The organism is Limibacillus sp. (assembly GCA_037379885.1).
In the GTDB taxonomy this organism is placed as follows: Bacteria; Pseudomonadota; Alphaproteobacteria; order Kiloniellales; family CECT-8803; genus JARRJC01.
In genome coordinates, this window is sequence record JARRJC010000002.1 from 55287 (window position 1) to 112130 (window position 56844).

Below are 56844 nucleotides of genomic sequence, written 5' to 3' on the forward strand. Positions count from 1 at the left end.
AGGAGCTGGCGGCCATCCCGGCGCTCAACCCGGATGTCGGCATCATCCACGCCCAGAAGGCCAACCGGCGCGGCGACGTGCTGATCGAGGGCATCATGGCCGCCCAGAAGGAAACCGTTCTGGCCTCCGCCAAGAGCATCGTCACGGTCGAGGAGATCGTCGAGGACTTCGAGGGCCTGCACCCCAACCTCTGCATCCTGCCGCACTGGACCGTCGATGCGATCTGCCTCGTGCCGGGCGGGGCTCACCCCTCCTACGCGCAGGGCTACTACGCGCGGGACAACGCCGCCTATCACCGCTGGGACGCCATCTCCAAGGATCGGGCGGCGTTCCAGGACTGGATGGAGGAGAACGTGCTCTCCGTCGGACCCGAGGTCTTCGCCGAACGGACCGCGCCCTTGAAGGTGGGAGGCTGACAGGACATGAACGCTTTCACCCCCGCCGATTTCACCCCCACCGAGATGATGACCATCGCCGCGGCCCGCGCGCTGAAGAACGACGATGTCTGCTTCGTCGGTATCGGCGCGCCCTCGGCGGCCTGCAACCTTGCGCGCCTGACCCATGCGCCGGAGATCACGCTGATCTATGAGTCCGGGACCATCGGCACCAAGCCGCCGGTGCTGCCGCTGTCCATCGGCGACGGCGAGCTCTACGAGACCTCGGTCACGACCGTCCCCATCGTGGAGATGTTCCGCTATTGGCTCCAGGGCGGGCGCATCAGCGTCGGCTTTCTGGGCGCCGCGCAGATCGACCGCTTCGCCAACATCAACACCACCGTGGTGGGCGGCTACGAGGACCCGAAGGTCCGGCTGCCGGGTGGCGGCGGCGCGCCGGAGATCGCCAGTTCCTGCCATGAGATCTTCATCACCATGAAGCAGTCCAAGCGCGGCTTCGTCGAAAAGCTGGACTTCGTGACCTCCCTGGGCCACGGCGCGGGCGGCAAGGAGCGCGAAGAGCGATATGGCCTGAAGACCAAAGGCCCAACGCGCCTGATCACCGATCTGGCGATCTGGACACCTCATCCGGAGACCAAGGAGATGGAGGTGGCCTCGCTGCATCCGGGCGTCACGCGGGACGCCGTCCAGGAAAGCGTCAGCTGGCCGGTCCGCTATGCGGACGCGCTGAAGGAGACGCCGCCACCGACGGAAGAGGAGATTACCGTTCTGCGCGATCTGCAGGCGCGCACCAAGGCCGCGCACGAACGCGGCGCGAGGTAGGAAGGAACCGCCATGACCGAAGCCTACATCTGCGACTATGTGCGCACGCCCATCGGGCGCTTCGCCGGCGCGCTCTCCTCGGTTCGCACCGACGATCTCGGCGCGGTGCCGATAAAGGCGCTGATGCAGCGCCACCCCAGGCTCGACTGGGAAGCGCTGGACGAGGTGATCTACGGCTGCGCCAACCAGGCCGGGGAGGACAACCGAAACGTGGCGCGCATGTCCCTGCTTCTGGCCGGGCTGCCGCAGCGGGTCGGCGGCTCCACCGTCAACCGGCTCTGCGGCTCGGGGATGGACGCGCTGATCGGCGCGGCGCGCGCGGTGCGCCTGGGCGAGGCCGACCTGATCATCGCGGGCGGCGTTGAGTCCATGTCGCGCGCGCCCTTCGTCATGGCAAAGGCCGAGAGCGCCTTTTCGCGCAGCGCGGCGATCGAGGACAGCACCATCGGCTGGCGTTTCATCAACCCGCTCATGAAGCAACTCTACGGCGTCGATTCCATGCCGGAGACGGCGGAGAACGTGGCCGAAGACTTCGAGGTCGCCCGCGCCGACCAGGACGCCTTTGCTCTGCGCAGCCAGCAGCGGGCCGCCGCCGCGATGGAAGCGGGCCGGCTGGCCGAGGAGATCGTCCCCGTCACCATCCCCCAGCGCAAAGGCGAGCCGCTGTTGGTCGAACGCGACGAACACCCGCGCCCCGGCACCACGGCCGAACAGCTCGCCAAGCTGCCCGCCCCTTTCCGCGAGGGCGGCAGCGTGACGGCGGGCAACGCCTCGGGCGTGAACGATGGGGCGGCGGCGCTTCTGATCGCTTCGGAAGCGGCGGTCGGGCGATTTGGGCTGACGCCCATCGCGAAGGTGACCGGCGGCGCCTCGGCGGGCGTCGCGCCCCGCGTGATGGGCATCGGACCGGTGCCCGCGACCCTGAAGCTCACCCAGCGCCTCGGCATCGCGCCGGGCGACTTCGATGTGATCGAGCTGAACGAGGCCTTCGCCGCCCAGGCGCTGGCCTGCCTGCGGGAGCTGGGCATCGCCGACGACGCCGAACAGGTGAACCCGAACGGCGGGGCCATCGCGCTGGGGCATCCCCTGGGCGCTTCCGGTGCGCGCATCGCCGGGACGGCGGCGCTGGAGTTGAAGCGGCGCGGCGGGCGGCGCGCGCTGGCCACCATGTGCGTGGGCGTCGGCCAGGGAATCGCCGTGGCGCTGGAACAGGCGTAAATAGCGCCGAAAGCATTGCTTCTCCTCTGGCGATTACTTGCCAATGCTTTCATACTCCCGAGGGAACGGGTGAGACCTTGAGAGGGAGCAGGCCACGTGATCAGTATTACCGGCTGGACCAAAAGCACTCCGGCGTTGCTTTTGGGACTCCTGCTCCCTTTGCTTGCCGCTTGCGATCAGGATAGCGGACAGGGCGCGCAAAGCGCTGGCGCGCCGCCGCCCGCCGTGGTGGTCTCCCCCGTCACCCAGCGCGAGGTTTCCCGCTCTCTGGAGTTCGTCGGTCGCAGCGTCGCCTTCCAGCGGGTCGACATCCGCGCCCGCGTGACCGGGTTCCTGGAAGAACGCCCCTTCAAGGAGGGCGCGAAGGTCGAGACGGGCGATCTGCTCTACAGCATCCAGCGCGAAGAATTCGAGGCCGCGGTCTCCGCCGCCGAGGCCCAGGTCGCGCGCGCCGAAGCGGCCCTGGTAGAAGCGGAACGCTCGCTTGAGCGCTCGCGCGTCCTGGCCGAGCGGCAGACCGTCAGCCAGGCCGCCCTGGACGAGGCCGTCGCCAAGGAGGCCGGGGCGCGCGCCGATCTGCAAAGCGCCCAGGCCGTCCTCAAGAACGCTGTGATCGACCTCGGCTACACCCGCATAGCCGCGCCCATCGCCGGGCGTATCGGCAGCACGGCGCTCGACAGCGGCAACCTGATCGGGCCGGACAGCGGCGTGCTCGCCACCATCGTCGCCACCGATCCCATCGAGGTGCGCTTCGCCCTCACCGAGGCGGAGATGCTGAACTACAAGAAGCGCCAGGCGGACGGGACATCCCGCGCCTACACGCCGCGCCTGCGGCTGGTGAACGGCGAACTTCTGGAGGGCGAAGGCGAGCTCGCCTATCTCGACAACGAGGTCGACCCGACCACCGGCACGGCGGCCATCTTCCTGCACTTCCCCAACCCCGCCGAACTGGTCCTGCCCGGCCAATTCGTCACGGTCTTGCTGATCAGCGTGGAGCCGGAGCAGTAGGTGGTGGTGCCGCAGTCGGCGGTGCAGACCAATCAGGCCGGGCCCTTCGTTCTGGTTGTGGACGGCGAGAACCGGGTCGAGGCGCGGCCCGTCGGACTGGGCGAGCGCTCGGGCATCGACGTGGTGGTGGAAAGCGGTCTTGAGCCAGGCGAGTCCATCGTCATTGAAGGCATTCAGAAGGTGCGGCCGGGCGCGCAGGTGACACCGACCCAGGCCTCCGGTTCCTGACATGATCAGCGGCTTTTTCATCGACCGCCCGAAGTTCGCCTTCGTCATCGCCATCGTCACGGTGCTGGCCGGTCTGCTGGCCATGACGCGCCTGCCGATCGCGGAGTTCCCGGAGATCACGCCGCCGCAAGTGCAGGTGACCACCAGCTACCCCGGCGCCAACGCCCAGACCGTGGAGGAGACGGTGGCCGCCGTGATCGAGGCGGAGGTCAACGGGGTCGAGGACATGATCTACATGTCCTCCAAGAGCGCCAACGACGGCAGCTATTCCCTGGCCGTGACCTTCTCGGTCGGCACCGACAGCGATCAGGCGCAGATCAACGTTCAGAACCGCGTGGCGCTGGCCACGCCGCGCCTGCCCCAAGAGGTGGCCCGACAGGGCGTAACGGTGAACAAGCAGTCCACCTCCATGCTGATGGTGATCTCCGTCTTCTCGCCGGACAACGCCTTCGACGACATCTTCCTGTCCAACTACAGCTCGATCAATCTGCGCGACGCGCTGGCCCGCGTGCCGGGCGTTTCCGACGTGGCGATCCTGGGCGAGCGCGCCTATGGCATGCGCATCTGGCTCGACCCGCAGCGCCTTTCCTCCTTCGGGCTGATGGCGAGCGACGTGATCGCCGTGATCCGCGAGCAGAACCTGCAGGTGGCCGCCGGCAGCGTCGGCGAAGCGCCCGCGCCCCCCGACACCCAGTTCCAGTATTCGATCCAGGCGCAAGGGCGCCTGACGGAAATCTCGGAGTTCGAGAACATCATTCTGCGGGCGCGCTCCGATGGATCCATCGTGCGGCTTTCGGACGTGGCGCGGGTCGAGCTGGGGGCGCAGAACTACGGCTGGTTCGGCGAGCTGAACGGCGCGCCCGCCTCGATCCTGGCGATCTATCAGCTGCCCGACGCCAACGCGCTCGACGTCGCCGACGGGGTGACGGCGGAGATGGAGCGGCTGTCGGAGCGCTTCCCGCAGGGCCTGGAGTATCAGGTCACCTACGACACCACGGACTATGTGCGCACCTCCATGCGCGAGGTGATGATCACCCTGTTCCAGGCCCTGGCGCTGGTCATCCTGGTGGTCTTCATCTTCCTTCAGGACTGGCGCTCGACCCTGGTGCCGACCATCGCGATCCCGGTGTCCCTGATCGGCACCATGGCGGCGCTTCTGGCGCTCGGCTACTCGATCAACACCGTCAGTCTCTTCGGCCTGATCCTGGCGATCGGCGTGGTGGTGGACGACGCCATCGTGGTGGTCGAGAACGTGCAGCGCCACATGGCCGACGGGCTCACCCCGCGCGAGGCGACCTGGACCGCCATGAAGGAGGTGACGGGACCGGTCGTGGCCACGACCCTGGTGCTGCTCGCGGTCTTCGTGCCGGTCGGCTTCACGCCCGGCCTGACAGGCGAGCTTTATAAGCAGTTCGCGGTCACCATCTCGGTGGCGGTCGCCATCTCCTCGATCAACGCGCTGACCTTGAGTCCGGCGCTCTGCGCCTCCTTCCTGAAGCCGCCCAAGACGGTGCAGCGCGGCCCGCTCGCCTGGTTCGAGAAGGTGATCGGCGTTTCGCGCAACGGCTACGGCAAGGTCGTGGGACTGATGATCCGGCGGGTCTTCATCTCCCTGGTCGCGTTCGTCGCGATCCTGTTCGGGGCGGGCAAGCTGATGACCGAGCTGCCCACGGGCTTCGTCCCCTCCGAGGACCGGGGCGCCTTCTTCGTCGATATGCGCCTGCAGGACGCCGCCTCGCTCCAGCGTACGGCGGCGGTGATGAGCGAGGTGGAGACCATCCTGATGGAGACCGAGGGCGTGGAGGCGGTCATGTCGATCGGCGGCTACTCACTGCTCGCCGGATCGGTGCTGCCCAACTCGGCCTTCCTGATCGCCAAGCTGGAGGACTGGTCGGAGCGCGAGGACCCCTCGCTGCACGTCAACGCGATCCTGGCCAAGGTGCGCGGACAGCTCTTCGCCATTCCGGAGGCCACCATCCTGCCCTTCAACCCGCCGCCGATTCCGGGGCTGGGTTCGACCGGCGGATTCGAGTTCATCCTGCAGGACACCGAGGGACGGTCGCCGGGCGAGCTGGCCCAGGCCATGGGCGGCCTGATCATCGGCGCCAACTCCGCGCCGGAGACCAGCTCGGTCTTCTCGACCTTCCGGGCCAACGTGCCGCAGCTTCAGCTTGAGTTCGACCGGGAGCGCATCAAGACCAGCGGCGTCTCCCTGGACGCGCTGTTCCAGACGCTATCGGCCAACCTCAGCCCCTTCTACGTCAACGACTTCAACAAGTTCGGGCGGGTCTACCGGGTCATGTTGCAGGCCGAACAGGGCGCGCGCGCGACGGCCGAGGACATCGGCGCTCTCTATGTGCGCAACGAGAGCGGAGAGATGGTGCCGCTGCGCGCGCTGCTCTCGGTCGAACCGACGCTCGGGCCCGAACGGATCGAGCGCTACAACCTCTTCCGCTCGGCCACGATCAACGGCGACACGGCGCCCGGATATGCCTCCGGCCAGTCGCTCGCGGCCATGGAGCGCGTGGCGGGCGAGACCCTGCCGGAAGGCTTCGTCTACGAGTGGACCGGCATGGCGTTCCAGGAGATCGCGGCGGGCGAAGCGGGAAGCTTCATCCTGTTGCTGTCGGTGATCTTCGCCTACCTCTTCCTGGTCGCGCAGTACGAGAGCTGGACCGTGCCCTTCCCGGTCATGCTCTCCATCGGCGTGGCGATCTTCGGCGCGGCGGCGCTGTTGCTGGGCCGCGGCATCGCGCTCGACACCTACGCGCAGGTCGGGCTGGTGCTATTGATAGGCTTGGCGGCCAAGAACGCGATCCTGATCGTGGAGTTCGCCAAGCAGCTGCGCGAGGAGGGAAAGCCGCTCGGCGAGGCGGCGCTGGAAGCGGCGACCCTGCGCTTCCGCGCGGTGCTGATGACGGCCTTTTCCTTCATCCTGGGCGTGCTGCCGCTGGTCTTCGCCAGCGGCGCGGGCTCGGCGGCGCGTCAGTCGGTCGGCACCACGGTGATGGGCGGCATGCTGGGCGCGACCTTCGTCGGGATCTTCTTCATCCCGATGCTCTACGTCGCCTTCCAGGGTCTGCGCGAAAAGGTCAAGGGAACCGGCAAGGCGGCCCCTGCACCTACTGCTCCCCCAGTCCCGGCGGAAGGCGAAAGCGGCGGCTGAGGCGGCGCGCCTCAGCGCAGGCCCCGCTCCAGCCCTTCCTCTTCGGTCAGGTGGTTCTGGCTCTCCTCGCAGAGCGCCTTCAGGCCGTGGTCCCCAAAGGCGATGGCGATGGCACCGCAGACCAGCGAGATGGCCTGTTCCTGCGGCACCTTGACCAGGGAGGCGGCCAGGCGGCGTTCGGCGTTTTCCAGTTCGGACATGGGGTGTCTCCTCTCCAGGCTCTTTGAAAGCCATTGCTCCAGACCCCGAGACTAGCAACGGGCGGGCGCCCCGGACCTTGATCCACCTCAATCAACCGGCCCCGAGCGGCGCGGAAACGAAAGCAGAGCTGCGGGGAGACAAAAAACGGGGACGGAGCAGGACCCATGGTAACGGCGTCCGGCTCCGCCCCCGAGGTGGGGCAAGCAGTTCTGTTCAAAAATCCCGGTCTTAGCGGTTCGCGCCAGGAGGGGGAGCTTTTAGCCGCCCCTATCTCCTAGCCGCCCATGACGCTGAGCAGCAGGAAGAGCACGCCGCCGAACAACAGGCTCGCGATGGCGAGCTCGCCATAGCCGGCGATGCGGGCAAGACGCGCCTCGCCTTCCTGCGCGTTCTTCAACTCGCGCGACAAGCGGTTGCGGTCCATGTCCTTAAACTCCCACGACGATCCAAAGGAACCCAGCCGTCGCGGCGGCGAAGGCCAGATAGGCAAAGACCGTTTCCTTCGGCATGTAGACGCGGTTTCTGCGTGGCGGCATTGTGACCTCCTCGAAACGAAGGTCGTCCCCTTTTGTCGGGTCGATCATAACAGTCTTTACTGTTTTTTAAGAAATATTAATTTTCCACAGTTCGCGCTCAGGCGGCTGCGCCTTTGCCTTCAAGGCCTTGCGGCCCCATCTTCGTGAGGAGAGCGGCCCCGCCCGCAAGATTCGGCCATGACGACGGAGACAAGAGCCCGATGACCCGAGAAGCCACCCTCCTTCCCGCCCTCCTGCTGCTGTCCCTTGTCCTGGCAGTCCCGGTACCCGCAGCGGCCCAGGAGTTTGAAAGCCGGGACTATGCGCTGACCGTCGAGCGCTTGCCAGGCGAACTCGACCATCCCTGGGGCATGACCTTCCTGCCGGACGGCGCGCTGCTGGTGACCGAGCGGCCCGGACGGCTGCGCATCCTGGAGGGCGCGGCAGGCGGGGCCGAGGGGGTCCGGCTCAGCGAGCCGATCACGGGCCTGCCGAGGGTCTACGCCTCGGGCCAGGGCGGGCTGCTCGACGTGGCGCTCGACCCGGCCTTTTCGGAGAACCGGCTGATCTACCTCTCCTACGCCGAGGCGGGCGACGGCGGCGCGGGCACGGCGGTCGCCCGCGCGCGCCTGAACCGCGAGGCGCTGGCGCTGGACGGCCTTCAGGTGATCTTCCGCATGCAGCCCAAGACCTCCGGCGGGCGGCACTTCGGCTCGCGTCTGGTCTTCGGGGCGGACGGCGCGCTCTTCGTCACCCTGGGCGATCGCGGCGAGCGGGAGCGCGCGCAGGACCCCGGCGTCAACCGGGGACAGGTGGTGCGCATCAACCCGGACGGCTCGATCCCGGCGGACAATCCCTTCGTCGGGCGCGCGGGCTACCGGCCGGAGATCTGGTCCTTCGGCCACCGCAACCCGCAGGGCGCGGCCCTGCACCCTGAGACCCGCGAGCTCTGGACCATCGAGCACGGCGCGCGCGGCGGCGACGAGGTGAACCGCCCCCTGCCCGGCCGCAACTACGGCTGGCCGGTGATCTCCTACGGGCGGCACTATTCCGGCGGCCAGATCGGCGTCGGCACGGAGAAGGAGGGCATGGAGCAGCCGGTCTACTACTGGGACCCCTCCATCGCGCCGGGCGACGCCACCTTCTATGACGGCGATCTCTTCCCGGCCTGGCAGGGCGACCTGCTGGTCACCGCGCTCAAATACCGCCTCTTGGTGCGCCTGGATATGGAGGACGGCGAAGTGACCGGCGAGGAGCGCCTGCTTGAAGGCCTGGGCCAGCGCCTCCGCGACGTCGAGGTCGGCCCCGACGGCGCGATCTACCTGCTCCTCGACGAAGATGGCGCGGCGGTCCTGAGGGTGACCCCGGCGGGGTGAACAAGGCGGTCTTGGCGCGCCCTCGCGTGCTCGTCCATCAGGCACCGCAACTGGCTAGTCCACCGGCTCCCACCGTCGATAGACCCGGGCGTCCAAGGTGTTCAGATAGCCGAGCGGTTCATCGGTCACGGCGAATTCGATGTCGACGGCTTCCAAGCCCCTAACGAGGCTGCTGGAGAAGTTGAGGGCGACTATTTCCGCGTTCTCCCGGTCGGTCTCCGTGGCTTCCTCCTAGACATAGAAACGGAACAGCGCGCGCTTCCCGCCGTACTTGAAGGCGAGGCGCTTCAGGTCCTGTCCGCTAGGTCCTGTCCGCTAGGTCCTGTCCGCTAGGTCCCGTCCATGAGCGCGCGGCGTTCGGCGTTGATGGTCTGCTCCAAGCGCAGCCAGTCGAGCCCGGCCACGGTCTTGCCCGCCTCCTCCAGCGCGGCGGCGGCGGCGGCGTTGTCGCCCTGCCGCCGGGCGTGGCGGGCGTGGAGCAATTGCGCTTCGGCGAGCAGGCCGCGCATGTCGAGCGCCGCCGCCTCGCGCCGCAGATCCTCGAACAGCCGCTCGAAGACCTGCTCGAAGGCCGGCGGCCTCTCCTGCCTCGCACCGCGCCACCGGCCCCAGAATCCGCGCGCGCCGCACTTTTCCTCCGCCCCGTCCAGCAGGCCCGCGCGCAGCAGTTCCAGGCGGGCGAAGCAAGCGGCGCGGCGGTTGCCGCTCTCTTCGAAGTGGGCAACCCCCTCCTTCAGCCAGGCCCGCGCGCGCTCCACCTCCCCTTCCTCGGCCAGCGCGCGGCCATAGGCGGCGTCGCCGGCATAGGCGAAGAAGAGCGCGCCGATGCGGTCGCTGCGCCAGGGCGCCTCGCGCAGCAGCGCAAGCCCCTCCTGCCGCTGGCCCACGGCGCAGAGCGTCATCCCCTGGGACAGCCGCGCCATCATGTCGTCGAAGCCGCAGGCGGCGGCCTCGCGCCCCTCGGCGCAGGCCTTCAGCGCTTCCGCCGCGTTACCGATCCGGGCCTCGGAATCGGCCAGCAGGCAGGAGCCCCAGCAGGCCGCTGGCGGATAGGCCGAAGAGCGGCCGAACTCGATCAGCTCCAGCGCCAGGCGCCGGGCCTTTCCGATCTCCCCCCGCTGGGTCGCAGCGGCCCACTGCGGATAGAGGCCCAGCAGCATCAGGTAGTTCTCCGACAGCTCCCCGCCCAGCGCCATCAGGCTGCGGCAGCGCGCATCGAAGGTCTCGGGCGTCGCGGCCTCTCCGCAGATGCTGTCGAGCCAGAGCAGCTCGCCGCGCGCGTAGCCGGCCGCCTTCTCCACCTCCAGGCCTTCTGCGATGGCGAGCGCCTTGCCCAGGGTTTCGCGCGCCTCGTCGAGACGGCCGGCGTGCATGTAGCCCTCGCCGATCCAGGTGAGCGCGAAGGAGACCTCCTCGATCTCCCCCAGCGCGCGGATGGCAGCGAGGTTGTTCTGCGCCAGGGAGACCATGCCCGGAAAGTCCAGGTTCCAGCAGCGCACCTGGGAGAGGTTGACGATGGAGCTGGCGCGTAAAATCTCCTCCTCGCGCTCCCCCTGTTCGGGCAGCAGTTCGATGCAGCGCGAGAACCAGGTCTCCGCATCCTTCAGCGCGAAGAACTCCAGCGCCCGCTGGCCCGCGAGATGCGCGTAGCGGCTGGCGAGGCGCGGCGCGCCGCCCTCCTCGAAGTGGCGGGCAAGTTCGGAGGCCACCTCCTGCTCGCGCCCTTCGTAGCCGGCGGCCAGACGCTCGCCGAGACGCCGGTGAAGCTGCTCGCGGTTCTCCTTCAGAAGGCTCGCGTAGATCGCATCTTGCAGCAGCGCGTGGTGGAAGCGGTAGAAGCCCGGCGTCTGCGGGTCGTGATGGATCAGCCGCGCCCGCTCCAACTCCGCCATCAGCGCGCGGTCCTCATTGGATTCCAGGATCAAGCCGCCGTCGAAGCGGCGGCCCGCGACGGAGGCCAACTCGGCCAGCGAGCGGGCCGCCTGCGAGAGGCTGTCGACCCTCTGCATCAGGAGGCCGGCAAGCGTGTCGGGAACGCCCGCCTCCTCGTCCGGCCGCCGCGCGCGCTGCCCGCCCAGGTGCTGGCCCAGCGCTTCCAGGAACAGCGGGTTGCCGCCTGCGCGCTCCACGATCTCGCGCAGCGCTTTCTCGTCCTCCGCAGCTGCGCCGCTCAACTGCGCGTTCAGGATCATGAGACCCTCGTCCGCCAGCAGCGGCTCCAGGTCGAGCAGTTCCACGCCGCCCCCCTCCGGCCAGGGAGAGGCGTAGCGCCGCCGCGCCGTCATCAGCAGCAACAGGCCCTTGCGGTTAGGGTCGGCCACCAAGCGCAGCAGCAGCGCCTGAGAGCGCTCGTCGATCCAATGCAGGTCGTTGATGAAAAGGATGGTGGGCGCCAGACGGCCCAGCCCCAGGAAGTGCTTGACGAGCGCATCCTCACTGCGGCGGCCGACAAGGTCGGGCCGCACCGCCGCGCGGGCCGGATGGTCCAGATCGAGCAGCCTCAGCAGATAGGGGATCTCCTCGCTCTCATCCAAGCCGTCGCGCAGCATCCGTTCCACCACCGCTCCGGTATCCGTTTCGCCGGCTTCCGCTGCCCCCGCGCCGCCCAGGTACTCGCGGCGCAGAAGGTCGACGAAGGGATAGAAAGCGGTCGAGGTGGCGTTCGAGGCGCAGTGCCCGTGAAGGAGCTTCGCCCGCCCCTCGATCTGCCCCAGGAATTCGGCGACCAGCCGGGATTTCCCGATCCCGGCCTCGCCTCTGACCTGGACGGCGACGGGCTCGCCCAGCTGGGTGCGCGAAAAGGCGGCGGCGAGCAGGCCCAGTTCCCGGCGGCGGCCGATCAGCGGGGTCTGCTCGTCGATCCCGCCGCTTTCCAAACCCTTCTTGGCGTCGGCGAGACCGGTGACTTTCCAGGCCGCCACCTCCTCGGAAAAACCCTTGAGGCGCTGTGGGCCGAGGGCCTCGCTCGCGACCTGCCTTTCGACCAGCCGGAAGGTTCGCGGACCGATCACCAGACTGTTGGAGGGAGCGATGGCCTGTAGACGGGCGGCGAGGTTCGGCGTCTCTCCCACCACGGTGTGCTCCTGAGAGGCCGCCTCGCCGATGATGTCGCCGACCACGACGAGGCCCGTCTCGACCCCGATCCTGACCGCCAGAGGCGGGTCAGCGGTCATGACGCTTCTGATGAGGCTGAGGGATGCGCGGACCGCGCGGAGCGGGTCGTCCTCGTTGGCCTTGGGGTAGCCGAAATAGGCCAGGACGCCGTCGCCCAGGTACTTGGCGACGTAGCCACCCTCCCCCTCGATCGCCGTTCTGGCCCAGTCCTGATAGCGGCGCAGCGTGGCGCGGTAGGCTTCCAGCCCCAGGCTTTGCGACAGCTCGGTGGAGGCCACAAGATCGGCGAAGACCAGGGTCAGTTGCCGCTTGTGCCCGCTGCTTTGCGCCGGCGCGGTTTCCCCCGGGGCGGCGCGAAGTTCCTCCAGAGCTTTCAGAATCTTCTTGCGGTGCCCGAGCGCGGCCACGCCCAGGTCCTTCAGGTCCCGGTCGGTCAACTCCAGCAGGGTATCGCTGTCGATCGCGTTCTCAGCGAAGGCCTCGCCATAGGCTTCCAGCCCCAGGCCGCTGAGAAACTCCTCAACGTCGGGCAAACCCGATCCCTCCCATGTTTCCAGAAGGAGTCTACCATAGAGCGGCAATAAGAGATCCCCGCCAGCTCTTCCCGAGTAAGCAGCCGTGAAACGCCGGATGACCCGGCCCAGGCGTATTGCGGTCTTGAGGCGCGGGGAAGCAATGCTAGGTTCTCTGGCGCGCCGCTCTTCAAGAAGCCGGATTGGATGGGCCCGATGACCGACTCTGAACAGATTTCCCGCCTGCTGCATGACGCCAACGGATCCGTTCAGGCGATCGTGACCTTTCTCGAATTCCTGGAGGATGAGCCGCTTTCCGAGGAGGTTCGCAGCGAGCTTGAAGCGACCCTGGAGAAGAGCGACAAGCTGATCCGGGAACTGCGCGAGCTCCGGCAACTCCTGCCGCGTTAGGCGGCCCGGCGGGCGCCGAAAGGCTCTCTTTCTCTTTGACAAAGAAAACGGCGCTGCAAGAGGACTGCAGCGCCGTTTCCGGTATAGGGTCGGACCCGGCGGGTCCGGGGATCCCTAAAGGGGGTCCTTAGGCGAGATCGAAACGATCCGCGTTCATCACCTTGGTCCAGGCCGCAACGAAGTCGGCGACGAACTTCGCCTCGCTGTCGTCCTGGGCGTAGACCTCGGCATAGGACCTGAGGATCGAGTTCGAGCCGAACACCAGGTCGATGCGGCTCGCCGTCCACTTGACCTCGCCGGTCTTGCGGTCGCGGATCTCGTAGGCGCCGCCCGAGGCCGGCTTCCATTCGTAGGCCATGTCGGTGAGGTTCACGAAGAAGTCGTTGGTCAGGGCGCCCTTGCGAGAGGTGAAGACGCCCTGCTCGCTGCCGCCGTGGTTGGCGCCGATCACGCGCAGGCCGCCGACCAGCGCGGTCATTTCGGGAGCGGTCAGGCCCATGAGCTGGGTGCGGTCGAGCATCAGCTCCTCGGGCTTCACCGCGTAGTCCTGCTTCAGCCAGTTGCGGTAGCCGTCGTGGATCGGCTCCAGCACCTCGAAGGACTCGGCGTCGGTCATCTCCTCCGTGGCGTCGCCCCGGCCCGGCGCGAAGGGCACCTCGATGTCGTGACCGGCCGCCTTGGCCGCCTGTTCCACGCCGAGGTTGCCCGCAAGCACGATGACGTCGGCGATGCTGGCCCCGGCCTCAGAGGCGATGGGCTCCAGCACCGACAGCACCTTCGCCAGACGCTCGGGCTCGTTGCCCTCCCAGTCCTTCTGCGGAGCCAGACGGATGCGTGCGCCGTTGGCGCCGCCGCGCATGTCCGACCCGCGGTAGGTCCGGGCGCTGTCCCAGGCGGTCGCCACCATCTCCGCGATCGAGAGGCCGCTCTCGGCGATCTTCGCCTTCACGGCCGCGACGTCGTAATCGGTCGGACCGGCGGGGACCGGGTCCTGCCAGATCAGGTCCTCCTCGGGCACGTCGGGGCCGAGGTAGCGGACCTTGGGCCCCATGTCGCGGTGGGTCAGCTTGAACCAGGCGCGCGAGAAAGCCTCGCGGAAGGCTTCGGGGTCCGCTTTGAAGCGCAGGGAAATCTCGCGGTAGACCGGGTCCATCTTCATCGCCATGTCGGCGTCGGTCATGATGGGGTTGAGGCGGATCGAGGGGTCCTCCACATCGACCGGCTTGTCCTCTTCGGCGATGCCGACCGGCTCATACTGGGACGCGCCGGCCGGGCTCTTGCGCAGCTCCCAGTCATACTTGAAGAGCAGCTCGAAATAGCCGTTGTCGAAGACGGTCGGATGGGTGGTCCAGGCGCCTTCGATGCCGCTGGTCACCGTGTCGCGGCCCCGGCCCTTGCCGTTGGGATTGCTCCAGCCGAAGCCCTGCTGGTCGACGTCCGCTGCTTCAGGATCGGGGCCGAGGAGACTGGCGTCGCCGTTGCCGTGGCACTTGCCGACGGTGTGCCCGCCCGCCGTCAGCGCGACGGTCTCCTCGTCGTCCATCGCCATGCGGGCGAAGGTCTCGCGGATTTCCTTGGCCGTCTTCAGCGGGTCCGGCTTGCCGCCCACGCCTTCCGGGTTCACGTAGATCAGGCCCATCTGCACGGCGGCCAGAGGGTTCTCCAGCGAGCTGGCGTCCTCGTCGCTGGCGTAGCGGTCGCGGCCCAGCCACTCCTTTTCAGAACCCCAGTAGACGTCCTTCTCCGGATGCCAGATGTCCTCCCGGCCAAAGCCGAAACCGAAGGTCTTCAGGCCCATGGACTCATAGGCGATGTTGCCCGCCAGAATCATGAGATCGGCCCAGCTGATCTTGTTGCCGTACTTCTTCTTGATCGGCCAGAGCAGCCGGCGCGCCTTGTCGAGGCTGACGTTGTCGGGCCAGGAGTTCAGGGGCGCGAAACGCTGATTGCCCGTGCCGCCGCCGCCGCGGCCATCGGCCAGACGGTAGGAACCGGCGGCGTGCCAGGCCATGCGGATCATCAGGCCGCCGTAGTGGCCCCAGTCGGCGGGCCACCAGTCCTGACTGTCGGTCATAAGCGCGTGGAGGTCCTTCTTGAGGGCCGGGACATCGAGCTTCTTCACCTCTTCGCGATAGTCGAAGTCCTTGCCCATCGGGTCGGTCTTGCTGTCGTGCTGATGAAGAATGTCGAGCTTCAGGGCATTGGGCCACCAGTCCATCACATCGCTGGCGACGCTGGTGCTGCCGCCGTGCATGACCGGGCATTTGCCCATCTTGCTGTCTCCGTCCATGTCGCTTTCCTCTCCAAGGTAAAGTGCGTTTTCAAATTCGAGGCCGGAGGGCTCCGGCGCGCCTGTTGCTCATGAAGATAATAATTAGAATTATTCTAAACAAGCAAATTCGGCTGACCGCACCCAAGACCCTCTCCGGGCGCACTGGAATCCGTGGCGCTCTGCGCCGTCAGGACCCTCTATTGAGCCTCTCCAGCCCCCGGATGCCGTCGGCGTAGGCGCTCTCGAACATCTCCTTCATGGAGGCCTCGACCTCCGGGCTCGCATCGAAGCGGCAGGACCAGGAGACCTTGGAGCAGCCGCCGCCGGCGTCCTCCACCGTCACGGTCCCCACGTAGTTCTCGATGGGCAGGGGCGATTTCAGGGTCTTGTAGACGAGCCTGCGCGCGCCGTCGTCGAGAGACTCCAGCCGTTCGTGGAACTCTCCGCCGTCCGGAAGGCGCAAGACCCGGGTCGCGCCCTCGCCCTCTCCTTGAGTGGTCGAACTCGCGAAGACGGAAAAGAAGGTCTCCAAGCCCGAGAAAGCCCGGATCATGCGCCAGACCGGCTCCGCCGGCGCGGCGATCGTGGTGCTGTAGTGAACTTCGGCCATCCTTGTCTCCTCCCGTTCTTGCGGCCGGGATGAGGGGGAGCTTCACCGTCGCGGCCGCTCCTGCCAGGCCGGAAAAGTCTACGCCTCCCGCCTTGCCCCGGCAAATCTGCGCCGCTCGTCGCCTGGAGAGCGAAGATGGACCCTCCGGATGGGGTGCCCTAAGCTTGCAGGGGATTAGGGAGCGTCCAAGGTGAAACGCCGACTTGCCGCGATACTTGCCGCCGACGTGGTCGGGTTCAGCAGGCTCATGGGCCTGGAGGAAGCCGGCACGCTGGAGCGCCTGAAGAGGCTGCGTTCGACGATCGTCGATCCGTCGATCCGGGAGCGGGGCGGACGCGTCGTGAAGCTGACCGGCGACGGTCTGCTGGCCGAGTTCCCGAGCGTGGTGGAGGCCATCGAATCCGCGCTCACGATCCTGAGGAATCTGGCGGCCTTCGAACCCGGTTGCGCCGAGGAGCGCCGCATCAGGCTGCGCATCGGCATCCACATCGGCGACATCATCATCGAGGGCTCGGACATCTACGGCGACGGCGTCAATCTGGCCGCGCGGCTGGAAGGGATCGCGGACCCGGACTCCCTCTGCGTTTCAGAGGACGTCTACCGGCAGGCGCGGAACAAGCTCCCGGTGGATTTCATCGACCTCGGCATGAAGGAGTTCAAGAACATCGCCGATCCGCTGCGCGTCTATCGGATCGATCCGGCCGGCGCTGCGAACGCCCCAAAGGAAAAACCTTCCGCCACACCGGAGAGGCGGACGCCGTCAATCGCCATTCTGCCCTTCAAGAACCTCTCAGGGGACGCGAGCTTCGACTACTTCTGCGACGGCTTGGCCGAGGACCTCATCACCGAGCTTGCGCGCCACAAGCACCTCTTGGTCATTGGGCACCGCATCTCCTCCAACTACGCGGAGCGCGATGCCGATCCGGGCAGGATCCACCGGGAGACCGGCGCCAATTTCATTCTGGACGGCAGCCTGCGGGTTCTGGGCAACTCCATGCGGGTCACGATCCGCCTGATCGACGCGATCAGCGGCGAACACGTCTGGGGCGACCGCATGCAGCGCGAAGTCGAGGATGTCTTCGCCCTCCAGGACGAGATCGTTCAGCGGCTCATCGTGCAGTTGACCTTCGATCTGGACGAGGCGGTCTGGCGTCAGCGCGAACGCGACCCCACCACCTCCAAAAGCGCCTACTCGCTTTTTCTCAAGGGCCGGAGAGCCTGGCGGGCGGGCGATGAAGCCGGGGCGCTGAAGCTGGTGTTGGAAGCGATTCAAGCCGACGACGGCTATGCCCGCGCGCAGGCCTACGTCGGGTATTTCTATGCCTATAACCTCTTCAGTCAGACGCTCGATCTGGACGAGGAGGAGACGATCGAACGCGCGCGCGAGCACATGGAACGCTCCTTGAGCCTGGACAACACTGATCCCTTCGTCTTGCAGCGGGCAGCCATGACCTTCCTTCTGATCGGCGATCCCAAGGCTGCGCTGAAGCACGCCGAGGCTGCCGAGAAGGTGAGCGCGCGCGACAGCGAGATTCTGGTGATCAATGGCCTCATTCAAGTTTGCTGCGGCGGCGACAAGGTCGCCGGGCTGGCGGCTCTCGAGCAGGGGCTGGCGCTGGAACCCCGGCCCACGCCAGGCTACATCTGCGCGATGGTGGACGCGCGGCACATCGTCAGAGACTACCAAGGCAGTCTGGAAGCGCTGCGCCCCATCCTGGATCCCCCGCACTATCTCCAGCTGTGCGAGGCCGCCAACCTCGCGCGTCTCGGCAGGACGGAGGAAGCCCGCGACGTGGTGCGCTCCATCCCGCCAAGCTTCTCGGCCGAACGCTTCGCACGCTCGGAAGCCCGCTCCTGCGCCGACCCGGCCGACGCGGAGCACTGGCTCGAAAGCTTCCGCCTCGCGGGCGTCGAGGTGTAGGAACACGGCAGGTTGAAGCGGATGGCGGAGAGGGTGGGATTCGAACCCACGAGGCGGTTTCCCGCCCACACGCGTTCCAGGCGTGCGCCTTAAGCCACTCGGCCACCTCTCCTTGATCCCCGGACGGGGGCGCGGTCAGCGCCTGCCGAAGCGCGGAGGAAACTAGCCGAGCGCGCCGGGCATTGCAACGTCTAGAACGCGGTTTTTAGCGGCTGAGCGGCGGCCTTGGGAATTCACCCTCAACAGGCCGCGCGCCATGCCCTATAGTGCGCCCTTGAGAGAGGGCTTCACCAGGGGACCGCGAAGGACCGAGGCCATGATGCTCATCAAGAACCTGCTGCGCCTGTTGGGGCTGTTGCTCCTGCTGGGCGCCTTGGCGGCGCTGATCTACGACCTGGGGGGCTTCGCGCCGCCCAGCGACCAGCAGTTCTCCCCGCTCGGCCAACTCTGGTTCCAGCTCCATCCGGGCAGCCTCAACATGCTGCAGGCCGGGATTGAGCGGAACCTGGACCCGGACCTCTGGCACGAGACCATCTTCCCCATCCTGGAACTGCCGGCCGTCTTCGTGCTGGCGCTTCCCGGACTGGTCCTGCTGCTGCTCTCGACCTTCGTCCGCAAGCGCGAGAAGCGTCACCGCCTGCGCCGCTAGAAGCGCTTCCTCAGGAGTTGTCCATCTTCAGCGCCGCCAGGAAGGCGGACTGCGGGATCTCCACGTTGCCGACCTGACGCATGCGCTTCTTGCCGGCCTTCTGCTTTTCCAGGAGCTTGCGCTTTCGCGTGATGTCGCCGCCGTAGCACTTGGCGGTGACGTCCTTGCGCAGGGCCGAGACGGTCTCGCGCGCGATCACCTTGCCGCCGATGGCGGCCTGGATCGCGATCTTGAAGAGCTGGCGCGGGATCAGGTCCTTGAGGCGAAGGCAGAGCGCGCGCCCGCGGGTTTCTGCCTGACTGCGGTGGACCATGATGGAGAGCGCCTCCACCGGTTCCTGGTTCACCATGACCGACACCTTGACCAGGTCGCCTTCGCGGTACTCCTCCAGGTGATAGTCGAAGGAGGCGTAGCCCGAGGTGACCGACTTCAAGCGGTCGTAGAAGTCGTAGACCACCTCGTTCAGCGGCAGCTTGTAGACCACCATGGCCCGCGACCCGGCGTAGGTCAGCTCGACCTGTTCACCGCGCCGGTCCTCGCAGAGCTTCAAGACCGATCCCAGGTAATCGTCGGGCACCAGGATGGTCGCGCGGATCCAGGGCTCCTCGATGCTGCGGATGCGGGTCACTTCGGGCATGTCGACCGGGTTGTGCAGCTCGCGCTGCGTGCCGTCGGTCATGGAGAGCTTGTAGACCACGCTCGGCGCGGTGGTGATCAGTTCCAGATCGAACTCGCGCTCCAGGCGTTCCTGCACGATCTCCAGGTGCAGCAGCCCCAGGAAACCGCAGCGGAAGCCGAAGCCCAGCGCCGCCGAGCTCTCCGGCTCGTAGAAGAAGGAGGAATCGTTGAGCGCCAGCTTGCCCAGCGCCTCGCGCAGCTCCTCGTAGTCGCTGGCGTCGACCGGGAAGAGGCCGCAGAAGACCACGGGCACGGAGGGCTGAAAGCCCGTCAGGGGCTTGTCGGTCGGGCGGCGCTCGTCGGTGATGGTGTCGCCGACCTTGGCCTCCTGAATGTCCTTGATGCCGGCGACGACGTAGCCCATCTCGCCTGGGCCGAGCTGTGTCACCTTCTTGCGCGCGGGCGCGAAGATGCCGACCTCCTGCGCGTCGTGGAGCGCGCGCGTGCCCATGAAGCGCACCTTCATGCCGGGCTTGATGACGCCCTCCATGACCCGCACCAGGGAGACCACGCCCAGATAGACGTCGTACCAGGAATCGACCACCAGCGCCTTCAAGGGCGCATCGGCGTCGCCCTGGGGCGGCGGCAGGCGCTCGATCAGCGCCTCCAGCACGTCCTCGATCCCCTGGCCGGTCTTGGCGGAGATGGCGATGGCGTCGGTCGCGTCCAGGCCGATCACCTCCTCGATCTGCTCCATCACCCGCTCGGGCTCGGCGGCCGGCAGGTCGATCTTGTTGAGCACCGGGATGATCTCGTGGTTGTGGTCGATGGCCAGATAGACGTTGGCCAGCGTCTGGGCCTCGACACCCTGACTGGCGTCGACCAGCAGGATCGAGCCCTCGCAGGCCTTGAGGCTGCGCGAGACCTCGTAGGAGAAGTCCACGTGGCCCGGCGTGTCGATCAGGTTCAGGACATAGGTCTCGCCGTTGCGCGCCTTGTAGGTCAGGCGAACGGTCTGCGCCTTGATGGTGATGCCGCGCTCGCGCTCGATATCCATGGAGTCGAGCATCTGCTCTCGCAGCTCGCGCATGGAGACGGCTTCGCAGCGCTGGATCAAGCGGTCGGCCATGGTCGACTTGCCGTGGTCGATATGGGCGATGATCGCGAAATTCCGGATGTGCTTCAGGTCGGTCATGAGCGGCTTTCTAGGGCCAATGGGGCCCAAATGCCAGAGAAAACAAAGGCTCCCGGCCTCGCTGGATAGATAGCGCGGAAAGCCCGGCTTGAAAGCCCTGCCGGCGCGGCGCGGACGGGGAAAAATCGACTCCTCCGGTGAACCGACTCGCGCGCGGCTGCGTAAAAGAAAATAAGACAGAAAAACGCCAAGCTTCCTGGACCATTCATCCCCCCCGTGATGGATTGGCAATATCGATCGGCCCGCCGCTTCCCCCCTAGAGCGGGGGGCCGCTTTCTTTTCGGGGCGCCGCGCCCTTTTTCTTGCGCTCGCTGCGCGCGCTGGGCCACCCTCTCCTCTGCCCTGCCAGAGCGAAAGCCCTAAGCCCATGAGCCAAACCCAGCCGCCGCAAGAGACCGAGACAGCGCGCAAGCGCCCGGGCCGCAAGCCCCTGGTCAGCCGCGAGGCCTGGATCGAGGGCGCCTGGGCCTTCCTTTCAGAGGCAGGCGACGAGGCGCTGCGGGTCGAGGTGCTGGCGCGCCGCCTGAAGATCACCAAGGGCAGCTTCTACTGGCACTTCGCCGATCGCGAGGCGCTGATGAAGGCTGTGCTGGAGATGTGGGAGCGGCGCGAGAGCGAGGGCCTGACGGCAGCGCTGCACGGCGGAGAGGCGGACAGCGGCAAGCCGAAAGCCAAGCTGCGCGGCCTCCTGTCCTGGCTCGCCCCGCGCCTGGGCGGCGAAGCGGGCCTGCGCCTCTGGGCCCGCCGCGACAAGCGCACCGCCAAGGTGGTCGCCACCATCGACGCCCAGCGCCTCTCGGTCCTGGAACACGCCTTTGCGGAGAGCGGCGCGGGCAAGAAGGAAGCCGCCGCCCGCGCCCGCCTCGCCTACGCCCTCCTGATGACCGACCCCTTCCTGCAAACCCCCGGAGAGGCCGCCGAGAACGCCGCGGACCGGGCGCTGAAGTTGCTGGTGAAGGGGAAGTAGGGTTTCGGCGGCAAAGCGCCGCCTAACCCCTCAGCGTTCCGCCGGTGGCCTTTTCGACCTGTTCGACGACCTTCTTTGCCACCGCCTCGATCTCGGCGTCGGTGAGGGTCTTTTCGCGGGGTTGCAGGGTGACTTCGATGGCCAGCGACTTCTTGCCTTCCGGCACGCCCTGGCCCTGGTAGAGGTCGAAGACCTGCACCTGGACGATCAGCAGTTTCTCGGCGGCCTTGGCGGCGCGAACCAGCTTGTCGGCGGGCAGTTCGGCGTCGACGATGAAGGCGAAGTCGCGCTTGACCGGCTGGAAGGCCGAGGCCTCCAGCGCCGGGCGCAGGGTGCCCTTGGACTTGGGCACCGGCACCTCGTCCAGGTAGAGCTCGAAGCCGACCGCCGGGCCGCGCAGCTCGACGGCCTTCAGCACCTTGGGGTGAAGCTCGCCGAAGCTGGCCAGGACCTTGGGGCCCAGGCGCAGCTGGCCCGAGCGGCCCGGATGGTACCAGCCGGGCGCATCGCTCGAGACCTGAAGGTTGTCGACCGGCGCGCCGACCGCCTCCAGCGCTGCGAGCGCATCGCCCTTGGCGTCGAAGGCGTCCAGGGGCCGCGTCTTTTCCGACCAGTGGCGCGGCACGCCGGCGCCCGCGCGCAGGCCCGCGATCACCTCGCGCTGCCCGTCCGGGCCGTCGTCGTGGTAGTCCGCGCCGACCTCGAAGAAAGCCAGGTCGGGATAGCCCCGGTCGCTGTTGCGCGCCGCCGCCTCGACCAGATTGGCGATCAGGGTCGGGCGCATGGCGTCCAGGTCGGCGGAGATGGGGTTGTCGAGCAGCAGCTTTTCCGGCACCGGCTGGAAGACCCGCGCCAGCTTGGAGGAGAGGAAGGAGAAGGTGACCGTCTCGTTCAGGCCGCGGAAGGCGAGCGCGCTGCGCGCATGGCCGATGCGCCGCCCGGTCAGGCTGAGCGCAGGCTGCGGCAGGTCGGTCTCGCGCTCCAGCGCGACGATGGGAATCTCGTCGTAGCCGTGAATGCGCAGGATCTCCTCGACCAGGCAGGGCTCCAGCTCGATGTCCGGCCGCCAGGAGGGGCTGAGCGCGACGATCTTGCCGCCCTCCTCGCTCACCTCGAAGCCGAGGTCGGAGAGGATGCGGCTCTGCTCGGACGCCGGCAGGTCGATGCCGCCCAGGGTCTTCACCCGCTCGGGCCGCAGTTCGATGCGCTTGCGCGTATCGGGGATCTGACCAGCGGAGACGGCGTGGCTCGCCTCCCCGCCGCAAAGCTCCTGGATCAGGCGGGTGGCAACCTCGACGCCCCAGTCGGCGGACTGCGGGTCCAGGCCGCGCTCGAAACGATAGCGGGCGTCGGAGAGGATGCCCAGACGCCGTCCCGAGGTAGCGACGCGCACGGGATCGAAGAGCGCCACCTCCAGGAAGACCTCCGTGGTCTCCTCGGTGACGCCGGATTCCTCGCCGCCCATGATGCCGCCGATGCCCTGGAGCGTGCCCGCGGTCTCGTCGGCGATCACCACGGTCTCGCCGTCGAGCTTGTAGGTCCGCTCGTCCAGCGCCTCCAGGCTCTCGCCCTCCTTGGCCAGACGCATGGAAAGGTCGCCCTTCAGCTTGGCCGCGTCGAAGACGTGCAGCGGGCGGCCGAGGTCGAAGGTCACGTAGTTGGTGATGTCCACCAGCGCCGAGATGGGCCGGAGCCCGATGGCGGTCAGGCGGCGCTGCATCCAGGCGGGCGACGGGCCGTTCTTGACGCCCTTGAAGTGACGTCCGGCGACGTAGGGACAGGCGTCCTCGGCGCCCTCCGGCAGGGCACGGACCCACTTGATGGGGCTGTCGTAGCCGCCCTCGATCTTCGGCGCGTTCAGCGGCTTCAGCGTCCCGAGACCGGCGGTCGCCAGATCGCGCGCGATGCCGCGCACGCCCAGGCAGTCGCTGCGGTTGGGCGTGATGGCGATCTCGATCACGGGATCGTCGAGCCCGGCGATCTTGGCGAAGGGTTCGCCCAGGACCGCGTCCTCGGGCAGCTCGATGATGCCCTCATGATCGTCGGAGAGGCCCATTTCCCGCTCGGAGACCAGCATGCCGTTGGACTCCTGACCCCGGATCACGCCCTTCTTCAGGTCGATGCCGGTGCCGGGGATGTGGGTGCCGGTGGGCGCGAAGACGCCCTTCATGCCCGTGCGCGCGTTGGGCGCGCCGCAGACCACCTGCACATCGCCCTCCTTGGTCTCGACGATGCAGACGCGCAGCCGGTCGGCGTCGGGATGGGGCTTGGCTTCCTTGACGTAGGCCACCGTGAAGGGCGCCAGTTCGGCGGCCTTGTCCTCGACGCCCTCGACCTCCAGGCCGATCATGGAAAGCTTGGTGACGATCTCGTCCAGGGACGCCTGGGTCTCCAGGTGATCCTTCAGCCAGTTGAGGGTGAACTTCATGACCTAGAGCCCCCTCACCAGACTGGGAACGTCGAGCGGCAGGAAGCCGTAGTGCTTCAGCCAGCGCAGATCGCTCTCGTAGAAGGTGCGCAGATCGGGAATGCCGTACTTCAGCATGGCGATGCGCTCGATCCCCATGCCGAAGGCGAAGCCCTGATACTTGTCGGAATCGATGCCGCAGTGGGCCAGCACCTTGGGGTGCACCATGCCGCAGCCCAGGATCTCCAGCCAATCCGCGCCCGCCCCGATCTTCAGTTGCCCGCCGTCGCGCGAGCAGCCGATGTCGACCTCGGCGGAGGGTTCGGTGAAGGGGAAGTAGCTGGGCCGGAAACGGACCGGCAGATCCTCCACGTCGAAGTAGGTGCGGCAGAAGTCGATCAGCGTGCCCTTCAGCTCGCCCATGTGGGCCTTCTCGTCGATCACCAGCCCCTCGACCTGATGGAACATCGGGCTGTGGGTGGCGTCGGAGTCGGAACGGAAGGTGCGGCCCGGCGCGATGATGCGGATCGGCGGCGTGGTCTTCTGCATGGTGCGGATCTGCACCGGCGAGGTGTGGGTCCGCAGGACCTGACGCGTGCCGTCTTCGCGCGGCTTCAGGTAGAAGGTGTCGTGGTCCTGACGCGCGGGGTGCTCCTCGGGGATGTTGAGGGCCGTGAAGTTGTGGAAATCGTCTTCGATGTGCGGCCCGGTCGCGACCGAAAAGCCCATCTCGCCGAAGATCGCCACCAGTTCGTCCACCGTGCGGCTGATCGGGTGGATGCGGCCCAGTTCGCCAGGCCGGGCCGGCAGGGTGACGTCGATGGTCTCGCGCGCGAGGCGGGCGTCCAACTCGGCGCTCTCCAGCCCCTCCTTGCGGGCCTCGATGGCCTCCGCGATCTCGTCCTTCAGGCGGTTGAGGGCCTGGCCGCGCTCGCGCCGCTCGTCGGGATCGAGCTGGCCGAGCGACTTCATCTGCTGGGTGATCAGCCCCTTCTTGCCGAGCGCCTCGACGCGCAGGGCCTCCAGCGCCTGGAGGGTTTCGGCCTCCTCGGCGCGCTTGGTCAGCTCGGCGCGCAGTTGGTCAAGTTCGCTCATGACATCCCCGGTGGGTATTCCCTTGAAAAAGCCTCTATTCGAGCTGCAGGAGCAACAGGTCCATGGCCCCGGCGAGCAGGCCGCGCGACTGGCCGTCGATCACGACGTCCTCGCTTGAGACCTTGCCGGACTGCCGGTTGTGGACCCAAAGGAGCTGAATGACGTGGTCTTCGCCCCTGTTGTCGGTCTTCTCGATGCGCGCCTCGACCAGCACGATCTCGTCCTTGCCCTCGACGTAGGGCCCGGCGGACCAGTCGTAGGTGCCGCGCGCGCCCGCGATCTCCTGAACCAGCTCGGCGTTGGTCAGGCCGGTGGCGCTCTCCGCACCCTGGACCGCTGCGATATCGCCCTTGTAGCCCTCGCAGGCCGACAGCAGCAGAAGCCCGGCCAGAAGGACCGGCGTCAGCAGGCGGCTGGGAAAGGTGAAAGACGGCATGCGCATGGAAAGCTTCTTGCCGGACGGGGAAGCGGCCCCGCCCGACAGACCCTTTGCGGCCATCGGGCGGGAGCGTTCCATCGTCTTACTTCTGGGCGCTCTCGCGGGCGGCCTGGGCCTGGTCCACGAGGGACTTAAAGGCCTCGGGCTCGCGGATCGCGATGTCGGAGAGGACCTTGCGGTCCAGCTCGATGCCGGCCTTGTTGAGGCCGTCCATGAGCTGGGAATAGGTCATCCCGTGCTCGCGCGCACCGGCGTTGATGCGCTGGATCCAGAGCGCGCGGAAGCTGCGCTTGCGCGCGCGGCGGTCGCGGTAGGCGTACTGCCAACCCTTTTCGACCTTCTCCACGGCGACGCGGAAGATGTTCTTGTTGCGGCCACGGTAGCCCTTGGCTGCCTTGATGACCTTCTTGTGCTTGGCGTGGGCGGTGGTGCCCCTTTTAACGCGGGCCATGACGGCACTCCTTCTTTAATCGGTAATCGCTGCTCGGCAACGCCTGGTCAGGCGTTGGGCAGGAAATAACGGCGCACGAACTGAGCGTCGGAAGCGGCCATGATCTGCGTGCCGCGTGCCTTGCGCTTCATCTTCTGGGTGCGCTTGCGAAGGTTGTGTCGCTTACCTGCGAAGTTCATCCGGACCTTTCCGGTGCCGGTCAAACGAAAGCGCTTCTTGGCGCTCGAATTGGTCTTCAGCTTGGGCATTTCGTCATCCTCTTGAGTTCTGGTGCTTGGTCGATGAACCAAATGAAAAGCGACCGGGCATGCCCGTAACAAAGCCCGCCGCTCTTAAAGCCCTCTTTCGAGAGACGCGGGGTTATAGCCGGGAGAAAGGCCGATGGCAAGGGCTTCCCGGCAGCCTTTGGGTCAAGGAACGCTGCCTCGTGGCCAAAGGAAAAGGGGCGGTTCCGAAAAGAAACCGCCCCCGTCTGCTGTCCTTGCGCCGGACCTCCTCCGGTCCTTGGCGCCGCGCGGCTTTACCGGGGCGCGATCACCATGATCATCTGGCGGCCTTCCAGCTTGGGGTGCTGCTCGACCTTGGCGATCTCTTCCAGTTCGTCGCGTACCTTGTGGAGCAAGGCGAGCCCCAGGTCCTGGTGGGCCATTTCACGGCCGCGGAAGCGCAGGGTGACCTTCACCTTGTCGCCCTCGCCCAGGAACTTGTTCACCGCCCGCATCTTCACATCGTAGTCGTGCTGGTCGATGTTCGGGCGCATCTTGATCTCCTTGATCTCGATGACCTTCTGCTTCTTCTTGGCCTCGTTCTTCTTTTTCTGGGCCTCGTACTTGTACTTGCCGTAGTCCATCACCTTGACGACCGGCGGGTCGACGTTCGGCGAGATCTCGACGAGATCCAGACCGGAATCCTCGGCAAGCTTCATGGCATCGGAAATCGAGAGGACGCCGCGGTTCTCCCCCTCGGCGTCGATCACGCGCACCTCTCGCACGGTGATCAGTTCATTGACACGCGGACCCTCGCGGGTGGGCGCGGCATTCATCGGTGGCCTTGCTATGGACGAATCTCCTGTTTCTATTCGTGATGTTACCGTCTCGCGCCGCCTGCTGCCCGGAGCCTCGCGACCTTGTGCGGTCGCCTTTCCCGGCCGGCATCCTGGCATCCTGCCAAACAGCAAGGGGCCGCCGCTCTTCGCGGAACAGCCCCGTAACCGCCGTCAGGCAGGCGGCAGCGCTTCTTCCCTCAGTCTAGCGATGGCGTCGTCAAGCGCAAGAATCTCTTGCTGCTGGCCGCCCAGGCGGCGCAGGGCGACCTTGCCCTCCTCCGCCTCGCGCTGGCCCACGACGGCGATCACCGGCACCTTGGCGAGCGACAGTTCGCGGACCTTGTAGTTGATCTTCTCGTTGCGCAGGTCGGTCTCCACGCGCAGGCCCGCGGCGGCCATCTTGGCCTGCACCTCGCGGGCGTAGCCGTCGGCATCGTTGGTGATGGTCGCGACCGTCGCCTGCACCGGGGCCAGCCACAGCGGGAAGCGGCCCGCGTACTGCTCGATCACGATCGCCAGGAAACGCTCGAAGGAGCCCAGGATCGCCCGGTGCAGCATGACCGGGCGGTGCCGCCCGCCGTCCGCGCCGATGTAGGTGGCGTCCAGGCGCTCGGGCAGCACGAAGTCCACCTGCAGCGTGCCGCACTGCCAGTCGCGCCCGATGGCGTCGGTCAAAACGAACTCCAGCTTGGGTCCGTAGAACGCACCCTCGCCGGGGTTGAGCGAATACTCCAGCCCCGCCGCCTCGGTCGCCTCGATCAGCGCCTTTTCGGCCTTGTCCCAGGTCTCGTCGGAGCCTGCGCGCACCGGCGGGCGGTCGGAGAACTTCACCCGCACGCTTTCAAAGCCGAAGTCCTTGTAGACCGACTTCAGCAGCTCGCAGAAGATCTCCGTCTCGCCGATGATCTGGTCTTCGGTGCAGAAGATGTGGGCGTCGTCCTGGGTGAAGGCGCGCACGCGCATCATGCCGTGCAGCGCGCCCGAGGGCTCGTTGCGGTGACAGGCGCCGAACTCGGCCAGGCGCAGCGGCAGGTCGCGGTAGGACTTCAGCCCCTGCTTGAAGATCTGCACGTGACCGGGGCAGTTCATGGGCTTCACCGCCAGGATCCGGTCCTCGGACTCGGCGATGAACATGGCCTCGCGGAACTTCTCCCAGTGGCCCGAAGCCTCCCAGAGCTGCCGGTCGATCAGCTGCGGCGTCTTGACCTCCTCGTACCCGGCGGCCTCCAGACGGCGGCGCATGTAACTCTCCACCGTGCGGTAGAAGGTCCAGCCCTTGGGGTGCCAGAAGACCGAGCCGACCGCCTCTTCCTGCTGATGGAAGAGGTTCATCTCCCGGCCCAGCTTGCGGTGGTCGCGCTTGCCCGCCTCCTCCAGCATGGTGAGGTAGGCCTTGAGGCGCTTCTCGTCTTCCCAGCAGGTGCCGTAGATGCGCTGCAGCTGCTCGTTCCTGGCGTCGCCGCGCCAGTAGGCGCCGGAGACGCGCAGCAGCTTGAAGCCGTGCCCCAGCTTGCCGGTCGAGGGCAGGTGCGGCCCCAGGCAGAGATCGAGCCAGTCGCCCTGGCGGTAGACCGTGATGACCTCGTCCTGCGGCAGGGTCGCGATGTGCTCGGCCTTGTACTTCTCGCCGATCTTCTTGAAGTACTCGATGGCCTCCTCGCGGTCCCAGACCTCCCGCTCGATCGTCTCGTTGCGCTCCACGATCTCGTGCATGCGCTCTTCGATCTTCTCCAGGTCCTCGGTCGTGAAGGGCTCCTCGCGCGCGAAGTCGTAGTAGAAGCCGTCCTCGGTCGCCGGACCGAAGGTGACCTGCGTGCCGGGATAGAGCTCCTGCACCGCTTCGGCCATGACGTGCGCGGCGTCGTGGCGCAGCAGGTCGAGCGCGTCTTCGGTCTGCTTCTTGGTGACGATCTCCAGCGCTGCGTCGTCTTCGATCTCGCGCGACAGGTCGCGCAGCTGCCCGTCCACCTTGACCGCGAGCGCGGCCTTGGCGAGGCCCGGGCCGATGGACTCGGCCACGGTCCCGCCGGTCACCGGGCGCGGATAGCTGCGCTGGGAACCGTCCGGAAGCGTGATCGTGACCTCTGAGCCTGACATGGCGCCTTCATCTCCTGGCGTGCTGAAGCTTTACAGAACAGCGTGAAAGCCGCCCGGAGACGGGCGGCGCGGGGGAACTTTATGGCTTGGCGGTATCAAGTCAAGCGGGGCGCTAGCAACTCGGCGTAAACCTCGAGCGTGGCGTCGGTCATCCGCTCCTTGGTGAAGTTGCGGCGGATGTGGGTTATGGCCGCCGCGGCGACCTGCTCGCGCTGATGGGCGGAGAGGGTGAGGGCCCAGCGCAGGCCCTTGGCCAGGTCCTCGTGATCGCCCGGCTTGAAGAGCCGTCCGGTGACGCCTTCGATGACCTGTTCCAGCGCGCCGCCGTGGGCCGAGGCGACCACCGGGCGGCCCAGCGCCTGGGCCTCGCCGATGACCCGCCCGAAGGCCTCCGGGTCGAGCGAGGGGGAGACCACGACGTTCGCCTGCATGTAGGCGGCGGCCATGTCGTTGCAGTGATCGACCATCCAGACCCGGTCTTCCAGGCCGCGCGCCTTGATCAGCGTGTTGAGTTCGTCGCGGTAGGCGCGCCGGCCCTGGTCGGAGCCCACGAAGACGCAGACGAAATCCAGGTCCTTCATGGTCTCCAGGGCCTTGAGGAGCAGCGTCTGCCCCTTCCAGCGGGTGAGACGCCCCGGCATCAGGATCAGCGGCCGCGTCTCCGGCAGGTTCCACTGCTGGGTCAACTGGATCACGCGCTCCGCCGAGACGGCCTCGGGCGCGAAGAAGCGCGTGTCGATGCCGCGGTGGATCATGCGGATCTTCTGCTCCGGGCAGTCGTAGACCTCCATGATGTGCCGCTTGATGTGCTCGGACACGGCGATCACCAGATCGCCCTTCACCATGACGGAGTTGTACTTCCGCTTGAGCTGGCTGCCGTGGGAATAGGTGCCGTGGAAGGTGGTGACGAAGGGGATGCCCTCGGCCTTGCAGGCCCAATAGGCGCTCCAGGCAGGGGCGCGGCTGCGCGCGTGCACCAGATCGACGCCCTGCTGGCGGATCAGGCGGCGCAGCCGCTCGCTGTTCTTGCGGATGCTCAAGGGGTTCTTGGTCGCCAGCGGCAGGTCGATGTGCTCGCAGCCGATGCGCTGCAACTCATAGACCATCTGCCCGCCGGCCGAGGCGACCAGCGGCGTCCAGCCAGCGTCGGTCAGCGCGCCCGCGACCTCGATCGTGCCGCGCTCCACGCCGCCGGAGGAGAGCTCGGGCAGGACCTGAAGCACGCGCGGAGCGCGCGGCACGGGCGCGGCCTCGGGATTGTAGGCGCCGCCTACATAGGCGCTCTCCAAGTGCGAGCCGGTCTCGGCGGTGCCTGATTTTGACTTGTCTATGGGGCCGGATGACATGATGGTTCGAGCTTATGCCCTCTTTTGGGAGTTGCGGAAAGGGATTTGCATGACGGACGGCCAAGCCCCCTCTTACCTCGACCTGCCCAGCGGCGTACGCCTTGCCTACCACAAGACCGAGGGGGCGGGACCGACCCTGGTGTTCCTGGGCGGCTTCTCCTCGGACATGACCGGCAGCAAGGCGACGGCGCTGGAGGCCTACGCCAAGCGGACGGGACGCGCCTTCTTGCGGTTCGACTACCAAGGACATGGGGCTTCGAGCGGAAAATTCGAGGAAGGAACCATCGGTCTTTGGGCGGGCGACGCCCTGGCGGCGGTGAAAACCCTGACCGAAGGGCCGGTGATCCTGATCGGATCCTCCATGGGCGGCTGGATGATGCTGCTGGTGGGCTTGCAGATAAAAGAGCGCCTCGCGGGCCTCGTCGGCCTCGCCGCCGCGCCGGACTTCACCGAGGACCTGATCTGGAGCTGGCTCTCGGTCGAGGACCGGCGCAAGCTGGAGAGCGAGGGTGTCCTTCAGCAGGCCTCGGAGTACGAGGACGAGGGCAGCTACTGCATCACCCTGAAGCTGATCGAGGAGGGGCGGAAGAACCTGCTGCTGCGCGGGCCCATCCCCCTCACCTGCCCGCTTCGCCTCATCCACGGCGATCAGGACAAGGACGTGCCCTGGGACGTCTCCACCAAGCTGATGCAGATGATCGACAGCGAGGACGTGGAACTGACCCTGGTCAAGGGCGCCGGCCACCGCCTCTCCGAACCTCAGGACATCGTCAGGTTGGAAGCGACCTTGGACCGGCTGCTGGCTCAGCTCGGCGCCTGAGCCAGGATCGCCTTCAGGCCCGCCTCGTAGTCGGGGTACTTGAGCGTGTACCCCAACTCCTCCTTCATCTTGGTGTTCGAGACGCGGCGGCAGTCGGCGTAGAAGGAGAGCGCCATGGGGCTCATGCCCTTGGCCGCCTCCTCGAAGGGGATCGGCGCGGGCGGGGTCTTGCCCAGCAGCCTGAAGGCGTAGGCCGTCACCTCGGAGGCGGACTCCGGGCGGTCGTCGGCGATGTTGTAGACCGCGCCCTCGGGATCCGGCTTCTTCATGGAGTGCGTGAGCGCGCCGACGATGTCCTCGACATGGATGCGGCTGAAGACCTGGCCGGGCTTGTCGATGCGCCGCGCGCGGCCCGCCTTCACCTCCTCCAGCGCGCTGCGCCCCGGCCCGTAGATCCCCGGCAGGCGGAAGATGTGCAGCGGGAAGTCCGCGCGCAGCGCCAGGCCGCGCCAGGCCTCCTCCTGCCGGACTCGGCGGCGGCCCCGCTCCCCGCTCGGCTTCAGGGGCGCGTCCTCGTCGACCCAGGCGCCCTGCGTGTCGCCGTAGACGGCGGTGGTGGAGATCAGCCCGGCCCAGACCAGCCGCTCGTCGGCGGCCAGGTCGGCGAGGCGCTCGTGGCACTGGTCGATCACCACGTCGCCCTGCTCGTCGGGGGAGATGGTGGTCAGAAGGTGGGTGGTCCCGGCCAGCATGCGCTGGGGGTCGGCCAGATGATGGCCCCGGTCGAAGATGTGCGCCTCGATCCCCAGCGCCTTCATGGCGCGGGCCTTCTCCAGCGAGCGGGTCGTGCCCGCCACGCGCCAGCCCTGGGCCAGCAGGCTCTCGGCCAGCCGCCGCCCGACGTAGCCGAGGCCGAAACAGAAGAGTTTTCCAGGGGCCGGGGTCGCGCTCATGGAAGAGAATCTAGGCTGCTCCCAGAGTCCCGACAAGCGCCACTTGCCATGCAGGCGGCGGAGCGCCAGAGTCGCGCCGTCATGGATCGCAGACCCCCCCTTGCCGCCCTCTTCCTGCTGACGCTCGCGCTGGCCTTTGCGACGGCGTTTTCCGGACCTGCCCAGGCCCAGGAGAAGAGCCGCTACGCGCGCTGCCTGGAACTGGCGGAAAGCGCAAGGGAGTTCGCCTTCAACGAGGCGCGGCTCTGGCGCGAGGAGGACGGCGACGACTGGCGCGCCGACCATTGCGGGGGCCTCGCCCTGCTGCTGCTCGACAGGCCCGCGGAGGCCGCACCCTGGCTGGCCGAGGCGCGGATCGGCGCGGGCCGGGCGGGCGAAGCGCCGGAACTGCGCGGCACGCTGGCGGCCTTGGAAGGGCAGGCCTGGTCCCTCGCGGGCGAGGAGGAGAAAGCCCTGGAAGCTCAGGATGAAGCCATCTTCCTCGATCCCGGAAAGGCCGAGTATTACGTCGACCGGGCCTTTTCCCGGAGCGCGCAGGAGGATTTTTGGGAGGCGCTGGACGACCTGAACCGCGCGCACGAACTGGCGCCGGACGCCGCCGACGTGCTGGCGCTCAGGGCCAGCCTCTACCGCCGTCTGGAGGTGCCGGAACTGGCGCTGGAGAACGCGGAGGAGGCGCTGACGCTCTCGCCGAACCTGCCGGAGGGCCTGTTGGAACGCGCGCTGGCGGAAGGCGCGCTGGGGAACCTGGACGCCGCGCGCGCGGACCTCGAGACGCTTCTGCGGCAAGCCCCCGACAGCCCGGCGGCGGCGCAGGCGCGGCGCTTTCTGGAACAGTTGAACTAGCCGAGCAAACGGCGGTAGAGCGCCTCGGTTTTCTCGTCGAAGACGCAGAAGACCACCCGGCGCACCTCCGGATAGCGCGCCAGCGCCCGGCGGCAGGCGGCCAGCGCGACCTCCGCGGCCGCTTCCGGCGGGTAACCGTAGATGCCGGTGGAGATCGCCGGAAAGGCGAGGGAGGTCAGCCGGTTCTCCGCCGCCAGCGCGATCGAGGTCTCATAGCAGCTCGCCAGCAGTTCCGGCTCGCCCAGGCCGCCGCCCTGCCAGATCGGCCCGACGGCGTGGATCACGAAGGGCGCGGGAAGCTCGAAGCCCGGCGTGATGCGCGCCTCTCCGGTCGGGCAGCCGCCCAGCGCGCGGCAGGCGTCCCCCAGCCTCGGGCCCGCCGCGGCGAAGATCGCACCGCAGACGCCGCCGCCAGGGGCCAGGCGTTCGTTGGCCGCGTTGACGATTGCGTCCACGGCGAGCGTGGTGATGTCGCCGCGCTGTAGCTCGAGTGTCTGTCCCTCGTCCATGCTCTTCTACCTGAGAAACGCGAAGGCCTTTGCCAAGGCCTCCTTCGGCTGCTCTTCGATGACCGGGCCGTGCGCCGGGACGATGCGCCGGAAGTCCAACTCCAGCAGCGCGTCGAGCGCCTTGGCCATGGCCGCCCGCTTACGGTAGAGCAGGCGCAGGTGGATCGGCACCCCCAGCCGCCCGTCGATCCCGGTCAGGCGGCCATAGAGGCGCCCGAAGGCGGAAAAGCTGCCGTCGGTCGCAAAGGCGAGGTCGGTGACGATCAGGCTGCGGCTGGGCTTGTGCAGGAAGACCCGCTCGCGCCCCGGCGTGCCGGGGACAGGATAGCATTCGATCTCCGGCCCGAAGGGCGCCGGGCCGGATTTCTCAAAGACGGCGTCGATCTTCAGGTCCGGGCGCTTCTTGGCGAGGCCCAGCGGCGCGATCAGCCTGCTCTCCGGGAAAGCCGCCTGATAGTCGCCCTGAAAGACATGGTGGAAGAGGTTGGGCGCGACCCGCCAGACGACCGGACCGCCGATTTCCTCCAGCGCCGCGCGCGCCGCCTCATCCAGCTTGGTGGGAGAGTGCAGCCAGAGCCCGCCCTCCGCCAGCTTCACGATCGCCATGCGGCAGGGCAGGTTCATGCCCAGCATGGAGACCTTGGACTCCAGCAGCCACAGGTCCTCCGCGATGCGCCGCGCCACGGCGCTCAGGCCCCGCCGGGGTTCGGCAGCAGGCGTCTGCCATAGCGGGCGATCAGCAGCACCAGCAGAACCGCCGGAATGCCGAGAAGACCGGCATAGATGAAGAAGTTCACGTATCCGGCGCTGTCCACCACCACGCCCGACCAGCCGCCGACGAACTTGCCCGGCAGGGTGAAGAGCGAGGAGAAGAGCGCGTACTGCGTCGCCGAATAGGCCCGGTTGGTGAGGCTGGAGAGATAGGCGATGAAGACCGTGCCGCCGAGCCCGCCCGCCAGGTTGTCCGCCGAGATGGTGACGATCAGGAAGCCGAGGTCGGCCCCCAGCACCGCCAGCCATGCGAACAGCAGGTTGGTGACGATCATCAGCACCGCGCCGAGGAAGAGCGGCTTCATTATGCCGTAGCGCGCCACCAGCAGGCCGCCCAGGAAGGTGCCCGCGAAGCCCGCGAAGAGGCCGTAGCCCTTGGCGACGGCGGCGATCTCGGTCTTGGTGAAGCCGAGGTCGATGTAGAAGGGATTGGCCATCACGCCCATGGTGATGTCCGAAAGGCGGTAGGTGCCGACCAGCCCCAGGATCAGCAGCGCCAGCCAGCCGTTGCGCTTGAAGAAGTCCACCAGGGGGGAGACAACGGCGCCGTAGAACCAGCCGAGCGCGCGGCGCGCGCCCTCGGCCTGGATCGAGAGGCGGCTCATGAAGGCCTGCACCTCCGGCTCCTCCAGCACCGCGCCGCGCGTCAGGCTGCCCTCGGGCTCGCGGATCACCAGCACCGTGACCATGCCGACCCCGACCAGCCCCGCCATGGCGGCGTAGGCCCAGAACCAGCTCGCGAAGTCGGCGATGAAAAGCGCGCCCGCGCCGGCCGCCAGAAGCCCTATGCGGTAGCCGTACTGATAGGTCGCCGCCATGGCCCCCTGCACCGATTCCTCGGCTGCTTCGATGCGGTAGGCGTCGATGGCGACGTCCTGCGTCGCGGAGGAAAAGGCGACCAGCAGGGCGGCGAAGACCACGGCCCCGACGCCCAAGCCGACGTCGGCCACGGCGATCCCCATCAGGCCGACGGCGATCCCGCACTGGGCCAGCAGCATCCAGGAGCGGCGGCGGCCCAGCGCCCGCGTCAGCAGCGGGATCGGCAGCCGGTCGACGACCGGCGCCCAGAAGACCTTGATGGAATAGGTGATGCCGACCCAGGAAAGAAAGCCGATCTCCGCCCGCTCAACGCCCGCCTCGCGCAGCCACGCCGAGAGGGTCGAGAAGACCAGAAGGAAGGGCAGCCCGGCCGAAAAGCCGAGGAACAGCATGCCGAGGACGCGCGGGTGCAGATAAATCTCGAAGGCTTCCCGCCAGGAACGGCGGCCCGTGTCGCCCAGAGCGGCGTTCTGTCCCTTGCCCTCAGACGGCATCCTTCAAGCGGCTTTCCTTCTTGCGCGCATGCGGATCGAGCAGACGCTTCCGGAGGCGGATCGACTTGGGCGTCACCTCCACCAGTTCGTCGTCCTCGATGTAGCTGAGCGCCTCTTCCAGGCTGCGCCGGCGCGGCGGCGTCAGCGTGACGGCGTCGTCCTTGCCGGAGGCGCGCACGTTGGTCAGCTTCTTGCCCTTCAGCGGGTTCACCTCCAGGTCGTTGCCCCGGCTGTGCTCGCCGATGATCATGCCCTCGTAGACCGGCGTGCCGGGCCCGATGAAGAGCTCGCCCCGCTCCTCCAGGTTCCAGAGCGCATAGGCCACGGTCTCGCCGCCCTCCATGGAGATCAGGACACCTTCGCGCCGCCCCTGCACCGCGCCCTTGTAGGGCGCGAAGTGGGAGAAGATGCGCGACATGATGCCGGTGCCGCGGGTGTCGGTCAGGAACTCGCCGTGATAGCCGATCAGGCCGCGGGCGGGCGCGTGGAAGACCAGCCGCACCTTGCCGCCGCCCGAAGGCTTCATCTCCAGCATCTCGCCCTTGCGCTGGGAAATCTTGTCGACCACCACGCCGGAATAGGCCTCGTCCACGTCGACCTGGACCTCTTCGATGGGCTCCAGCCGCTCGCCGGTTTCGGGGTCCTTGCGGAACAGCACGCGCGGACGGCTGATGGAAAGCTCGAAGCCCTCGCGCCGCATGGTCTCGATCAGGACGCCGAGCTGCAACTCGCCGCGCCCGGCCACCTCGAAGGCGTCCTTGTCGGCGGTCTCGGTGACGCGGATCGCCACGTTGCCCTCGGACTCGCGCAGAAGGCGCGCGCGGATCAGGCGCGAGGTGACCTTGTCGCCCTCGCGGCCCGCCAGGGGCGAATCGTTGATCGAGAAGGTCATGGCCAGCGTCGGCGGATCGATCGGCTGGGAGTCGATCGGCTGGCGCAGGGAAACATCGCAGAGCGTGTCCGCGACGGTCGGCTTGGTGAAACCGGCGATGGCGACGATGTCGCCGGCGCGCGCCTCCTCGACCGGCTCGCGCCGCAAATCGCGGAAGGCCAGCAGCTTGGTGAGGCGCGCCTGCTCCAGGACCTTGCCGTCACGCGACAATGCGTGGAGCGGCATGTTGACCCGCGCGACACCCTGCTGGATGCGCCCGGTCAGGATGCGGCCCAGGAAGGGATCGTACTCCAGCGTCGTCGCCAGCATGGCGAAGGGCTTGGAATCGTCGCCCTTGGCCAGGGGCACGTGCCGGAGGATGCAGTCGAACAGCGGGTGAAGGTTCTCGCGCGGCTCGCCCTCCAGCTCGTTCACGGCCCAGCCGTTGCGGCCCGAGGCGAAGAGCGTCGGGAAATCAAGCTGCTCCTCGTCGGCCTCAAGCGCGGCGAAAAGGTCGAAGACCGCGTCCTGCACCCAGAAGGGGCGGGCGTCCGGCTTATCGACCTTGTTGACCACCACGATGGGCTTCAGCCCGCGCTTCAGCGCCTTCATGGTGACGAACTTCGTCTGGGGCATGGGGCCCTCGGCGGCGTCCACCAGAAGGATCACGCCGTCGACCATGGAGAGGATGCGCTCCACCTCGCCGCCGAAATCGGCGTGGCCGGGCGTATCGACGATGTTGATGCGCGTGCCCTTCCATTCCACCGAGGTGCACTTGGCCAGGATGGTGATGCCGCGCTCGCGCTCCAGGTCGTTGGAATCCATCGCGCGCTCGTCCATCTGCTGGTTGGCGCGCAGCGCGCCGGACTGGCGCAGCAGGGAATCGACCAGGGTGGTCTTGCCATGGTCGACGTGGGCGATGATCGCCAGATTGCGGATGTCGCCGCTCATTTCGCTTCTCGCTTCCGCCGCCTCATGAGGGCGGCTCAACAGGGGCGCGTCGAGCCCGGCCTAGAGCCTTTGCTTGGCCAGCTCGGCCAGGTTGGTTTCCGGGCGCGCGCCGTAATGGGAAATCACCTCCGCAGCAGCCAGCGCGCCCAGGCGCCCGCAAAGATCGAGGCCCAGGCCCTTGGTGTAGCCGTGGAGGAATCCCGCAGCAAATAGATCGCCAGCCCCCGTCGTGTCCACCACTTTCTCCACTGGGACGGCGTCGATCACGTGCAATTCATCCTGGGAAAGGATGACAGCGCCCTTCTCGCTGCGGGTCAGGGCGGCGATCTTGCAGTGTCCGCGCACGCGCTGAAGCGCCTCGTCGAAGCTCTCCACCTCGTAGAGCGAGGTCAGCTCCGCCTCGTTGGCGAAGAGGATGTCGACATGGCTCGCGACCAGCTCCAGGAAGGAGGCGCGGTGACGCTCGACGCAGAAGGGGTCGGAGAGGCTGAGCGCCACCTCGCGGCCCGCGGCGTGCGCCGCCTTGGCCGCCTTCAGATAGGCCTGCTTGGCGGGCTCGGCGTCCCAGAGGTAGCCCTCCAGATAGGTCACCTTGGCGGCGGCGACCAGCGCCTCGTCCACCAGATCGGGCGACATGTGGACCGAAGCGCCCAGGAAGGTGTTCATGGTCCGCTCGGCGTCCGGCGTGACGAAGATCAGGCAGCGCGCGGTCGGCGGCCCTTCGAGCGCGGCGGGCGTCTCGAAACTGACGCCCGAGGCGCGGATGTCGTGGCGGAAGATGCCGCCGAGCTGATCGTTGCGGACCAGCCCGATGAAGGCGGCGTCGCTGCCGAACTGCGCCACGCCCACAAGGGTGTTGGCCGCCGAACCGCCGGAGATCTCGTGCGCCGGCCCCATCGCGCCATAGAGGCTTTCGGCGCGGTGGCTGTCGATCAGGGTCATGACCCCCTTGTCCAGACCCTCACCCTCCAGGAAGGCGTCATCGGCGCGCGTGAGCACGTCCACGATGGCGTTGCCGATTCCCAGGACGTCGAATCGCAGTTCGGTCATGGAGGCCAGGTCCTCTTATCCATTGAAGTTTCGGTCCAACCGATTGCGGCGGAGAGTACGCCAGCGCTCCGTGTCGCGGCAAGCCGGGCCTTGCGCTCGCCACCCATCCGCGCCTATATGCCGCCATCATGTTTTCTGCACTCGGCAAGGCCTTTTCCCAGCTCTCCGACCCGCGCGTGCGCCGGGTCCTCTTCTGGTCGCTCGGCCTGGCGCTGGTGATCTTCTTCGCGCTCTGGGCCGGGCTCGGCTTCCTGGTCACGCTGGGCGGCGACAGCCTGGCGGCCTTCGTGGAGGGCGCCGGCTGGGGCTCGCCCTGGTCGGACATCGCGGACTGGATCGCGACGCTCGGCGGGTTCCTGCTGCTGATCGTGGTCTCCTTCCTGGTCTTTCCCGGCGTGGTCTCCATGATCGTGCCGCTGTTCATGGATCAGGTCGCCGGCGCGGTGGAGGAGAGGCACTACCCCGCCCTGCCGCCGGCCCGCGAACAGCCGGTCTCCGAAATGCTGGGCGACGCGGTGAAGCTGGGCCTGGTGACCGTGGGCCTCAACCTGGCGGCGCTGCCCTTCTATCTCATCTTCCTGTTCATACCCGGGCTCAATCTGGTGCTCTTCTACCTTCTGAACGGGTATCTCTTCGGGCGGGAGTATTTCGAGCTGGTCGCCGTGCGCCGGCTGGGCCGAGACGAGATGAAAAAGCTTTGGTTGTCCCGCAAGCGCCAATTCATGCTGGCCGGGGTGGTGATCACCTTCCTCTTCTCGGTCCCCATCGTGAACCTGATCGCGCCGGTCGTGGGCACCGCCTTCATGGTTCACCTTTTTCAACGGGAAACTGTAGCGCGGTCACGGGGCTAGGCCCTATAGTTAGCGAAAGATTCATTCCTGGTGGGGGAATATCATGGCCATGTTTGGCAAGAAGAAAGACGTCGAGGCTCCTGAGTCCCTGCGCGACGAGCGTCCGCAGCACCCGGACCTCCTGGCACAGCGCAACCGCGCCCAGGCGATTCCCGCCGGGCCGTCGCGTCTTAGTCAATACGGCCAGGGCGGCGCAACGCGCCCCCTGCGCCCCTCCGAGCAGAGCGCCCCGGAACAGGCCGCTGCGAGCGAGGCGGAGAGCGCCGCCGAGGAGACCGCGGGCTCCGCGCCGAGCGAAGCCGCGGCCAAGAAGCTGGGTGAGCCCACGCCGCGCCCGGCCAACCCGATCCCCTCCTTTTCCGGCGGCGGCTCCGGCCCGCAGAGCGGGTCGGGCACCGGCAAGCGGCTCTCGGTCGGCAAGGGCATCAGCCTTTCCGGCGAGATCAAGAACTGCGAGCAGTTGCTGGTCGAAGGCGAGATCGAGGCGACCCTGAAGGACTGCGAGAGCCTGGAGATCGCCAAGGACGGCCTGTTCAAGGGCAGCGCCGAAGTCAAGAACGCCACCATCAGCGGCCGTTTCGAGGGCGACCTCAAGGTCCTTGGCTGCCTGACGCTGCGCAGCGGCGGCGAGGTGGAGGGCACGGTGACCTATGCCGACCTCTCCATCGAACGCGGCGGCCGCCTGCGCGGCAAGATGGAAGACATCAAGGAAGGCTCCTGAGGGCCATGCGCGGCCTGCTGCTGATACCCGCGATCCTGCTGCTGGCGGCTTGCCAGACCAGCGGCACGGCGCAGCGGACAGCGGTCAGCGACCTCGCGGCCCGGCCCAGCGCACCCGACCCGGCAAGCCTCGCGGGTCAGGACCCGGGGGGCCTGACCGCCCTGATCGGTAAGCCGACCCTGGTGCGCCAGGAAGCCAGCGTCGAGATCTGGCAGTATCAGGGGGCGTCTTGCGTGCTGGACGTCTTCTTCTATCCCGATGGCGCAACGCGGCGCGTCCTGCATCTGGAAGCGCGCGACCGCGTCGCCGCCGACCAGCAACCGCTGGAAGGCTGTCTGGATCAGGTGATGACCGCCGAGCGCGTCCGCGCCACCAGCTAGGCGCCTTTCTTCCCAGCAGCTTTTTTTGCCGCGCTCTTTGCCGCCGCTGTGCCCTTGGGCTTGGGGCTGCGCGTCTTGGGCAGGAAGTCCGCTTCGCTGGTCTTCTGCTTGAAGGCGCAGAGGTCACGGATCACGCAGCGCGGGCACTCCGGCTTGCGCGCCTTGCAGACGTAGCGGCCATGCAGGATCAGCCAGTGATGGGCGTGCAGCTTGCGGTCCTCGGGCACCGCCTTCTCCAGCTTCAGCTCCACCGCCAGCGGCGTCTTGCCCGGCGCCAGCCCGGTGCGGTTGCAGACCCGGAAGATGTGGGTGTCGACGGCCATGGTCGGCTGCCCGAAGGCGACGTTGCAGACGACGTTGGCGGTCTTGCGCCCCACGCCGGGCAGCTCTTCGAGCAGATCGCGCTCGCGCGGCACCTCGCCGTCGTACTTCTCCAGCAGGATGCGTGAGAGCGCGATGACGTTCTTTGCCTTGGCGTTGAAGAGCCCGATGGTCTTGATGTGCTCCTTCAGTCCCTCCTCGCCCAGCGCCAGCATCTTCTGTGGCGTGTCGGCGACGGGAAAGAGCGAGCGGGTGGCGCGGTTGACACCGGCGTCGGTCGCCTGGGCGGAGAGCACCACGGCCACCAGCAGCGTGTAGGGCGAGGCGTACTCCAGCTCGCTCTTGGGGTCCGGCAGGGCGGCGGAAAGACGCTCGAAGAGCGTTACGACGTCTTGTTTCTTCATGGCTGAGGCGATTTGTCGTCCCTGTTTATTCGGGCGAATATCCGCGCGGGTCTTGGCGCGGCTTTCCGCCGATCCTATTCTTGTCTTTATGGCACAGGAACCCGACAAAGGCGACGAGACGCTGTTCGATGCGGTCCTAACCCCGCACCGGAGCCTCGGCCCGCGCGGATTCTTCTTCCTGATGGCGGGGGTGGTGGCGATTTCCTTTTCCGCCGGGCTCTTCTTCTTCCTGGTGGGCGCCTGGCCCGTGGTAGGTTTCCTGGGCCTCGACGTGCTGCTGATCTACGGCGCCTTCAAGCTCAACTACCGCGCCGCGCGCATGTACGAGACGCTGCGGCTGACCCGTGACGAACTGGCCGTCGAGCGGGTGAGCCGGCGGGGCGAGCGGCAGTCCTGGCGCTTTTCGCCGGCCTGGCTGAAGGTCGAAATCGACGAGGCGCCCGATAGCAACAGCCCGCTTACGCTGCGCGCCCACGGAAAGCAGCTGGAAATCGCACGGTTCCTCAGTCCCGAAGAGCGGATCGACCTCGCCCATGCGCTGCGCCGCGCTCTGGCGCCGCTCAGCGCGGGAACGGTTTAGCGACCCCCATTAACGGCCCGCCCCTTAACGTCCCCCGGACACCTTGATGTTCGCTCCCAGACAGTAAGAGGCCGCATCGGAGAGCAGCCAGGAGACCGCCTCGGCCACCTCCTCCGCCTCTCCGGCGCGGCCAAGGGGAATCGCGCTCTGCAAGCGTTCGAGACGCTCGGGCGCCTTGCTCTCACGTTCATGGATCTCCGTTGCGATCAGGCCGGGCGAGACGGCGTTCACCCGGATACCCTCCCCAGCCAACTCCTTGGCGAGCCCGATGGTGAAGCTGTCGATCGCGCCCTTGGTCGCGGCGTACCAAGTGTATTCGCCGGGGCTTCCCAGTTCGGCGGCGACCGAGGAGATGTTCACCATGGCCCCGCCCTTGCCGCCATAGCGCGTCGAGGCCTGACGGATGAAGGCCTGCGCGCAGTAGAAGACGCCCAGGATGTTGACCCGCACGGCCCGCTCCAGGGTGTAGTGGTCGGCTTCGTCCAGACGGCTGACCGGCCCGGTGATCCCGGCATTGTTGACCAGGGCCGAGAGCGGCCCGAAGGCCGCCGACGCCTCGTCGAAAAGCTGCTTTACCTGTTCGGGATCGGCGCTGTCGGCCTGGAAGGGTAGGGCCTCTCCGCCCGCCGCATGGATCGCCTCGACGGTGCGCAGCGCCGCTTCCTCGTCTGAGACGTAGTTGACGGCGACGCGCCAGCCCTCGGCGGCCAGCAGACGGCTGACCGCCGCCCCGATGCCGCGGCTGCCGCCGGTCACCAGAACGGCTCTGTTCTTGCCAGCAGTGTGATCGTCCATGAAGCGCCCTCCCCCGAAGCACAAGGAGATAGATCAGGAGTCTAGCGTCAATTCCGGGGGAGAAGAAAGAAAGTCCCGGACCGGCTTCGGAGAGGGAGAGGGAGAGAGGCCGGTCCGGGACCCAACCAGTTCGTCGCCGAACTGAATAGGAAGTATCAAATTGTATAATCCGATAAGCCGTATCATTTTTGCGTTCATCGACCCATCGTTGTCAGACTTTGCTGAATCTCTGCCCGCATGGCAAGAAAAAAGGACGCGATGGCGTGCATCGCGTCCTCATGGCTTGTGGATAAAAACTCTTTTCGCGGCTTCAAGGGGCCGCAGGCGGGCTTACCCCCGGCGCTCCACCATAAGCTGCTTGATCTCCGCAATCGCCTTTGCAGGGTTGAGGCTCTTGGGACAGGTCTTGGTGCAGTTCATGATGGTGTGGCAGCGGTAGAGCCGGAAGGGGTCCTCCAACTGGTCCAACCGTTCGCCGGTGAACTCGTCGCGGCTGTCCGCGATCCAGCGGTAAGCCTGGAGCAGCACGGCCGGACCCAGGTAGCGGTCGCCGTTCCACCAGTAGCTCGGGCAGGAGGTGGTGCAGGAGAAGCAGAGAATGCACTCCCACAGGCCGTCCAGCTTCTCGCGCTCCTCCGGGCTCTGCAGCCGCTCGCGCTCCGGGGCGGGCGTGGTGGTCTTCAGCCAGGGCTCGACCGAGGCGAGCTGGGCGTAGGCCTGGTTGAGGTCGGGCACGAGATCCTTGACCACCGGCATGTGCGGCAGCGGATAGACCTTGGCCTCGCCCTCGACGTCATCGATGTACTTGGTGCAGGCCAGCGTGTTCGTGCCGTCGATGTTCATGGCGCAGGAGCCGCAGACGCCCTCGCGGCAGGAACGCCGGAAGGTGAGCGTCGGGTCGATCTCGTTCTTGATCTTGATCAGGGCGTCCAGAACCATCGGCCCGCAGTCGTCGAGGTCGACGGTATAGCTGTCGAGGCGGGGGTTCTGCCCGCCATCCGGATCCCAGCGGTAGACCTTGAAGGTCTTTGGCTGTTTCGCGCCGGAAGGCGCGGGCCAGGATTTGCCCGTCTGGACTTGCGAGTTCTTCGGCAAGGCGAATTCTGCCATGGGTCTAAATGCCTCTTTCTTCTCTTCCTCGGGTCCTGCCGGTCGGTCGCGCGCTTTAGTAGACGCGCGCCTTGGGCGGGAAGGACTGCACCTCGTTGGTCATGGGCTGCAGCGTCACGGGCCGGTAGTCGAAGCGGACCTTTCCGTCGTCGTCGCACCAGACCAGCGTGTGCTTCATCCAGTTCTCGTCGTCGCGGTCCGGATGATCCTCGCGGGCGTGCGCGCCGCGGCTTTCGGTCCGGTGCAAGGCCGAGTTCATGGTCGCCTGGGCCTGATACATCAGGTTGTCGTACTCCAGGGTCTCGACCAGATCGGAGTTCCAGATCAGCGAGCGGTCGGAAACGGCGATGTCGCCCTTCTCCGCCCAGACGCCGTTCAGCTTCTCCACGCCCTCGCCGATGATCTCGCCGGTGCGGAACACTGCGGCGTGGTCCTGCATGGCGCGCTGCATCTTGTCGCGCAGGCTGGCGGTCGACTGCTCGCCCTTGGCGTGGCGCAGGCGGTCGAAACGCTCAAGCGAGCGGTCGGCGGAGTCGGAGGCCAGCGGCCGCTGGCTTTCGCCCGGCTTCAGGACATCCGCGCAGTGCAGCGCGGCGGCGCGCCCGAAGACCACCAGATCGAGCAGCGAGTTGGAGCCGAGGCGGTTCGCCCCGTGGACCGAGACGCAGCCCGCCTCGCCCACGGCCATCAGGCCGTTGACGGTCTTCAAGGGGTCCTTGGGATCGCCCGCCAGGACCTCGCCGTTCAGGTTGGTCGGGATGCCGCCCATGTTGTAGTGGCAGGTCGGCAGAACCGGGATCGGCTCGCGGGTCACGTCGACGCCCGCGAAGATCTTCGCCGTCTCCGAAATGCCGGGCAGGCGCTGGTGCAGGATGTCGGGATCCAGATGCTCCAGGTGCAGGTGGATGTGGTCGTTGTTCGGGCCGACGCCCCGGCCTTCGCGAATCTCCATGGTCATGGAGCGGCTGACCACGTCGCGGCTGGCCAGGTCCTTGGCCGAGGGGGCGTAGCGCTCCATGAAGCGCTCCCCCTCGGAGTTGGTCAGATAGCCGCCCTCGCCGCGCGCGCCCTCGGTGATCAGGCAGCCCGCGCCGTAGATGCCGGTCGGATGGAACTGCACGAACTCCATGTCCTGAAGCGGCAGGCCCGCGCGCGCCACCATGGCGTTGCCGTCGCCGGTCTGGGTGTGCGCGCCGGTGCAGGAGAAGTAGACGCGCCCGTAACCGCCGGTCGCCAGGATCACCTGGCGGGAGCGGAAACGGTGCATCTTGCCGTCGTCGAGGTTCCAGGCCACCACGCCGCGGCACTCGCCGTCCTCCATGATGAGGTCGAGGGCGAAGTACTCGATGAAGAACTCCGCGTTCCGGCGCAGCGACTGCTGATAGAGCGTGTGCAGGATGGCGTGGCCCGTGCGGTCCGCCGCCGCGCAGGTGCGCTGCGCGGTGCCCTTGCCGTACTCGGTGGTCATGCCGCCGAAGGGGCGCTGGTAGATCTTGCCCGCCTCGGTGCGGCTGAAGGGCACGCCGTAGTGCTCCAGCTCGATGATGGCGGGGATCGCCTCCTTGGTCATGTACTCGATGGAGTCCTGGTCGCCCAGCCAGTCCGACCCCTTGACGGTGTCGTACATGTGCCAGCGCCAGTCGTCCTCGCCCATGTTGCCGAGCGCCGCCGAGATGCCGCCCTGCGCGGCCACGGTGTGGCTGCGGGTCGGGAAGACCTTGGTGATGCAGGCGGTCTTCAGACCCGCCTCCGCCAGGCCCAGCGTCGCGCGCAGACCCGCGCCGCCGGCGCCGACCACCACCACGTCGTAGGTGTGTTCGACGATTTCGTAGGCCGGTCCGGCCTTGGTGCCGTTGCTGCCGTTCTTTTCAGCCATCAGGTGCCCCTTACAGCATAATCTTCAAAACCGAGAGGACGCCGATCACGCCCAGGAAGATGCAAAAAAACCGCATCACGATCAGACTCGAGATCTTCTTCCACTCGGTATGGACATAGTCTTCGATGACCACCTGCAAACCCAGCATCGCGTGGTAAAAAGTCGCAATCACAAGCAGGATCATCAGGCCGCCGGAAAGCGGCGTCGAGAGCCACTGGACGAACTCGGCGTAGCTCGCGCCGGTATGGGCGATCACCGAAATGACGAACCAGAGGGTCAGCGGGACCAGCGCGATCGCGGTCAGGCGCTGCATCCAGAAATGCTCCGTGCCGTCCTTGGCGGAGCCGAGCCCGCGAACCTTGGCGAGGGGGGTGCGTAACGACATGGTTTTCAGCCTCCCACCACGTAACCGATGATCCAGGAGAAGAGCGTCAGGCCGCCGGTCGCCGCCAGCACCGCCATGCCCGACTTATAGGCCGTGTCCAGCTCGAAGCCGTAGCCCGCGTCCCAGAACAGGTGCCGGATGCCGTTGCAGAGATGGTAGAAGAGCGCCGCGCTCCAGCCGAACAGCAGCAGGCGCCCGAAGAAGGAGCCGATGAAGCCCTGGGCGGCCGCATAGCTCTCCGGCCCGCCCGCCGCGCCCACCAGCCAGTAGATCAGCAGCAGGGTGCCGACCGCCAGCGCCACGCCGGTCGCGCGGTGGGTGATCGACAGGATCGAGGTGTACTGCGGCTTATAGACCTGAAGGTGGGGAGAGAGCGGTCGATTGCTTTGTGGTTGGTCCGTCATCTGGCCCGTCTTTCTCCAGCGGCGGCGCCGCCGGTCGTGGTTGTCATCTCGTCAAAGGACCCGCCGTGGCTCGAAAAGCGCCTGTCAGGGTCGGATCCTTCTAGAAAGCGGCCCCAATTAAGACCGCAGTGCAGCATGAAGTCAACGCGAGGCGGCCTCTGGCGCACCCGCTTAGAAGAGCCTATCGCGCCGCTGCAGCGCGACAAGCCCCCTCCGCTTGAGGTTCCCGTCCCAGGCGCCTAGCGCGACACCAGGGATTTCAGCCGCCGGTTGGCCACCGCCAGCATGGCGAAGTCCGGCTGGCCGGAGGCCCTCAGCTCGCCGATCATCTGCTCGGCGCGGTTGACCAGCGTCTTGCGCTGGGCGGTCCAGCTTTCGACGATCTTGGTCTTGTCCTTGGCGTCCTTGCTCTCGGTCAGCACCCGGTTCGTCAGTTCGGACTGGTGCTCGTAGAGATCGTCCACGATGGCCGTGATCGCCAGCTTGTCCCAGGCGTTGTCGCTGGGCAGGCGGCCCGCCGAGCGGCGCAGCCAGTCGATGCCGAAGCGGCTGCCGATGGCGAAGTAGGTCTTGGCGACGGCGGTCGCGTCGAGACCGCTGGCATGGGCCGACTCCACGATGTCGCCGGCCGGCACCATCCAGGCGAAGGAGGCGATGCGGACCGCCAGTTCCTTGGGCACGCCCTCCTTCACAAAGCGTTCGGCCGTGTCATTCAGGACCTTCACGTCGCTGGCCGGTAGAATCTTGCCCACCTCCGCGCAGAGCGCGCGGGCGCCCGGCCGGTAGCGGTCGACCGCGTCGGAGATGTCCATGGGCGCTTCGATGTTGCGCAGCAGCCAGACCGTCATGCGTTCGACCAGCCGCCCGCACTCCACCAGCATGCGGTACTGGGTCGCGGAGGCGACCTTGTTGTCCAGCGCCTCGATCTCCGCCCAGCGCTCCCGCATGTCGAAGATATCGCGGGCCGCCACGTAGGCCCGCGCGATGTCGGGCGAGGGCATGCCGGTCTTCTCCGCCACCTCGTGGATGAAGGAGATGCCGACCCGGTTGATGAGGGAGTTGGTCAGCGCCGTCGCAACGATCTCCCGGCTCAGCCTGTGGTTCTCGATCTGCTTTGCGTATTTCTTCCTGAGCGCGGTCGGGAAGTAGTTGATCAGGTCGCTCGCAAGGTCCTCCTCATCCGGCAGGTCGGAGCCCAGCAGCTCGTCATAGAGCGCGATCTTGGAGTAGGACAGCAGGATCGCCAGTTCCGGACGGGCCAGACCCTGACGGCGCTTCATGCGCTCGTCGATGGTCTCGTCGTCGGGCAGGTTCTCGATCCGGCGGCTCAGCAGCCCCTGCTTCTCCAGGGAGCGCATGTAGCGGGCCAGCCGGTCCAGCAGGTGCGCGGACATGGTGTGGGTGATGGAGATCGCCTGGGTCTGCAGATAGTTGTCGCGCAGAACCAATTCGGCGACTTCGTCGGTCATCTCCACCAGCAGCTTGTCGCGCTGCTTGCGGGTCATGTCGCCGTCCTGCTCCACGTCGCCCAGCAGGATCTTGATGTTGACCTCGTGGTCCGAACAGTCGACGCCCGCCGAGTTGTCGATGGAGTCGGTGTTGAGCCGCCCGCCGAGCAGCCCGTACTGGATGCGCGCGCGCTGGGTCATGCCCAGATTGGCGCCCTCGCCCACCACCTTGCAGCGCAGCTCCGTTGCGTCGACGCGCAGCGCGTCGTTGGCCCGGTCGCCGACCTGAAGGTCGTTCTCCTCGCTGGCCTTCACGTAGGTGCCGATGCCGCCGAACCAGAGCAGTTCGGCCTCCGACTTCAGGATCGAGCGGATCAGCTCGTTGGGCGTCACCTGATCCTGCTTGATGTCGAAGCACTTCTTGATCTCCGGCGTCAGCTTAATCGACTTGGCCTTGCGCTCGAAGATGCCGCCGCCCTTGGAGATCAGCTTTGCGTCGTAGTCGGCCCAGGTCGTGCGCGGCGTCTCGAAGAGCCGCTTGCGCTCGGCGAAGGACGTCTTCACGTCCGGGTCGGGGTCGATGAAGATGTGCATGTGGTTGAAGGCGGCCTGCAGCTTGATGCAAGGGGACAGCAGCATGCCGTTGCCGAAGACGTCGCCCGCCATGTCGCCCACGCCGATCACGGTGAAGGGCTCTTCCTGGATGTTCTTGCCAAGCTCGCGGAAGTGGCGCTTCACCGATTCCCACGCGCCGCGCGCGGTGATGCCCATCTTCTTGTGGTCATAGCCCGCCGATCCGCCGGAGGCGAAGGCGTCGTCCAGCCAGAAGCCGTAGTCCACCGAGACGCCGTTGGCGATGTCGGAGAAGGTCGCGGTGCCCTTGTCGGCGGCGACCACCAGATAGGGATCGTCGGCATCATGGCGCAGCACCGAGGGCGGCGGCGCCACCTCGCCCTTCACCAGATTGTCGGTGATGTCCAGAAGGCCCCGGATGAAGGTCTTGTAGCAGGCGATGCCTTCCTCCTGGAAAGCCTCGCGGCCCGCCTCGGGCGGCGGCGGCTGCTTGAGCACGAAGCCGCCCTTCGAGCCGACCGGCACGATCACCGCGTTCTTGACCTGCTGGGCCTTCACCAGGCCCAGGATTTCCGTGCGGAAGTCCTCGCGCCGGTCCGACCAGCGCAGGCCGCCGCGCGCGACCATGCCGAAGCGCAGGTGGACGCCTTCGATGCGCGGGCTGTAGACGAAGATCTCCCGGAAGGGCTTGGGCTCCGGGAGCTCCTCCAGGTCGCGGCTGGAGAACTTGATGGAGACGTAGTCCTTGGGCTGCCCATCCTCGCCCGGCTGATAGAAATTGGTCCTGAGCGAACAGAGGATCGCGTTCAGGAAGCGCCGGATGATGCGGTCCTGATCGAGGTTGGAGACCTGCTCCAGCCCCGCTTCGATCTCCCGCACCAACTGGTCCTGGGCCTTCTGGTCGCCGCCGCCATCGGGATCGAAGCGGGCCTCGAAGACCTTGACCAGCAGTTCGGCCAGTTCCGGATTGGCCGAGAGCGTGTCTTCCATGTAGTCCTGGCTGAAGGGTATCGCGGCCTGACGCAGGTACTTGCAGTAGATGCGCAGCACGATGACCTGACGCGCCGTCAAGCCCGCGCGCAAGACCAGGCGGTTGAAACCGTCGTCCTCCATGGTGCCGGTCCAGACCCGCTCGAAGGCGTCGTGGAAGTACTCCTTGACGCGCGGCAGGTCGATCGGATGGCCGTCCTGGGTGCGCGCCTGGAAGTCATGAATCCATACGCTGTCGGATGTTTTCAGGGGATGCACCTCGAAGGGGACTTCCGCGATCACCTTCAGGCCCATGTGCTCCATCATCGGCAGCACGTCCGAAAGCGGCACGGGGTCGCCGCCGTGGTAAATCTTGAAATGAATCTGATCGTCGCCCTTCTCCAGCGGGCGGTAGAGGTTCATGCCGAGCCGCCCGTCGCGCTGGACCTGCTCGATCTTCGCGATGTCGAAGACGCCGGTGCGCGCGGAGTACATCTCGGCGTAGTTGGCGGGAAAGGCGTGAAGGTAGCGGCGCGACATGGCAAGGCCGCGTTCCTCTCCGAGCTCTTCGACCAGCGCTTCCTCCAAGAGGTCGGACCAGTTGCGGCTGGCCTCCGCGAGCCGGGCCTCCAGGGCCTCCAGATCGACGGCCGGAATCCCGCCCTGGCGCGTGCGCACCAGAATATGGACCCGCGCCAAGGCCTCGTCGGAGAGCTGGGTGTAGGCCGCCGAGACCTCGCCGTCGAAGGCGTCCTCCAGGATGTCCTGGAACTTCCGCCGCAGCTTGGTGTCGAAGCGGTCGCGCGGCGAGAAGACGAGGCAGGAGACGAAGCGCTCGAAGGGGTCTTGCCGCACGAAAAGCGCGGTGCGGCGCCGTTCCTGCAGATGCAGGATGCCGAGCGCGATCTCCAGCAGCTTGTCCTCGCTGATCTGGAACAGCTCGTCGCGCGGGTAGCTGTCGAGGATGTGGGCCAGCGCCTTGGCGTCGTGGCCGCCCGCGGGGAAGCCCGCCTTTTCGATCACCCGGTCGACCTTCTGGCGCAGCAGCGGGATGTCGCGCGGGCTGCGCGAATAGGCGACGGAGGTGAACAGGCCGATGAAGAGCCGCTCGCCCAGGACCTTGCCGTTCGCGTCCAGCTTCTTGACCACGACGGTATCCATGTGGGCCGGGCGGTGGACCATGGAGCGGCGGTTCGACTTGGTGATGCGCAGCAGGGTTGGTTGACGCACGAAGTCCTGCACGTCGGGCGGCAGCTTGCCCAGGTTGCGCAGGCCGTCGAAGACCGCGAAGTCCATGTCGCGAAGGATGCCGAGGCTGGCGGACTCGTCGATCCGCGCCACCGCCTTCTTGCCCGTCCCCTCGAAGCTGTACTCGCGGTAGCCGAGATAGGTGAAGTGGTCGTCGTCGAGCCAGCTCAGGAAATCCAGGCCCTCGTTGATCTCCTTCTGGTGCAGCTTGGGCGGCGACTGCTTGAGCTCCTTGACCAGGTCGCGAAGGCGCTCGCGCATGGTGCGCCAGTCGGCGACCGCGTAGGCGACCTGCTCCAGCACCTTCAGCAGCCAGGCCTCAAGCTCCTTGTGACGCTCGACCGGCTGCTCGGCGACCTGGACATGGATGAAGGATTCGCGCGACCCCTTGCCGTCCTTGGCGAAACCGGTGACCTCGCCGGACTTGTCGCGCGTCAGCGTGGCGATCGGGTGAATGACCAAGGCGGGTTCCGCCTCTTCGCGGGACAGCGCGGCGGTCACGGAGTCGACCAGGAAGGGCATGTCGTCGTTGATGATCTCAACCACGGTATGGGCCGACTGCCAGCCGTGCTCCTCCTGGCGCGGGGTGTAGACGCGGACCTGCGCGCCCTTGCCTTTGCGCTTGCGCCCGAAGTTCCAGATGGAGAGAGCCGCACCGTAGAGGTTCTCCGCCGTCTCCCCGACGAGGTCGACGGGCGGAACGCCCTCAAAGAAGCAGCGCGCGAACTCTTCGGCGTCCTTGCGCCTGGCCGCGGGAACCCGATCCTCAATCATCGCGATCACCTTGGCGACGAGGTCTTCCTTGGCCTGGTCAGCTTGCTTCATCATGAGACGGACGTCCTCCCACCCGTTTTCCGAAAAGGCGGCGGCAGCGGCTTGGTCAAGACGCTCCTGCCACCCTGTCATTCAGCGCCTTTGCGGCGCGCTTCCCCGACGTTTTGACCGAAAGGCTATCCCATCGTATCGCTGGCCGAAAGCCCCCTGCACAGGGAATCCGACCGGTGCTACTGTGAGGCATCGGACATTGCCGGAAGTTGACAAGCCCATGCCCCTCGCCCCTCATCGTCCAGGAAGCGCTCCTAGAGCCTTCGCGGCCGTCCTTGGAATCTGCGCCCTTCTCGCCTTTTGGCAGCTCCCCGCCAGCGCCCAGGAAGCGCCCCTCGTCTCGGCGCTGCGCGCGCAGATCGACGCCGCCGCGGTCGAGGTAACCGAAGAAGAGGACGCCGCCGACCTGGCCCTGCTCATGCGCTTTTATGCAGAGCGGGAAGGCCGCCCGCTCTGGGTGACGCCCGAGGGCGCGACTGAAGCCGCCTTCAGCGCCGCGGGCATCCTTAAGGCGGCGGACCAGGAGGGTCTGGACCCCGACGACTACGGGGCCGCAGCGATCCAACCGCTGCTGGCCAGCAGCCTGCCCGCCCTGCTGGCGCAGCTTGAGTGGCGCCTGAGCCTGGGCGTGATCCAGTACGCGGCCGACCTCAACGGCGGACGGCTGGAGCCGCGCGAAGTCGACCCGGAACTCTTCGTCTACCCGCGCGCCCTCGACAAGGCGGCGCTCTTGCAAAAGCTGGCGGCGGAGAGCGACGTGGCGGACCTCCTGTCAGGTCTGGCCCCCGAGGACAGCGCCTATGCCGAGATGCGCGAAGCCCTCGCCGTCTACCGGGAGCGGGCACGCTCCCAGGAACCGCCGCCGGTTGCGGAGGGCGAGACGCTGGATCCCGGCATGCGCGACCCGCGCGTGGTCGCGCTGCGCGCGCGCCTGCTCTACGTCGGTGACATGACCACCGCCGAGCAGGCCCTGGGCGATGGCGACCCCAGCCTGTTCGATCCCTCGTTGGAGATGGCGGTGAAACGCTTCCAGGCGCGGCACGGGCTGGAGCCCGATGGACGGGCCGGGAAGAACACCCTGGCGGCGGTCAACGTTTCCCTCGGCGCGCGCGTTCAGCAGATCCTTTTGAATTTAGAGCGCTTGCGCTGGATCGCGGGACCGCGCCCCGAACGCTACCTTGAAGTCAATCTGGCCGACTTCACGCTGCACATCTACGAGGATGCGGAGGAGGTCTTCTTCTCCCGTGTCGTGGTGGGCGATCCCTTCAACCGTACGCCGGTGTTCCGGCGCGACATGACCTATCTGGTCTTCAATCCCTATTGGAACGTGCCGCCGTCGATCGCGACCAAGGAGATGCTGCCGAAGATCAAGCAGAACCCGGCCTACCTGACGGAGCGCAACTACGAACTTCTGTCGGGCTGGAGCGAAGGGGCGAGCGTCGTGGATCCGCGGGGCGTCGACTGGAGCCAGGTGAGCGCGCGGGGCTTTCCGTACAAGATCCGCCAGAAGCCGGGTGAGGGAAACGCGCTGGGCCGGGTCAAGTTCATGCTGCCCAACGAGTTCAACATCTACCTGCACGACACGCCGGCCAAGAACCTCTTCGCGCGCAGTCAGCGCACCTTCAGTCATGGCTGCATCCGGGTCGCCCGCCCGATGGACCTTGCGGCCTTCCTGCTGCAGGACGACGAGACCTGGACGCCTGAGAGCATCCAGGCCGCCATCGACAGCGGCGAGCAGCGCGTGGTCAGCCTGCTGCGGCCCCTGCCCGTGCTGATCGACTACCGTACCGCCTGGGTCGACGATGAAGGCAACGTGCAGTTCCGCAGCGACGTCTACGAGCGCGACCGCCGGCTCGCCGCCGCCCTGCTCGGCCCGCGCAGCACCGCCGAAGCCATGCCTCAGTAGTAGAATCAGCCTCTAGACCCTTGATAAAGACTGGTCTATTCGGATTATCTTAATTATCTTAGACAAGGCTAAAGCGCTGTCAGTGCTGGATTTCGGAGCGAGACCCTCCCATTTCCCCTGACGGCCTCCCGCCTCTTAGCGGCAGGGGAATAGCGCGCGACAGCTTGGAGGGAGAGAGGAAGCGTGACCAAACAGAATTGGAACAAAGCGAGCGGCGGCCTGACGCGCCGGCGCCTTTTGGGAGTTGGCTGTGGCCTTGCCGCCGGCTCCCTGCTGCCGCTGCGCGGCGCGCTGGCTTACAGCGACGCGCGCGATCTGGCCTTCGAGCATCTGCACACCGGCGAGCAGGTCAACACGGTCTTCTGGTCCGGGGGCCGCTTCAACGAAGATGGCCTGAAGGAACTGAAGCACATTATGCGCGACTGGCGCACCGGCGAGATGATCGAGATCGACCGGCGGCTCTACCAGGTGCTGTTCGAACTGCGCCGCATGATCGGCACCGAACAGCCGTTCCAGATCATTTCCGCCTACCGTTCGCCCAAGACCAACGCGCAGTTGCGCCAGAATTCAAGCGCTGTCGCAAAGCGCTCCCTGCACATGCAGGGCATGGCGATCGACGTCCGCCTGCCCGGCTACTCGACCAAGGGCCTGCGGGATCTTGCCCTGAAGCTGCGCAGCGGCGGCGTCGGCTACTACAGCCGGTCCGACTTCGTTCATCTGGACACCGGCCGCGCCCGCACCTGGGGCAGCTGACGCCGAGCGTGGCATCTGGTCTAGGAAGCCGCGCCGGGCTAGTCTAGGGCCCATGGAGCGCCGACCTTCTCTTCGCGCAGTTATCGCCGCCCTCGCGCTAGCGGCCCTCATTGCTTTTGCGCTTTTGCCCGCTGACGGCACCGCCGAGAACAGCCGGACGGCCCAGATGGACAGCCCCTTCGGCATGGAGGTCGACCTGGAGCTGGTGCTGGCGGTCGACGTTTCCCGTTCCATGGACCTTGCCGAACAGGAACTGCAACGCAGCGGCTATGCCCAGGGCATCAGCCACCCGGACGTCGTGGAGGCGATCACCAGCGGCATGCTGGGCAAGATCGCCGTCACCTACGTCGAGTGGGCCGGGCCGGGACGCGAGCGCATGGTGGTGCCCTGGCGGCTGATCGATTCCCAGGAGACCGCCGACGAGATGAGCGAGATCCTCATGATCGAGGGGCTTTCGGCCTGGACCGGCACCTCCATCACCGCCGCGCTCCGCTACTCCGCCGGGCTATTCGACAACAACGGGTATGAGGGCCTGCGGCGTGTCATAGACATCTCCGGCGACGGGCCGAACAACGCCGGCGGGCTGGTCACCGACATCCGCGATCAGATCGTCGAGCAGGGCATCACCATCAACGGGCTGCCGATCCTCGCCGGGACGCCCGGTTTCTATGGCGTCGACTATCTGGACGCCTACTACGAGGACTGCGTGATCGGCGGCACCGGCGCCTTCCTGGTGACGGTCTACGAGGCGGAGAACTTCGCCTCGGCGATCCGCCAGAAGTTGATCCTGGAGATCGCGGGCGAGCAGCCGCGCCGCCAGTACGCCCAGCGCCTGGGCCAGGGGCCGGCGCCCGCGGTCATCGACTGCCTGATCGGCGAGAAGATCCGCGCCCAGTGGGAACACGAGTAGAAGAACGGGCCGCACAGGAACCGGCGGGACCAGAACGAGGGGACGGTGGGGGACAAGCGTCAATCCGCTATCAAGCGCTGGACGCGCCGCCTGGCCAAGGGCCTGGCGGTGCTGATCGCGCTGTCGCTGCTCTGGGGGCTCGCCTACAGCGTCCTGCGCCCGCCCATCACGCCTTTGATGGTGATCCGCCTGATCGAGGGCGAGGGACTGGACTACCGGTGGCGTCCCTTGGAGGAGATATCGCCGCGTCTGGTGCAAAGCGTGGTCGGCGCCGAGGACAGCGGCTTCTGCCAGCACTTCGGCGTCGATTTCCAGGCGATACGGACCGCTGTCGAGCTTAACGAGACGGGACAGGGACGCTTCGGCGCCTCCACCATGACCATGCAGACGGCCAAGAACGCCTTTCTCTGGCCCGCCCGCTCCTGGCTGCGCAAGGGCGCGGAGCTTTATTTCACGCTGATGATCGAAGTCTTCTGGTCGAAGCGCCGCATCGCCGAGGTCTACCTGAACATCGTCGAATGGGGCCCCGGCATCTACGGCGCGGAGGCCGCGGCCCAGGCCTACTTCGGCCGCTCCGCCGCCGAGCTGACGCCGCGTCAGGCGGGCCTGATGGCGGCCACCCTGCCCAGCCCGCGCCGCTGGTCACCCGCCGCGCCGACGGCCTTCGTGGCCCGCAAAGGCGCGGACTATCAGCGGCGGGCGGAGACCGTGGCGCGCGACGCGCTGGCGGACTGTATTCTTAGGCCCTAGCGGGCGGCTGCCTGAAGCCCTAGCGGGCGGCGTGCTGGAGCCCTAGCGGGCGGGCGCCTGGCGCGGCTTGCGCTGCGCCACGACGATCCCGGTCAGGACCAGCGTCAGCGCCCCCGCGTGGTACCAGCGGAAGGGTTCGGACAGGATCAGGACCGCCAAGAGCGCGGCGAAGACCGGCACCAGATTGACGAAGACCCCCGCGCGCCCCGGGCCGATCAGATCGACCCCGCGCATGAAGAAGATCTGCGCGATGCAGGAAGGGAAGAGCGCGATGTAGGCGGTCACCACCCAGCCCTTCGCCGTGGGCAGGATCAACTCGCCTGTCGCCACCTCCAGCGCCAGCAGGGGCAGGGACGCCAAAGCCGCGATCAGCGCCAGGAACGCGAAGAAGACCAGCCCGTCGATCGCCGGGCGGTTCTTCAGCGCGGTGGCGTAGAGCGCGTAGAAGAGGCAGGCCAGCACCATGATCATGTCGCCGAGGTTGAAGGTCAGCCCCGCCAGGCGCGAGAGGCTGCCCTGACTGGCGACCAGGACCACCCCGAGCACGGTCAGCGCCACGCCCGCCGTCTGCACCAGCGAGACCGGCGTGCGGTAAGCCGCGAACGCGGCCAGCAGCACGAAGATCGGGATCGCCCCCTGAATGATGCCGATGTTCAGCGCCGTGGTGCTGTGGGCGGCGATGTAGAAGAGCGCGTTGAAGCCGGTGAAGCCGAAGAGCGCCATGAAGACCACGACTTTCAGGCGCGGACGCAAGCTCGCCCAGTTCGCCAGGATGCGCCGCCAGAGGAAGGGCAGCAGCAAGAGGCAGACGATCGACCAGCGCAGGAAGACCAGCAGGAAGGGCGAAACCTCCCCCACCGCCAGACGGCTCGCCACGGCGTTGCCCGCCCAGAACAGGGCGGTCAGCGCAAGCAGCAGCATGGGCTGGCGGAAAAGGGCTGTGATCGGGCCCTGCATGGTCGGGCGTCCTTCTTTGGTGTGTTGGGCCTTCGGGTATCGGGGCGAGGCGTGAACCGCCGCCGCTTCATACAAAAAAGAAGAGGCGCAGGAAAGTCCGCGCCTCTCGCTCAAGGAACCATATCGCCCGGCAGACCGCCGGGCCCATGAATTTTCCGCATGGCCCCCATCCGGCGCGGGTCAGCGCGCCGGATGGGTTCAGGCCAGCCTATTGGACGATGATCTCCGGTCCCATCAGCGCCGTCGGCAGGAAGGTCGATATGACCGGCACGTAGGTGACGATGATCAGGAAGATGAAGAGGATGCCGAGCCAGGGCAGAGCCGCCCGCACCACGTTCATCATGGACATTCCCGCGACACCCGATGTCACGAAGAGGTTCAGGCCGACGGGCGGCGTGATCATGCCGATCTCCATGTTGACCACCATGATGATGCCGAGGTGGATCGGGTCGATGCCCAGCTCGATGGCGATCGGGAAGACCAGCGGCGCCACGATCACGATCAGGCCCGAGGGCTCCATGAACTGACCGCCGATCAAGAGGATCACGTTCACGATGATCAGGAACATGATCGGCC

At 67.0% G+C, this 56844-nt stretch carries 50 protein-coding genes and 1 tRNA gene (2 of these 51 running past the window's edge); 21 read left to right on the forward strand and 30 right to left on the reverse strand.

Translation table 11 applies throughout. The features are described 5' to 3' along the window. The 6 genes from P8X75_00945 to P8X75_00970 all read left to right on the forward strand — a co-directional run. A protein-coding gene (locus tag P8X75_00945; GenBank protein MEJ1993765.1) for a CoA-transferase crosses the window boundary here: on the forward strand, window positions 1-416 show its 3' portion. Its footprint begins 442 nt before the window's first position; 416 of the gene's 858 nt are visible here — the last part of the coding sequence; its start codon lies beyond the left edge, outside the window; the stop codon is at window positions 414-416. Window positions 417-422: 6 nt separating this feature from the next. Next, entirely contained in the window at window positions 423-1217 is a 795-nt protein-coding gene (locus P8X75_00950) for a CoA-transferase subunit beta (protein MEJ1993766.1), read from the forward strand. A gap of 12 nt (window positions 1218-1229) precedes the next feature. Then, on the forward strand, window positions 1230-2435 hold the full coding sequence (gene pcaF, locus P8X75_00955; protein ID MEJ1993767.1) for a 3-oxoadipyl-CoA thiolase: 1206 nt from the start codon (window positions 1230-1232) through the stop codon (window positions 2433-2435). A 96-nt stretch (window positions 2436-2531) separates the two neighbouring features. Beyond that, entirely contained in the window at window positions 2532-3443 is a 912-nt protein-coding gene (locus P8X75_00960; protein ID MEJ1993768.1) for an efflux RND transporter periplasmic adaptor subunit, read from the forward strand. Beyond that, a complete protein-coding gene (locus tag P8X75_00965; GenBank protein MEJ1993769.1) occupies window positions 3444-3671 on the forward strand; it encodes a hypothetical protein in 228 nt (75 codons plus the stop codon). It begins immediately after the preceding gene. Window position 3672: 1 nt separating this feature from the next. Further along, window positions 3673-6837, forward strand: coding sequence for a multidrug efflux RND transporter permease subunit (locus P8X75_00970; protein ID MEJ1993770.1), 3165 nt, complete (start codon window positions 3673-3675; stop codon window positions 6835-6837). A gap of 11 nt (window positions 6838-6848) precedes the next feature. On the opposite strand, the gene P8X75_00975 is transcribed toward P8X75_00970, so the two are convergent. Next, on the reverse strand, window positions 6849-7037 hold the full coding sequence (locus P8X75_00975) for a hypothetical protein (protein ID MEJ1993771.1): 189 nt from the start codon (window positions 7035-7037) through the stop codon (window positions 6849-6851). 275 nt (window positions 7038-7312) lie between these two features. After that, on the reverse strand, window positions 7313-7462 hold the full coding sequence (locus P8X75_00980; protein MEJ1993772.1) for a hypothetical protein: 150 nt from the start codon (window positions 7460-7462) through the stop codon (window positions 7313-7315). Between the two features lie 312 nt (window positions 7463-7774). Between P8X75_00980 and P8X75_00985 the strand changes: the two genes are divergently transcribed. Beyond that, window positions 7775-8929, forward strand: coding sequence for a PQQ-dependent sugar dehydrogenase (locus tag P8X75_00985; GenBank protein ID MEJ1993773.1), 1155 nt, complete (start codon window positions 7775-7777; stop codon window positions 8927-8929). Window positions 8930-9258: 329 nt separating this feature from the next. Here the strand turns inward: P8X75_00985 and P8X75_00990 are convergent, their stop codons facing one another. After that, a complete protein-coding gene (locus P8X75_00990; GenBank protein ID MEJ1993774.1) occupies window positions 9259-12576 on the reverse strand; it encodes an AAA family ATPase in 3318 nt (1105 codons plus the stop codon). A gap of 195 nt (window positions 12577-12771) precedes the next feature. On the opposite strand from P8X75_00990, the gene P8X75_00995 reads away from it, so the two are divergent. Beyond that, complete coding sequence (locus P8X75_00995) at window positions 12772-12966, forward strand: hypothetical protein (protein ID MEJ1993775.1); 195 nt, start codon at window positions 12772-12774, stop codon at window positions 12964-12966. Window positions 12967-13093: 127 nt separating this feature from the next. On the opposite strand, the gene katG is transcribed toward P8X75_00995, so the two are convergent. Together katG and P8X75_01005 are read right to left on the reverse strand one after the other, a co-directional pair. Next, window positions 13094-15256 carry a catalase/peroxidase HPI gene (katG, locus tag P8X75_01000; protein ID MEJ1993776.1) on the reverse strand — a complete coding sequence of 721 codons (2163 nt, stop codon included), beginning with the start codon at window positions 15254-15256 and terminating at the stop codon, window positions 13094-13096. Window positions 15257-15425: 169 nt separating this feature from the next. Beyond that, window positions 15426-15848, reverse strand: a complete 423-nt coding sequence (locus P8X75_01005) for an SRPBCC family protein (protein ID MEJ1993777.1) — start codon at window positions 15846-15848, stop codon at window positions 15426-15428. Between the two features lie 190 nt (window positions 15849-16038). On the opposite strand from P8X75_01005, the gene P8X75_01010 reads away from it, so the two are divergent. Further along, window positions 16039-17769, forward strand: coding sequence for an adenylate/guanylate cyclase domain-containing protein (locus tag P8X75_01010; GenBank protein MEJ1993778.1), 1731 nt, complete (start codon window positions 16039-16041; stop codon window positions 17767-17769). A 22-nt stretch (window positions 17770-17791) separates the two neighbouring features. On the opposite strand, the gene P8X75_01015 is transcribed toward P8X75_01010, so the two are convergent. Next, window positions 17792-17881, reverse strand: a tRNA-Ser gene (locus P8X75_01015). Window positions 17882-18085: 204 nt separating this feature from the next. On the opposite strand from P8X75_01015, the gene P8X75_01020 reads away from it, so the two are divergent. After that, window positions 18086-18418, forward strand: a complete 333-nt coding sequence (locus tag P8X75_01020; protein ID MEJ1993779.1) for a hypothetical protein — start codon at window positions 18086-18088, stop codon at window positions 18416-18418. A 10-nt stretch (window positions 18419-18428) separates the two neighbouring features. Here the strand turns inward: P8X75_01020 and lepA are convergent, their stop codons facing one another. Beyond that, entirely contained in the window at window positions 18429-20231 is a 1803-nt protein-coding gene (gene lepA, locus P8X75_01025; GenBank protein MEJ1993780.1) for a translation elongation factor 4, read from the reverse strand. A 367-nt stretch (window positions 20232-20598) separates the two neighbouring features. On the opposite strand from lepA, the gene P8X75_01030 reads away from it, so the two are divergent. Further along, complete coding sequence (locus tag P8X75_01030; GenBank protein ID MEJ1993781.1) at window positions 20599-21198, forward strand: TetR/AcrR family transcriptional regulator; 600 nt, start codon at window positions 20599-20601, stop codon at window positions 21196-21198. Between the two features lie 22 nt (window positions 21199-21220). Here P8X75_01030 and pheT read toward each other — a convergent pair whose 3' ends face one another. From pheT to P8X75_01070, 8 genes are all read right to left on the reverse strand, one after another. After that, entirely contained in the window at window positions 21221-23626 is a 2406-nt protein-coding gene (gene pheT, locus P8X75_01035) for a phenylalanine--tRNA ligase subunit beta (GenBank protein MEJ1993782.1), read from the reverse strand. 3 nt (window positions 23627-23629) lie between these two features. After that, window positions 23630-24700 carry a phenylalanine--tRNA ligase subunit alpha gene (gene pheS, locus P8X75_01040; protein MEJ1993783.1) on the reverse strand — a complete coding sequence of 357 codons (1071 nt, stop codon included), beginning with the start codon at window positions 24698-24700 and terminating at the stop codon, window positions 23630-23632. 34 nt (window positions 24701-24734) lie between these two features. After that, window positions 24735-25217, reverse strand: a complete 483-nt coding sequence (locus P8X75_01045) for a hypothetical protein (GenBank protein MEJ1993784.1) — start codon at window positions 25215-25217, stop codon at window positions 24735-24737. 4 nt (window positions 25218-25221) lie between these two features. Next, window positions 25222-25590 (reverse strand): 50S ribosomal protein L20, encoded by a 369-nt coding sequence (gene rplT, locus P8X75_01050; GenBank protein MEJ1993785.1) that lies wholly within the window; start codon window positions 25588-25590, stop codon window positions 25222-25224. 47 nt (window positions 25591-25637) lie between these two features. Continuing rightward, window positions 25638-25838 (reverse strand): 50S ribosomal protein L35, encoded by a 201-nt coding sequence (gene rpmI, locus P8X75_01055; protein MEJ1993786.1) that lies wholly within the window; start codon window positions 25836-25838, stop codon window positions 25638-25640. A 272-nt stretch (window positions 25839-26110) separates the two neighbouring features. Continuing rightward, window positions 26111-26632 (reverse strand): translation initiation factor IF-3, encoded by a 522-nt coding sequence (gene infC / locus P8X75_01060; protein ID MEJ1993787.1) that lies wholly within the window; start codon window positions 26630-26632, stop codon window positions 26111-26113. Between the two features lie 174 nt (window positions 26633-26806). Beyond that, complete coding sequence (gene thrS, locus P8X75_01065) at window positions 26807-28732, reverse strand: threonine--tRNA ligase (protein ID MEJ1993788.1); 1926 nt, start codon at window positions 28730-28732, stop codon at window positions 26807-26809. 95 nt (window positions 28733-28827) lie between these two features. Continuing rightward, window positions 28828-30078 (reverse strand): glycosyltransferase family 4 protein, encoded by a 1251-nt coding sequence (locus P8X75_01070; GenBank protein MEJ1993789.1) that lies wholly within the window; start codon window positions 30076-30078, stop codon window positions 28828-28830. A gap of 49 nt (window positions 30079-30127) precedes the next feature. On the opposite strand from P8X75_01070, the gene P8X75_01075 reads away from it, so the two are divergent. After that, window positions 30128-30898, forward strand: coding sequence for an alpha/beta hydrolase (locus P8X75_01075; GenBank protein MEJ1993790.1), 771 nt, complete (start codon window positions 30128-30130; stop codon window positions 30896-30898). Here P8X75_01075 and P8X75_01080 read toward each other — a convergent pair. Continuing rightward, the gene (locus P8X75_01080; GenBank protein MEJ1993791.1) at window positions 30883-31791 is read right to left on the reverse strand and encodes an SDR family oxidoreductase; all 909 of its coding nucleotides are present in this window, start codon (window positions 31789-31791) and stop codon (window positions 30883-30885) included. The genes P8X75_01075 and P8X75_01080 overlap by 16 nt on opposite strands. Window positions 31792-31872: 81 nt before the next feature. Here P8X75_01080 and P8X75_01085 point away from each other — a divergent pair, with 81 nt between their 5' ends. Next, window positions 31873-32637, forward strand: coding sequence for a tetratricopeptide repeat protein (locus tag P8X75_01085; protein MEJ1993792.1), 765 nt, complete (start codon window positions 31873-31875; stop codon window positions 32635-32637). On the opposite strand, the gene P8X75_01090 is transcribed toward P8X75_01085, so the two are convergent. From P8X75_01090 to P8X75_01110, 5 genes are read right to left on the reverse strand one after another with little or no spacing between them, the layout of a single operon-like run. After that, entirely contained in the window at window positions 32634-33146 is a 513-nt protein-coding gene (locus tag P8X75_01090; GenBank protein MEJ1993793.1) for an O-acetyl-ADP-ribose deacetylase, read from the reverse strand. The genes P8X75_01085 and P8X75_01090 overlap by 4 nt on opposite strands. Window positions 33147-33152: 6 nt before the next feature. Continuing rightward, complete coding sequence (locus P8X75_01095; GenBank protein MEJ1993794.1) at window positions 33153-33830, reverse strand: DUF4336 domain-containing protein; 678 nt, start codon at window positions 33828-33830, stop codon at window positions 33153-33155. 5 nt (window positions 33831-33835) lie between these two features. After that, window positions 33836-35230, reverse strand: coding sequence for an MFS transporter (locus P8X75_01100; GenBank protein MEJ1993795.1), 1395 nt, complete (start codon window positions 35228-35230; stop codon window positions 33836-33838). After that, the gene (gene typA, locus P8X75_01105; protein MEJ1993796.1) at window positions 35220-37052 is read right to left on the reverse strand and encodes a translational GTPase TypA; all 1833 of its coding nucleotides are present in this window, start codon (window positions 37050-37052) and stop codon (window positions 35220-35222) included. The genes P8X75_01100 and typA overlap by 11 nt, the downstream gene beginning before the upstream one ends. A gap of 60 nt (window positions 37053-37112) precedes the next feature. Further along, a complete protein-coding gene (locus P8X75_01110) occupies window positions 37113-38102 on the reverse strand; it encodes an adenosine kinase (protein ID MEJ1993797.1) in 990 nt (329 codons plus the stop codon). 128 nt (window positions 38103-38230) lie between these two features. Here P8X75_01110 and P8X75_01115 point away from each other — a divergent pair, with 128 nt between their 5' ends. The 3 genes from P8X75_01115 to P8X75_01125 are packed head-to-tail and all read left to right on the forward strand — an operon-like array spanning window position 38231 to window position 40054. Further along, complete coding sequence (locus P8X75_01115; protein MEJ1993798.1) at window positions 38231-38953, forward strand: EI24 domain-containing protein; 723 nt, start codon at window positions 38231-38233, stop codon at window positions 38951-38953. Window positions 38954-38996: 43 nt separating this feature from the next. Next, the gene (locus P8X75_01120; GenBank protein ID MEJ1993799.1) at window positions 38997-39674 is read left to right on the forward strand and encodes a polymer-forming cytoskeletal protein; all 678 of its coding nucleotides are present in this window, start codon (window positions 38997-38999) and stop codon (window positions 39672-39674) included. Between the two features lie 5 nt (window positions 39675-39679). Further along, window positions 39680-40054 (forward strand): hypothetical protein, encoded by a 375-nt coding sequence (locus P8X75_01125; protein MEJ1993800.1) that lies wholly within the window; start codon window positions 39680-39682, stop codon window positions 40052-40054. Here P8X75_01125 and nth read toward each other — a convergent pair. Next, on the reverse strand, window positions 40051-40818 hold the full coding sequence (gene nth / locus P8X75_01130; GenBank protein MEJ1993801.1) for an endonuclease III: 768 nt from the start codon (window positions 40816-40818) through the stop codon (window positions 40051-40053). The two genes, P8X75_01125 and nth, sit on opposite strands and share 4 nt — an antisense overlap. A 49-nt stretch (window positions 40819-40867) precedes the next feature. On the opposite strand from nth, the gene P8X75_01135 reads away from it, so the two are divergent. Beyond that, on the forward strand, window positions 40868-41359 hold the full coding sequence (locus tag P8X75_01135; GenBank protein ID MEJ1993802.1) for a DUF2244 domain-containing protein: 492 nt from the start codon (window positions 40868-40870) through the stop codon (window positions 41357-41359). Window positions 41360-41383: 24 nt separating this feature from the next. Here P8X75_01135 and P8X75_01140 read toward each other — a convergent pair whose 3' ends face one another. The 6 genes from P8X75_01140 to P8X75_01165 all read right to left on the reverse strand — a co-directional run bounded on the left by P8X75_01140 (window position 41384) and on the right by P8X75_01165 (window position 50995). Then, window positions 41384-42154: a glucose 1-dehydrogenase gene (locus tag P8X75_01140; protein MEJ1993803.1), complete on the reverse strand. Its 771-nt coding sequence runs from the start codon at window positions 42152-42154 to the stop codon at window positions 41384-41386. A gap of 330 nt (window positions 42155-42484) precedes the next feature. After that, entirely contained in the window at window positions 42485-43264 is a 780-nt protein-coding gene (locus P8X75_01145; protein ID MEJ1993804.1) for a succinate dehydrogenase iron-sulfur subunit, read from the reverse strand. Window positions 43265-43319: 55 nt separating this feature from the next. Beyond that, window positions 43320-45140, reverse strand: a complete 1821-nt coding sequence (sdhA, locus tag P8X75_01150) for a succinate dehydrogenase flavoprotein subunit (protein ID MEJ1993805.1) — start codon at window positions 45138-45140, stop codon at window positions 43320-43322. 10 nt (window positions 45141-45150) lie between these two features. Continuing rightward, window positions 45151-45525, reverse strand: coding sequence for a succinate dehydrogenase, hydrophobic membrane anchor protein (sdhD, locus tag P8X75_01155; GenBank protein MEJ1993806.1), 375 nt, complete (start codon window positions 45523-45525; stop codon window positions 45151-45153). 5 nt (window positions 45526-45530) lie between these two features. Continuing rightward, window positions 45531-45929 carry a succinate dehydrogenase, cytochrome b556 subunit gene (sdhC, locus tag P8X75_01160; GenBank protein MEJ1993807.1) on the reverse strand — a complete coding sequence of 133 codons (399 nt, stop codon included), beginning with the start codon at window positions 45927-45929 and terminating at the stop codon, window positions 45531-45533. A gap of 239 nt (window positions 45930-46168) precedes the next feature. Next, the gene (locus tag P8X75_01165) at window positions 46169-50995 is read right to left on the reverse strand and encodes an NAD-glutamate dehydrogenase (protein MEJ1993808.1); all 4827 of its coding nucleotides are present in this window, start codon (window positions 50993-50995) and stop codon (window positions 46169-46171) included. 217 nt (window positions 50996-51212) lie between these two features. Between P8X75_01165 and P8X75_01170 the strand changes: the two genes are divergently transcribed. From P8X75_01170 to mtgA, 4 genes are all read left to right on the forward strand, one after another. After that, window positions 51213-52898: a L,D-transpeptidase family protein gene (locus tag P8X75_01170; GenBank protein MEJ1993809.1), complete on the forward strand. Its 1686-nt coding sequence runs from the start codon at window positions 51213-51215 to the stop codon at window positions 52896-52898. A gap of 183 nt (window positions 52899-53081) precedes the next feature. After that, on the forward strand, window positions 53082-53651 hold the full coding sequence (locus P8X75_01175) for a YcbK family protein (protein ID MEJ1993810.1): 570 nt from the start codon (window positions 53082-53084) through the stop codon (window positions 53649-53651). 166 nt (window positions 53652-53817) lie between these two features. Further along, window positions 53818-54561: a DUF1194 domain-containing protein gene (locus P8X75_01180; protein ID MEJ1993811.1), complete on the forward strand. Its 744-nt coding sequence runs from the start codon at window positions 53818-53820 to the stop codon at window positions 54559-54561. 45 nt (window positions 54562-54606) lie between these two features. Continuing rightward, on the forward strand, window positions 54607-55311 hold the full coding sequence (mtgA, locus tag P8X75_01185; GenBank protein MEJ1993812.1) for a monofunctional biosynthetic peptidoglycan transglycosylase: 705 nt from the start codon (window positions 54607-54609) through the stop codon (window positions 55309-55311). A 42-nt stretch (window positions 55312-55353) separates the two neighbouring features. Here the strand turns inward: mtgA and P8X75_01190 are convergent, their stop codons facing one another. After that, window positions 55354-56268: a DMT family transporter gene (locus tag P8X75_01190; protein ID MEJ1993813.1), complete on the reverse strand. Its 915-nt coding sequence runs from the start codon at window positions 56266-56268 to the stop codon at window positions 55354-55356. 208 nt (window positions 56269-56476) lie between these two features. Beyond that, on the reverse strand, window positions 56477-56844 hold the final stretch of the coding sequence (locus P8X75_01195) for a TRAP transporter large permease (protein ID MEJ1993814.1). It continues 1006 nt past the right edge of the window; only the last 368 of its 1374 coding nucleotides appear in the window; its start codon lies beyond the right edge, outside the window; the stop codon is at window positions 56477-56479.

Coding starts and splice junctions, on each gene's coding strand:
- P8X75_00950 (MEJ1993766.1), top strand. CDS start 423: ATGAACGCTTTCACCCCCGCCGATTTCACCCCCACCGAGATGATGACC.
- pcaF (MEJ1993767.1), top strand. CDS start 1,230: ATGACCGAAGCCTACATCTGCGACTATGTGCGCACGCCCATCGGGCGC.
- P8X75_00970 (MEJ1993770.1), top strand. CDS start 3,673: ATGATCAGCGGCTTTTTCATCGACCGCCCGAAGTTCGCCTTCGTCATC.
- P8X75_00975 (MEJ1993771.1), bottom strand. CDS start 7,037: ATGTCCGAACTGGAAAACGCCGAACGCCGCCTGGCCGCCTCCCTGGTC.
- P8X75_00980 (MEJ1993772.1), bottom strand. CDS start 7,462: ATGGACCGCAACCGCTTGTCGCGCGAGTTGAAGAACGCGCAGGAAGGC.
- P8X75_00985 (MEJ1993773.1), top strand. CDS start 7,775: ATGACCCGAGAAGCCACCCTCCTTCCCGCCCTCCTGCTGCTGTCCCTT.
- P8X75_00995 (MEJ1993775.1), top strand. CDS start 12,772: ATGACCGACTCTGAACAGATTTCCCGCCTGCTGCATGACGCCAACGGA.
- katG (MEJ1993776.1), bottom strand. CDS start 15,256: ATGGACGGAGACAGCAAGATGGGCAAATGCCCGGTCATGCACGGCGGC.
- P8X75_01005 (MEJ1993777.1), bottom strand. CDS start 15,848: ATGGCCGAAGTTCACTACAGCACCACGATCGCCGCGCCGGCGGAGCCG.
- P8X75_01020 (MEJ1993779.1), top strand. CDS start 18,086: ATGATGCTCATCAAGAACCTGCTGCGCCTGTTGGGGCTGTTGCTCCTG.
- lepA (MEJ1993780.1), bottom strand. CDS start 20,231: ATGACCGACCTGAAGCACATCCGGAATTTCGCGATCATCGCCCATATC.
- P8X75_01030 (MEJ1993781.1), top strand. CDS start 20,599: ATGAGCCAAACCCAGCCGCCGCAAGAGACCGAGACAGCGCGCAAGCGC.
- pheT (MEJ1993782.1), bottom strand. CDS start 23,626: ATGAAGTTCACCCTCAACTGGCTGAAGGATCACCTGGAGACCCAGGCG.
- pheS (MEJ1993783.1), bottom strand. CDS start 24,700: ATGAGCGAACTTGACCAACTGCGCGCCGAGCTGACCAAGCGCGCCGAG.
- P8X75_01045 (MEJ1993784.1), bottom strand. CDS start 25,217: ATGGAACGCTCCCGCCCGATGGCCGCAAAGGGTCTGTCGGGCGGGGCC.
- rplT (MEJ1993785.1), bottom strand. CDS start 25,590: ATGGCCCGCGTTAAAAGGGGCACCACCGCCCACGCCAAGCACAAGAAG.
- rpmI (MEJ1993786.1), bottom strand. CDS start 25,838: ATGCCCAAGCTGAAGACCAATTCGAGCGCCAAGAAGCGCTTTCGTTTG.
- infC (MEJ1993787.1), bottom strand. CDS start 26,632: ATGAATGCCGCGCCCACCCGCGAGGGTCCGCGTGTCAATGAACTGATC.
- thrS (MEJ1993788.1), bottom strand. CDS start 28,732: ATGTCAGGCTCAGAGGTCACGATCACGCTTCCGGACGGTTCCCAGCGC.
- P8X75_01070 (MEJ1993789.1), bottom strand. CDS start 30,078: ATGTCATCCGGCCCCATAGACAAGTCAAAATCAGGCACCGCCGAGACC.
- P8X75_01075 (MEJ1993790.1), top strand. CDS start 30,128: ATGACGGACGGCCAAGCCCCCTCTTACCTCGACCTGCCCAGCGGCGTA.
- P8X75_01080 (MEJ1993791.1), bottom strand. CDS start 31,791: ATGAGCGCGACCCCGGCCCCTGGAAAACTCTTCTGTTTCGGCCTCGGC.
- P8X75_01085 (MEJ1993792.1), top strand. CDS start 31,873: ATGGATCGCAGACCCCCCCTTGCCGCCCTCTTCCTGCTGACGCTCGCG.
- P8X75_01090 (MEJ1993793.1), bottom strand. CDS start 33,146: ATGGACGAGGGACAGACACTCGAGCTACAGCGCGGCGACATCACCACG.
- P8X75_01100 (MEJ1993795.1), bottom strand. CDS start 35,230: ATGCCGTCTGAGGGCAAGGGACAGAACGCCGCTCTGGGCGACACGGGC.
- typA (MEJ1993796.1), bottom strand. CDS start 37,052: ATGAGCGGCGACATCCGCAATCTGGCGATCATCGCCCACGTCGACCAT.
- P8X75_01110 (MEJ1993797.1), bottom strand. CDS start 38,102: ATGACCGAACTGCGATTCGACGTCCTGGGAATCGGCAACGCCATCGTG.
- P8X75_01115 (MEJ1993798.1), top strand. CDS start 38,231: ATGTTTTCTGCACTCGGCAAGGCCTTTTCCCAGCTCTCCGACCCGCGC.
- P8X75_01120 (MEJ1993799.1), top strand. CDS start 38,997: ATGGCCATGTTTGGCAAGAAGAAAGACGTCGAGGCTCCTGAGTCCCTG.
- P8X75_01125 (MEJ1993800.1), top strand. CDS start 39,680: ATGCGCGGCCTGCTGCTGATACCCGCGATCCTGCTGCTGGCGGCTTGC.
- P8X75_01135 (MEJ1993802.1), top strand. CDS start 40,868: ATGGCACAGGAACCCGACAAAGGCGACGAGACGCTGTTCGATGCGGTC.
- P8X75_01140 (MEJ1993803.1), bottom strand. CDS start 42,154: ATGGACGATCACACTGCTGGCAAGAACAGAGCCGTTCTGGTGACCGGC.
- P8X75_01145 (MEJ1993804.1), bottom strand. CDS start 43,264: ATGGCAGAATTCGCCTTGCCGAAGAACTCGCAAGTCCAGACGGGCAAA.
- sdhA (MEJ1993805.1), bottom strand. CDS start 45,140: ATGGCTGAAAAGAACGGCAGCAACGGCACCAAGGCCGGACCGGCCTAC.
- sdhD (MEJ1993806.1), bottom strand. CDS start 45,525: ATGTCGTTACGCACCCCCCTCGCCAAGGTTCGCGGGCTCGGCTCCGCC.
- sdhC (MEJ1993807.1), bottom strand. CDS start 45,929: ATGACGGACCAACCACAAAGCAATCGACCGCTCTCTCCCCACCTTCAG.
- P8X75_01165 (MEJ1993808.1), bottom strand. CDS start 50,995: ATGATGAAGCAAGCTGACCAGGCCAAGGAAGACCTCGTCGCCAAGGTG.
- P8X75_01170 (MEJ1993809.1), top strand. CDS start 51,213: ATGCCCCTCGCCCCTCATCGTCCAGGAAGCGCTCCTAGAGCCTTCGCG.
- P8X75_01180 (MEJ1993811.1), top strand. CDS start 53,818: ATGGACAGCCCCTTCGGCATGGAGGTCGACCTGGAGCTGGTGCTGGCG.
- P8X75_01190 (MEJ1993813.1), bottom strand. CDS start 56,268: ATGCAGGGCCCGATCACAGCCCTTTTCCGCCAGCCCATGCTGCTGCTT.